This window comes from Methanoculleus sp. MH98A, assembly GCF_000691865.1.
In the GTDB taxonomy this organism is placed as follows: domain Archaea; phylum Halobacteriota; class Methanomicrobia; order Methanomicrobiales; family Methanoculleaceae; genus Methanoculleus.
Genome location: NZ_JMIO01000083.1, coordinates 1 through 41,239, shown reverse-complemented (window position 1 = coordinate 41,239; position 41,239 = coordinate 1). Strand labels below are relative to the sequence as shown.

39 protein-coding genes and 4 pseudogenes are annotated in these 41,239 nt (G+C 64.7%); 18 read left to right on the top strand and 25 right to left on the bottom strand.

Annotated elements, in window-relative coordinates; all coding sequences use genetic code 11:
* From EI28_RS10665 to EI28_RS10645, 6 genes and pseudogenes are all read right to left on the bottom strand, one after another.
* Positions 1–369: two-component system response regulator (locus EI28_RS10665; RefSeq protein WP_048114723.1), on the bottom strand; the 369-nt coding region annotated here is incomplete at its 3' end.
* A gap of 76 nt (positions 370–445) precedes the next feature.
* Positions 446–2,311, bottom strand: coding sequence for a PAS domain-containing sensor histidine kinase (locus tag EI28_RS10660; protein WP_048114722.1), 1,866 nt, complete (start codon positions 2,309–2,311; stop codon positions 446–448).
* 29 nt (positions 2,312–2,340) lie between these two features.
* A pseudogene (locus EI28_RS10655) lies at positions 2,341–2,790 on the bottom strand (HEAT repeat domain-containing protein); the annotation flags it as partial.
* A 104-nt stretch (positions 2,791–2,894) separates the two neighbouring features.
* Positions 2,895–3,200, bottom strand: a complete 306-nt coding sequence (locus tag EI28_RS14945) for a HEAT repeat domain-containing protein (RefSeq protein ID WP_231476746.1) — start codon at positions 3,198–3,200, stop codon at positions 2,895–2,897.
* Positions 3,094–3,795, bottom strand: a pseudogene (locus EI28_RS14940) (HEAT repeat domain-containing protein); the annotation flags it as partial. The gene EI28_RS14945 and the pseudogene EI28_RS14940, both read right to left, overlap by 107 nt.
* Before the next feature lie 357 nt (positions 3,796–4,152).
* Positions 4,153–4,707, bottom strand: a complete 555-nt coding sequence (locus tag EI28_RS10645; RefSeq protein ID WP_048114720.1) for a type 1 glutamine amidotransferase domain-containing protein — start codon at positions 4,705–4,707, stop codon at positions 4,153–4,155.
* Between the two features lie 175 nt (positions 4,708–4,882).
* Here EI28_RS10645 and EI28_RS10640 point away from each other — a divergent pair, with 175 nt between their 5' ends.
* On the top strand, positions 4,883–7,594 hold the full coding sequence (locus EI28_RS10640; protein ID WP_048114719.1) for an HAD-IC family P-type ATPase: 2,712 nt from the start codon (positions 4,883–4,885) through the stop codon (positions 7,592–7,594).
* Between the two features lie 214 nt (positions 7,595–7,808).
* Positions 7,809–9,089 (top strand): SLC13 family permease, encoded by a 1,281-nt coding sequence (locus EI28_RS10635; RefSeq protein ID WP_048114717.1) that lies wholly within the window; start codon positions 7,809–7,811, stop codon positions 9,087–9,089.
* Positions 9,090–9,096: 7 nt separating this feature from the next.
* Here the strand turns inward: EI28_RS10635 and EI28_RS10630 are convergent, their stop codons facing one another.
* From EI28_RS10630 to EI28_RS10620, 3 genes are all read right to left on the bottom strand, one after another.
* Positions 9,097–9,351 carry a HEAT repeat domain-containing protein gene (locus tag EI28_RS10630; RefSeq protein WP_048114715.1) on the bottom strand — a complete coding sequence of 85 codons (255 nt, stop codon included), beginning with the start codon at positions 9,349–9,351 and terminating at the stop codon, positions 9,097–9,099.
* Between the two features lie 64 nt (positions 9,352–9,415).
* The gene (locus tag EI28_RS10625) at positions 9,416–9,688 is read right to left on the bottom strand and encodes a HEAT repeat domain-containing protein (protein WP_048114728.1); all 273 of its coding nucleotides are present in this window, start codon (positions 9,686–9,688) and stop codon (positions 9,416–9,418) included.
* Positions 9,689–9,857: 169 nt separating this feature from the next.
* Positions 9,858–11,186, bottom strand: coding sequence for a glutamine synthetase family protein (locus tag EI28_RS10620; RefSeq protein WP_048114713.1), 1,329 nt, complete (start codon positions 11,184–11,186; stop codon positions 9,858–9,860).
* 108 nt (positions 11,187–11,294) lie between these two features.
* Between EI28_RS10620 and EI28_RS10615 the strand changes: the two genes are divergently transcribed.
* Positions 11,295–12,335, top strand: a complete 1,041-nt coding sequence (locus tag EI28_RS10615) for a glutamine amidotransferase family protein (RefSeq protein ID WP_048114711.1) — start codon at positions 11,295–11,297, stop codon at positions 12,333–12,335.
* Positions 12,332–13,840, top strand: a complete 1,509-nt coding sequence (locus EI28_RS10610; protein WP_048114709.1) for a glutamate synthase-related protein — start codon at positions 12,332–12,334, stop codon at positions 13,838–13,840. Before EI28_RS10615 ends, EI28_RS10610 begins: the two co-directional genes overlap by 4 nt.
* Before the next feature lie 6 nt (positions 13,841–13,846).
* Here the strand turns inward: EI28_RS10610 and EI28_RS10605 are convergent, their stop codons facing one another.
* The 5 genes from EI28_RS10605 to EI28_RS10580 all read right to left on the bottom strand — a co-directional run bounded on the left by EI28_RS10605 (position 13,847) and on the right by EI28_RS10580 (position 19,358).
* On the bottom strand, positions 13,847–15,007 hold the full coding sequence (locus tag EI28_RS10605) for an aconitase X catalytic domain-containing protein (RefSeq protein ID WP_048114707.1): 1,161 nt from the start codon (positions 15,005–15,007) through the stop codon (positions 13,847–13,849).
* The gene (locus EI28_RS10600; protein WP_048114705.1) at positions 15,008–16,249 is read right to left on the bottom strand and encodes a UbiD family decarboxylase; all 1,242 of its coding nucleotides are present in this window, start codon (positions 16,247–16,249) and stop codon (positions 15,008–15,010) included.
* Positions 16,242–16,796, bottom strand: a complete 555-nt coding sequence (locus EI28_RS10595; RefSeq protein WP_048114703.1) for a UbiX family flavin prenyltransferase — start codon at positions 16,794–16,796, stop codon at positions 16,242–16,244. The genes EI28_RS10600 and EI28_RS10595 overlap by 8 nt, the downstream gene beginning before the upstream one ends.
* Before the next feature lie 14 nt (positions 16,797–16,810).
* Positions 16,811–18,019 (bottom strand): HD domain-containing protein, encoded by a 1,209-nt coding sequence (locus EI28_RS10590; RefSeq protein ID WP_048114701.1) that lies wholly within the window; start codon positions 18,017–18,019, stop codon positions 16,811–16,813.
* A 1,042-nt stretch (positions 18,020–19,061) separates the two neighbouring features.
* Positions 19,062–19,358 (bottom strand): hypothetical protein, encoded by a 297-nt coding sequence (locus tag EI28_RS10580; protein ID WP_155937368.1) that lies wholly within the window; start codon positions 19,356–19,358, stop codon positions 19,062–19,064.
* Positions 19,359–19,457: 99 nt separating this feature from the next.
* Between EI28_RS10580 and EI28_RS10575 the strand changes: the two genes are divergently transcribed.
* A complete protein-coding gene (locus EI28_RS10575; RefSeq protein ID WP_048114695.1) occupies positions 19,458–20,360 on the top strand; it encodes a 2-phospho-L-lactate transferase CofD family protein in 903 nt (300 codons plus the stop codon).
* A gap of 73 nt (positions 20,361–20,433) precedes the next feature.
* Positions 20,434–21,335: pseudogene (gene cofD, locus EI28_RS10570) on the top strand (2-phospho-L-lactate transferase).
* A 9-nt stretch (positions 21,336–21,344) separates the two neighbouring features.
* Here the strand turns inward: cofD and nifU are convergent.
* The 3 genes from nifU to EI28_RS14935 all read right to left on the bottom strand — a co-directional run bounded on the left by nifU (position 21,345) and on the right by EI28_RS14935 (position 22,478).
* Entirely contained in the window at positions 21,345–21,734 is a 390-nt protein-coding gene (gene nifU / locus EI28_RS10565) for a Fe-S cluster assembly scaffold protein NifU (RefSeq protein ID WP_048114693.1), read from the bottom strand.
* Positions 21,735–22,006: 272 nt separating this feature from the next.
* A complete protein-coding gene (locus EI28_RS10560) occupies positions 22,007–22,255 on the bottom strand; it encodes a sulfurtransferase TusA family protein (RefSeq protein WP_048114692.1) in 249 nt (82 codons plus the stop codon).
* 10 nt (positions 22,256–22,265) lie between these two features.
* Positions 22,266–22,478, bottom strand: a complete 213-nt coding sequence (locus EI28_RS14935; RefSeq protein ID WP_048114690.1) for a hypothetical protein — start codon at positions 22,476–22,478, stop codon at positions 22,266–22,268.
* A 145-nt stretch (positions 22,479–22,623) separates the two neighbouring features.
* On the opposite strand from EI28_RS14935, the gene EI28_RS10550 reads away from it, so the two are divergent.
* From EI28_RS10550 to EI28_RS10530, 6 genes and pseudogenes are all read left to right on the top strand, one after another.
* Positions 22,624–22,830, top strand: coding sequence for a HEAT repeat domain-containing protein (locus tag EI28_RS10550; protein ID WP_155937366.1), 207 nt, complete (start codon positions 22,624–22,626; stop codon positions 22,828–22,830).
* Positions 22,831–22,836: 6 nt separating this feature from the next.
* Positions 22,837–23,031: pseudogene (locus EI28_RS15550) on the top strand (HEAT repeat domain-containing protein); the annotation flags it as partial.
* Positions 23,029–23,796, top strand: coding sequence for a HEAT repeat domain-containing protein (locus EI28_RS15545; protein ID WP_369792288.1), 768 nt, complete (start codon positions 23,029–23,031; stop codon positions 23,794–23,796). The pseudogene EI28_RS15550 and the gene EI28_RS15545, both read left to right, overlap by 3 nt.
* Positions 23,797–24,073: 277 nt before the next feature.
* Positions 24,074–24,616 (top strand): pyruvoyl-dependent arginine decarboxylase, encoded by a 543-nt coding sequence (locus tag EI28_RS10540; RefSeq protein ID WP_048114687.1) that lies wholly within the window; start codon positions 24,074–24,076, stop codon positions 24,614–24,616.
* Positions 24,617–24,738: 122 nt separating this feature from the next.
* On the top strand, positions 24,739–26,028 hold the full coding sequence (gene aspS, locus EI28_RS10535) for an aspartate--tRNA(Asn) ligase (RefSeq protein ID WP_048114686.1): 1,290 nt from the start codon (positions 24,739–24,741) through the stop codon (positions 26,026–26,028).
* A 61-nt stretch (positions 26,029–26,089) separates the two neighbouring features.
* Entirely contained in the window at positions 26,090–26,992 is a 903-nt protein-coding gene (locus EI28_RS10530; RefSeq protein ID WP_048114685.1) for a methionine synthase, read from the top strand.
* Positions 26,993–27,031: 39 nt separating this feature from the next.
* Here EI28_RS10530 and EI28_RS10525 read toward each other — a convergent pair whose 3' ends face one another.
* Together EI28_RS10525 and EI28_RS10520 are read right to left on the bottom strand one after the other, a co-directional pair.
* Positions 27,032–27,616 (bottom strand): ATPase domain-containing protein, encoded by a 585-nt coding sequence (locus EI28_RS10525; RefSeq protein WP_048114684.1) that lies wholly within the window; start codon positions 27,614–27,616, stop codon positions 27,032–27,034.
* Between the two features lie 79 nt (positions 27,617–27,695).
* Positions 27,696–29,237, bottom strand: a complete 1,542-nt coding sequence (locus EI28_RS10520; RefSeq protein WP_048114683.1) for a class I adenylate-forming enzyme family protein — start codon at positions 29,235–29,237, stop codon at positions 27,696–27,698.
* Positions 29,238–29,576: 339 nt separating this feature from the next.
* On the opposite strand from EI28_RS10520, the gene EI28_RS10515 reads away from it, so the two are divergent.
* Positions 29,577–30,041 carry a GNAT family N-acetyltransferase gene (locus tag EI28_RS10515; protein ID WP_048114681.1) on the top strand — a complete coding sequence of 155 codons (465 nt, stop codon included), beginning with the start codon at positions 29,577–29,579 and terminating at the stop codon, positions 30,039–30,041.
* Positions 30,042–30,080: 39 nt separating this feature from the next.
* Here the strand turns inward: EI28_RS10515 and EI28_RS10510 are convergent, their stop codons facing one another.
* Positions 30,081–32,498: a CDC48 family AAA ATPase gene (locus tag EI28_RS10510; protein ID WP_048114679.1), complete on the bottom strand. Its 2,418-nt coding sequence runs from the start codon at positions 32,496–32,498 to the stop codon at positions 30,081–30,083.
* A 46-nt stretch (positions 32,499–32,544) separates the two neighbouring features.
* Between EI28_RS10510 and larC the strand changes: the two genes are divergently transcribed.
* Both larC and radB read left to right on the top strand, forming a co-directional pair.
* Positions 32,545–33,738, top strand: coding sequence for a nickel pincer cofactor biosynthesis protein LarC (gene larC / locus EI28_RS10505; protein WP_048114677.1), 1,194 nt, complete (start codon positions 32,545–32,547; stop codon positions 33,736–33,738).
* On the top strand, positions 33,735–34,409 hold the full coding sequence (gene radB, locus EI28_RS10500; RefSeq protein WP_048114675.1) for a DNA repair and recombination protein RadB: 675 nt from the start codon (positions 33,735–33,737) through the stop codon (positions 34,407–34,409). The genes larC and radB overlap by 4 nt, the downstream gene beginning before the upstream one ends.
* Here radB and dapF read toward each other — a convergent pair.
* Positions 34,396–35,214: a diaminopimelate epimerase gene (gene dapF / locus EI28_RS10495; RefSeq protein WP_048114673.1), complete on the bottom strand. Its 819-nt coding sequence runs from the start codon at positions 35,212–35,214 to the stop codon at positions 34,396–34,398. The two genes, radB and dapF, sit on opposite strands and share 14 nt — an antisense overlap.
* An 84-nt stretch (positions 35,215–35,298) precedes the next feature.
* Positions 35,299–36,237 (bottom strand): hypothetical protein, encoded by a 939-nt coding sequence (locus tag EI28_RS10490; protein WP_155937364.1) that lies wholly within the window; start codon positions 36,235–36,237, stop codon positions 35,299–35,301.
* A 399-nt stretch (positions 36,238–36,636) separates the two neighbouring features.
* Here EI28_RS10490 and EI28_RS10485 point away from each other — a divergent pair, with 399 nt between their 5' ends.
* Both EI28_RS10485 and EI28_RS10480 read left to right on the top strand, forming a co-directional pair.
* Positions 36,637–36,921 (top strand): DNA-directed RNA polymerase subunit L, encoded by a 285-nt coding sequence (locus tag EI28_RS10485; protein WP_231476744.1) that lies wholly within the window; start codon positions 36,637–36,639, stop codon positions 36,919–36,921.
* A 7-nt stretch (positions 36,922–36,928) separates the two neighbouring features.
* Positions 36,929–37,561 carry a class I SAM-dependent methyltransferase gene (locus EI28_RS10480; protein WP_048114669.1) on the top strand — a complete coding sequence of 211 codons (633 nt, stop codon included), beginning with the start codon at positions 36,929–36,931 and terminating at the stop codon, positions 37,559–37,561.
* On the opposite strand, the gene EI28_RS10475 is transcribed toward EI28_RS10480, so the two are convergent.
* The 3 genes from EI28_RS10475 to ilvC form a co-directional block, all read right to left on the bottom strand.
* Complete coding sequence (locus EI28_RS10475) at positions 37,542–38,159, bottom strand: translation initiation factor IF-2 subunit beta (RefSeq protein WP_048114668.1); 618 nt, start codon at positions 38,157–38,159, stop codon at positions 37,542–37,544. The two genes, EI28_RS10480 and EI28_RS10475, sit on opposite strands and share 20 nt — an antisense overlap.
* A 224-nt stretch (positions 38,160–38,383) precedes the next feature.
* Positions 38,384–38,878, bottom strand: a complete 495-nt coding sequence (locus EI28_RS10470; RefSeq protein ID WP_048114667.1) for a flavodoxin — start codon at positions 38,876–38,878, stop codon at positions 38,384–38,386.
* 183 nt (positions 38,879–39,061) lie between these two features.
* Positions 39,062–40,051, bottom strand: coding sequence for a ketol-acid reductoisomerase (ilvC, locus tag EI28_RS10465; RefSeq protein WP_048114666.1), 990 nt, complete (start codon positions 40,049–40,051; stop codon positions 39,062–39,064).
* 129 nt (positions 40,052–40,180) lie between these two features.
* Between ilvC and mptA the strand changes: the two genes are divergently transcribed.
* Entirely contained in the window at positions 40,181–41,122 is a 942-nt protein-coding gene (mptA, locus tag EI28_RS10460; RefSeq protein WP_048114665.1) for a GTP cyclohydrolase MptA, read from the top strand.
* The last annotated feature ends 117 nt before the right edge of the window (positions 41,123–41,239 follow it).

Genomic DNA, 41,239 nt, shown 5'->3' with positions numbered 1-41,239 from the left:
GTACCCCTTCACGAGAGCCACGATCTCGTCCGGCTCGAACGGCTTCGTGATGTAGTCGATGACGTGCTCCTTGAGGCACTCCAGTTCCACGTCCGGGACGTCCTTTGCAGTGAGCATCGCGATGACGTTCCCCTCCATGAGATCGCGGTCGATCATCTCCTGGATCGTCTCCCATCCGTCCTTTCGGGGCATCATGATATCCATCAGGATGACCCCCCGAAACCCATCTGCGAGTTGTGCAATACATTCATCGCCGCTCTCCGCGGCGACGACCTCGATCCCCTCAGGTTCAAGGAGTTCCTCCATCACCTCGAGGATGAACACGTCGTCGTCGACGACCATAATCCGCCGGTTCGATTCCTCCGCCATCTGTTCCCTCCCCGGGACCCGCCGGGTTGTTCAGTAAGTTCTCTCGGCCGGAACAGTATATAACCCTGCGGATTTTTTACGGCGCGTCTACCGCCTCAAGGGTGAATATGATGGTCGAACCCCTCCCCTCGCCGGCGCTCTCGGCCCATATCCGCCCCCCGTGCCGTTCCACGATCCGCCGGCAGATCGTGAGGCCGAGCCCCGGCGACTCGAGGTCGTGGCGGGAGGCGTCGGCCTTGTAGAACTCGGCAAACGCCTTGTCGAGTTGCTCGCGGGTCATGCCGATCCCGGTATCCCTGACCGAGACGGCTACGGCCTCCTGCTCGCGGGCGGCGTCGATGGTGATCGTCCCTTTCCCGTCCTCGATGTACTTGACGGCGTTGGCGATCAGGTTGTTGAAGACCTCCCCGAGGAGCACCCGGTCGGCCCTGACGGCGATCCCGGCCGGGATGTTGTTGTTGAGGGTGATGGCCTTCGTCTTGAAGAGGACGGCGTAGTTCCGGAGCGTGTGGTCGAGTTCCGCCTGCAGGTCGAGGGGTTCGAGATCGAGCTCGACGTAGAGGGAGTTCATCCGGGCGAGCTGCAGGGTTTTCTGGACCAGATCCTTCATGTAGGTGACGTTGTGGCCGGCGATCTCGAGGAGGCGCCGGAGATCCGGGTCCTGCTCCCGCTCGGCGATCCTCGGCATGAGAGCGACCAGCGGTGTCAGGGGCGTCTTGAGGTCGTGGCCGAGCTGCGATATGAACTCGTCCTTCTGGGCGAGGAGTTTCTCCACGTCGGCGGTCCGTTCCCTGACCATCGCGTCGAGTTCCTGGTTGACGACGGAGAGCTGGCTCCGCAACAACTCCAGTTCCCGGTTCTTCGTCTGGAGGTTCCCGGCAAACCCTTTGAGCGCCTCTTCCGCCTGCACCCGCTGGGTGATATCGATCCCGAGCTGCAGCATCAGGGGCGACCCGTCCGTATCGGTGAACGGGTAGGCGTGAACCTCGTAGGTCTTCCCGTTCATATGATCCCATTCCCAGTGCTGCGGGCTCCGGAGGGTGAAGACCATCGCCCCCTTGCAGGGGTTGCAGGGCCTCCGGGAGCCGCGCTGCACCTCGTAGCAGAGCCCGCCCTCCGGGTCGCCGAAGGTCTCCCGGAACGCCCTGTTGGCAAACCGGATGGTGTGATCCTCCCCCTGCAGGGTGACGTAAGCGGGAAGGGTGTCCAGGATCGAGAAGAGACGGCGGCGTTCGGCGTTCAGGGCCGCTTCCGCCTCCTTGTACCGGGTGATCTCCGAGACGCGGCAGGTGACGACGACATCGTCGAGGCAGCGCCCCCGGAGAACGAGCCAGCGCGTTCTGCCGTCCCGGCCGACGAACCGCGTCTCGACGACCACGTTGCCTGCGCCCGGTTGTGCCTGCGCAAAGAACCGCTCGCGGTCGTCGGCGTACGGCCAGATCTTTGATAGCGGGAGGTTCTCAAGATCCCTCCTCCCGTACCCGAGGAGTTCCGCGAAGTCGCGGTTCGCGTCCGCTATCGCTCCGTCATCCCGCCTGAGAAGAAACGCGCCGCCGGGAGCCCGTTCCATGGCCTCCCGGTAGTGGATCTGCTCCCGGGCCGAGTAGCCGACGGTCGAGGCGAGCGACGCAAGAGCGACCATGGCAACGAAGGGGAGAAATATGCTCGGATTGGGGGGGTAGGCGCGCCCTGCCGTGACGCCGAGATAGGCGAGCCCCAGCACGGTGGCGGCAACGATCCCCTTCTCGCGGTAGAGGTAGCCGACCGCCGCGGCGGGGACGAAGAGAAGGGCCCAGAGAATGAGGTTGGTGCCGGGCGGCTCCACGAGAAGGGCGGCTAAGATTGCCGTGCCCGAAGCGCCGGCTACCAGAACTTTCCCGGGTTTACGGAGGTCGCCTTCCTGCAGGAACCGGAAGAGACCCTCCGTCGTACGAGATGCCATCAGACCTTAGAGATCTGAAGGCGTCTCGATCATTTATTGTTCGCGGATCGGTCTTTCGCCTCCAGCGCCTCGGTGAGCGGCCCGGCTCCCGTCTCTCCCATCTTCCAGAGGAGGAGTGCGGCGCGTTCCTGCGTCTTCGCATCAGGGCTCTCCATCAGGCGGAGGAGCGGTTCGACCGCCGGATCGCCGATCCGGCAGAGGGCCATCGCGGCGAACGGCTGGAGGTCGGGATCGGCGTTCTCGATGACGGCGACGAGAGGTTCGACGGCGGCGGCGCCGATCCCCGCGAGAGCCGCCGTGACGTATCGCCGGAAGTCGTGGTCGTCCGCCGCGCGCATCGCCGCAAGGAGAGGATCGATCGCCGGCTCCCCGATCCGCACCAGCGCACGGGCGGCATACCACCGGACGTCGTTATTCCCGGCCTGCATCGCGGCGATGAGCGGTTCTACGGCCGCTTCCCCGCTCTCGCCGAGCTCGGCGGCCGCCGCCCGGCGCGCCGCGAGAGGGGCGTCCCGGAGATCGGCGATCAGTTCCTCGATCCGGGTCCTGTCAGTCATAGCGTTCAGGTGCACACTTGCGGTTGTTATGTCTTCCTGATGCTGCCGAGCGCTTCCCGGGCAGCCTCGCGCACCTCCTCCTGCCCGTCTTCGAGCGCCCGGATCAGGATGTCGGCCGATCCGCGATCCCCGATCTCCCCGAGAACCCGCGCGGCTCCCGCACGGGACGCGCCGGTCGTCGCCGTGCCGGAGCGCCATGGCGAGCGCGGGGACGGCGGGCTTGCCGACGAGGGCGAGGGCGGCGATCGCGCCCCGCCGGAGGAGTTCGTTCTCCGTCCCGAGCGTCTCGATGAGGGGCCGGACGGCGGGACCCCCGATATCGGCGAGCGCACCGGAGGCCCGCTGCCGCACCTCCCCGTCCGGGTCGCGGAGCGCTTCGATGAGGGCCGCGATACCGCTCTCCCCCCCGATGCTCCCAAGCGCAATCGCCGCTCCCCACCTGACGCGCTCGTTGCCGTCAGAGAGGGCGGCGATGACCTCCTCACGGGCCGGCTCGCCGATAGCGCCTATGGCCAGGGCCGCCCTGCTCCGGACGTAGGTATCCTCGTCGTCGAGCGCGCCCATCAGCGCCGGGACTGCCGCGGGATCGCCGATCTCGCCGAGAGCGACCGCGGCCATCCAGCGGACGTCGACATTCTCGCTCCTGAGGCTCTCCGTGAGCGGCCCGACGGCCGGAGAGCCCAGTCTTCCGAGCGCCTCCGTCGCCTTCCACCTGACGCCGACCTCCGGGTCCGCGAGGAGTGCGGCGAGCGGTTCGACCGCAGCGGGATCGCCCGCGTCGCCCAGGCACCCGGCCGCCCGGTAGCGGGTGTCGGGGTCGCGGCTCGAGAGCCGGGCAATCAGCCGTCTCGTGTCCCGGTCGCACACGGCTTCGCCGGAAGGCTCGCCGATACGAAAGTGGAGACCGCCGGCACGCCTGCCCGCCATCTCGAAGAGGTAGCCGAGGAGGTATGCGGCGGCGACGAAGGCCCCCGCACTCACGAGGATGCCGGCGTCCGGGGTGCCGTAGAGGAGGGAATAGACGGTGACGTGGATCACGGCGAGCAGAATCCCGACGATGATTGCACGCCGCCGGTACCAGAACGCGGCGAGGATGAGCACCAGGTAGAAGAGATGGGTGTACGCGACCGTGCCGAAGGCGAGATCCAGGAGAACGGCGAGGGCCGTGACGAGGACGATGACTGCGGGCCTGCTCCATGCCCCTCCAGACAGACCTGCAGGACTCATCCTGAAGAGGAGGTGCGGGCCGCACCCATAAAGAGTTTATGAGGCGGGGTTCCCCTCTCACCGCTGCCCTGCAGCCGCAGCCCGGGTTTTTCCTCCCGCGGCTTCCTCGAGTTTCGCGAGCGACGCCTCGATGAAAGCGGGGATGTCGTCCGGCTGCCGGCTCGAGACGATGTTGCCGTCGACGACCACCTCACGGTCGACGTACTCCGCCCCGGCGTTCCTGATATCCTGCGCGACGGATTTCCAGCCCGCCACTTTACGGCCGCGGAGCACCTGGGCGGTGATCATGAGCTGCGGTGCGTGGCATATGGAGAGAACCGGTCTGCCGCTCTCGACGAAACGGCGCACGAACTCGACGGGCGCATCGTGAGCCCGGAGTTTGTCGGGCGAGTAGCCGCCCGGTATGAAGAGTGCGTCGAAGTCGTCCGGTGAGACATCCGATGCGGCCCGGTCGATCGTGACCGGTGTTTTATCCGCCTTCCCGTGCACGGTCTCTCCCGCGGAGAGGCCGACGTGGACGAGATCGTGGCCGGCCTCCCGGAACGCCCCGGCGGGCTTCGTGTACTCGACATCCTCGAACATATCCGTGATCAGGACTGCTATTCTGCTCATTCTCGTTCCTCCCCGGACCGGTCGCCCGGCCCGGCACCGGATCGGTTCGGCCGGAAGATATAATCCTGCCGGATGTCCGGCAGATCCGGGACGAACCGGCCGCTGCTGTGCCGGTTTCGCGGCAGGACGAGCGATCTCTATACCTTTTTATAGCCAGGCGCAGAACCGGGAACATATGCCCGTGCCGACTGGAGAGTCTGCAGGTGGAAGACCTCTGCCTGACTGGCACGCCCTCTCCGCGGAGGAGGTGCGCCGGGAGGTCGGCACGGATCCCGCGGGTCTCTCCACGGGCGAGGCGGAGGCGCGGCTGCAGCGCTACGGGAAAAACGTCCTCCGCGAGGAGGCGCGGGAGACCCGGCTCCAGGTATTTTTGCGGCAGTTCAAGAGCATCCTCATCGTCATCCTGATCATCGCGGCAGCGGTCTCGTTTTTCGTCGGCGAAGCCCTTGACGCCGCCGCCATCCTCATCATCGTCGTCCTAAACGCCATCCTCGGGTATACGCAGGAGTGGCAGGCCGGCGAGGCGATCGAGGCGCTTAAAAAGATGCTCGTTCAGCACGCCGTGGTCGTCCGCGACGGGGAGCGGCGGGAGATCGAAGCGGCGGGGATCGTGCCGGGAGATGTTGTGCTCCTCGAGATGGGGGAGCGGGTGCCCGCCGACATCTACATCGCCGAGGCGACGTCGCTCGAGGTGGACGAGGCGCCGCTGACGGGCGAGTCGTCTCCCGTGGACAAGGCGCCGGGAACGCTTCCTGCCGGGACGCCCCTCGCCGAGCGGAGCAACATGGCGTTCGCCGGCACGACGGTGACGAACGGGCGCGGCCGGGGGGTTGCGGTCGCCACCGGGATGCAGACGGAGTTCGGGCGGATCGCCGGCCTCTCCCAGCGGGTCGCGGACGAGACGACGCCCCTCGCGCGGCAGATGGACCGGCTCGGCCGCGATCTCGGGCTGATCGCCCTCGGGATCGCCGTTCTCGTGGTCGCCGTCGGCCTCCTGCAGCAGCGGGCCCTCCTCGAGATGTTCCTCGTCGGCGTCTCCCTTGCGGTGGCGGTGATCCCGGAGGGGCTCCCGGCGGTCGTGACGCTGACGCTCGCCATCGGCATCAAGACCATGATGCGGAGGAACTGCCTCATCCGCCACCTCCCGGCATCGGAGACCCTCGGCGCGGTCTCGGTGATCTGCACCGACAAGACCGGAACGCTCACCCGGAACGAGATGACGGTCGTCCGGGTGCGGACGCCTGACGCGGAGGTCGCGGTCACCGGGGCGGGGTATCTCCCGATGGGCGAGTTCCTCGTCGATGAGAAAGCCATCGATCCGCTCGCCGACCCGGGGCTCCGGCAGTTCCTCCGCACCGTCCTCCTCTGCAACCACGCGACCCTCATCCTCGAGGAAGGGGGGTGGCGGATCCTCGGCACGCCGACCGAGGGGGCGCTCGTGGTCGCGGCGAAGAAGGCCGGGCTCTCGCGCGACGACGCGGCGGAGCCGGAAAGAGAGTTCTCGTTCAATTCCACCCGGAAACGGATGACGATCGTCTACCCCGAAGAGGGAGGGCACGTCGCCCACGTGAAGGGGGCGCCGGAGGTCCTTCTCGCCCGCTCGTCCCGGCTCCTCCGGGGGGGCTCGGCCGTCCCGCTCACGGACGAACTCCGGGACGCGCTTCTTCGCGAGATCGAGGGGTATGCGTCGCAGGGGCTCCGGGTGCTCGGGGCGGCCTGCCGCCCGCTCCCCGCCGGCATCGAGTGGACGGCCGATACCGTGGAGACCGATCTCGTCTTCCTCGGGTTTGCCGGGATCGTCGACCCCCCGCGGCCCGAGGCGGCGGAGGCGATCCGGCTCTGCCGGAGCGCCGGGATCGACGTCATCATGATCACGGGGGACAACCCGCTGACCGCCTACGCCGTCGCCCGGGATCTCGGGCTCTCGAGCGAGGGGGCGATGACCGGGGCCGAACTCGAAGCGCTCGGCGACGACGAACTCGAGGGGCGTCTCAAAACGACGAAGGTCCTCTCCCGGGTCACCGCGGAGCACAAACTCCGGGTGATCGACATCCTCTCTCGCGACCGGGAGGTCATCGCCATGACCGGCGACGGCGTCAACGACGCTCCGGCGCTCAAAAAGGCGAGCATCGGGATAGCCATGGGCATCAAGGGGACGGATGCGGCCAGGGAGTCGAGCGACATGGTGCTCGTGGACGACAACTTCGCAAGCATCGTCGCCGGCGTCGAGGAAGGGAGGCGGGAGTACGACAACATCGCCCGATTCACCCGCTACCTCCTCTCCTCCAACGTCGGGGAACTCGTCGCGATCGTCGGGGCGCTCCTCCTCGGCCTGCCGCTGATCCTCATCCCCGTCCAGATCCTCTGGATCAACCTGGTCACCGACGGTCTCACCGCGCTCGCCCTCGGCCTCGAACCCGCCGAGCGGGACGTCATGCAACGAAGGCCGCGCGACCCGCAGGAGTCCATCCTCACGCGCAACGCCTACGCCGTCATCCTCGTCATCGGGGCCTGGCTCGGTCTCCTGACCATCTACGTCTTCACGGGTCTCCACGCGGTCGACCTCGACCGGGCGCGGACGATGGCGTTTACCGGGCTCATCATCTTCGAGCTCTACAACGTGCTGAACTTCCGGTCGTTCCGGTATCCCCTCCACCGGATCGGGTTCTTCTCGAACCCCGCCCTGCTCCTCGCCATCCTCGGGAGCCTCGCCCTCCAGGCGCTGGTGGTCTACGTCCCGATCTTCAACGTCTTCCTCGGGACCGCGCCCCTGGCCCTCGCCGACTGGGGGCTGCTCGCCCTGCTCGGCCTGCCGGTGCTGCTCGCCGGGGAGGTCTACAAGATCCTCCTCCTGCGGGTCCGGGGCAGGCCCCCCGCGTCGGGCTGAACCGGGCGAACGCCCTCGCCCGGCCCGGGAATTCAGCGCCGGATCTTCCCGGTTCCATCCTCCCGGCAACGGTGCTGACCGGCACGATTATGGGAGGAACGCGCATATCTGAATCCTGCAGTTTATTCTTCTCGGAGAGTTCCATGGCATATCGTCAATCTCTCGCGGCATACCCCGCCGTCCGCGGCCCCAACCCTCGCCGGGGTGGGAACGCGTGATCGGCCCGGAACTGATCGCCGTCGCGGTCTTCCTCTTCACCTACGCGCTCATCATCGACGAGCGGATTCACCGTGCGGTGGCGGCGATGTTCGGCGCTTCCGTCATCGTCTTCCTCCACATCGTCCCGTGGGAGAAGATCCCGGAGTACATCGATCTCGGCACCATCTTCCTCCTGATGGGGATGATGATCATCGTCAACACCGCCCGCGGCAGCGGCCTTTTCGAGTTCATCGCCATCAAGACGGCGAAACTGGCAAACGGGAGCCCGATGCGGGTGCTGCTCCTCTTCTCGCTCGTGACGGCCGTGACGAGCGCGTTCCTCGACAACGTCACCACTGTCCTCCTCCTCACCCCGATGCTCCTCTACATCGCAAGCGTGATGCGGATAACCCCCCTGCCCTTCCTCATCGCCGAGATATTCTCCTCCAACATCGGCGGAGCGGCGACGCTCATCGGCGATCCCCCGAACATCATGATCGGGTCGGCCGCCGGCCTGACATTCAACGAGTTCATCGTCAACCTCGGCCCGATCATGGTCGTCGACCTCGCCGTCGTCATGGGGATGCTCGCCCTCATCTACCGAAAAGACCTCTACGTCTCGCCCGACGAGCAGGCGGGGATCGAGAAGACGTTTGCGGACTTAAACGAGCGGGAGGCGATCCGCGACATGCCGCTCTTCAAAAAATCGGTCGCCGTCATCGCGCTCGTCATCGGGATGTTCTTCGTCCACGATCTCCTCGGGCTGGAACCCGCCCTCGTCGCCCTGATCGGCGCATCGATCCTCCTCTTCTGGAGCAGGCAGAATCCGGAGGAGATCTTCGAGAAGATCGAGTGGCCGGCGCTCTTCTTCTTCGGCGGCCTCTTCGTCGTCGTCGGCGCCCTCGTCGAGACCGGGACGATCGCGGCCGTCGCCGGGTTCGTCGTGAACAACGTCCACTCGGAGGGCGAGGCCATGATGATCATCGCCTGGTTCGCGGCAATCGCCTCGGCCATCGTGGACAACATCCCCCTCACCGCCACCCTGATCCCCCTGATCCAGGATATGGGCGTCTCGATGGACACCTACCCGCTCTGGTGGGCGCTCTCGCTCGGTGCGTGCCTCGGCGGGAACGGCACGGCTATCGGGGCGTCGGCGAACGTCGTCGTCATCGGGATCGCGGCACGGAGCAACCTCTCCATCTCGTTTCTGGAGTTCCTGAAGGTGGGGATGCTCGTGCTCTTCGTCACGGTCGGGATCGGCACCGCCATCCTCTATCTCAACTTCGCCGTCCTGTAGGCCGGTGCTACCGGGTCGCCTCGATCTCCCGGAGCCGGCCGACCACCCACCGGTGCGCGGTCGCGGCCGCCTCCCTGACCGAGGCGCTCGGGTCCTCGCTTTTTACCCTCGCGAGCGGCTCCTCTGCCCTCGGGTCGGCGAGCGTCCCGAGCGAAAGGGCGGCCTGCGACCGGACGAACTCGTCCGGGTCGGCGAGCGCCCGGATCAGCCCGTCGACGTCCCGGGCATCCCGCATGGTATCGATCTCATCGATTGTCGGCATAGCAATCTTCCTGGTCGTTTCGCGTAGACGTCTCAGCGATATATATGCCTTACCGGGTGCGGGCTTACGATTCGCTGGACATCCCCTCCGCCGCCTTCCGGTTCGCGAGCCTCCCCACCACCCGGGCGTGCGCGAACGACGCGGCCCGCCGGACGCCCGCGTTCGGGTCGGAGAACTTCAGCCGCTCGAGCGGCTCGAGCGCCCGTTCGTCGCCGACGGAGCCGAGGGCTTCGGCGGCGGTCAGCCGCACGATCTCTTCGGGCTCGAAAAGTGCTGCAACCAGGCCGTCGATGTCCCGGTGCCTTCGCATGGTGTCGATATCAATTCTTCGTGTCATGTGGCTTCCCCGTTCGGCCGATACGCGCATCTATGCTTTTTGGGGGATATGAACGTTCCTGCGGCGGCCGGGTTTGCGTGAGCGATAGCGGCGGGATGAGGATACAGCGTTACACGGGTTTTCGGCGAACGGAGGTGCCGGGTGCTCCCGCCACGTAAGAAAAAAGAGTTCAGTAGGTCGCCAGGTACCGGTCGATCTCCCAGGGGTGGACCGTCGTCCGGTAGGCGTCCCACTCGGCTTCGGCAACGCTCGTGAGCGCATCGACGACGTGGGGGCCGAGCGCGTTGCAGATGAGGTCGTCGGCAAGCAGCGCCCGGTGGGCCTCGTGGAGGTCTCCGGGCAGGGTCGCGATCCCGTTGTGGCCCCGCTCGGCGGACGTCATGTGGAAGATATTCTTGTGAACATCGTCCGGGGGCTCGATCTCGCTCCGGACTCCGTCCATCCCGGCGGCGAGCATCGCCGTGAAGGCGAGGTAGGGGTTGCAGGTCGGGTCGGGGCTGCGGAACTCGACCCGGGTGCTGTTGCCGCGGGGCGCCGGAACCCGCACCAGCGCCGAGCGGTTGCTCGCGCTCCAGCTGATGTAGCAGGGCGCCTCGTAGCCGGGGACGAGCCGTTTGTAGGAGTTGATCGTCGGGTTCGCGATCCGGGTGATGGCCGGCGCGTGTTTGAGCAGCCCGCCGATGAAGTGCATGCAGGTCTTCGAGAGCTGCAGCGGCGCATCCGGGTCGTAGAAGGCGTTCACCCCGTCCTTTGCGAGCGAACAGTTCACGTGCATCCCGCTCCCGTTGATGCCGTGAATCGGCTTCGCCATGAAGGACGCGTGCAGGCCGCGCATCAGCGCCATCGTCTTGACCGCGAACTTGAACGTGATGACGTTGTCGGCCGTATGCAGCGCGTCGCTGTACTTGAAGTCGATCTCGTGCTGGCTCTCGGCGACCTCGTGGTGCGACGCCTCGATATCGAACCCCATCTCGGTGAGCGCGAGAATCGCCTCGCGCCGGAGATCCTCCGCGAGATCGGTCGGTGCGAGGTCGAAGTAGCCGCCGACGTCCTCGAACTGCGTGGTCGGCCGGCCGTCGAGCATCTTGAAGAGGAAGAACTCAAGCTCCGGGCCGGTGTTGAAGACGTAGCCGTCCTTCGCCGCGTCCTCCATCGCCCGCCGGAGCACGGAGCGCGGGTCGCCCTCGAACGGTTTGCCGTCCGGTTTGCAGACGTCGCAGATGAACCGGGCGACGCTCTTCTCCCGGGGCCGCCAGGGCAGGAGGGTGTAGGTCGAGAGGTCGGGTTTGAGCACCATATCGGACTCCTCGATCCGGACGAACCCCTCGATCGACGACCCGTCGAACCCGATGCCGTCGGTAAGTGCCTTCCCGACCTGCTTCGCCGGAATGGAGACGTTCTTGGGCATGCCCAGGAGATCGGTGAACTGCAGCCGGAGGAACCGGACATTGTCCTGTTCGATGCGCTCGAGCATCGTTGAGATGTTGTCGGCACTCATATGGAAGGAAACTTCCTTCCAATATTATATATAGTTGACGGATATAGATCTATCAGAGCGTTCCCCGACCACCTGGAGGTGGAGGGGGGCGGGTCGACCGTGATGGTTATGTGCGGCATAATTGGCGTAATGGACAGATCTCGCCGGACGATGGACGGTTCCGGCATCCGACAGGCCCTCTCCATGATGAACGAGCGCGGCAGCGGCGAGGGTGCGGGGTACGCAGCCTACGGCATCTACCCCGACTTCCGGGACTGCTACGCCCTCCACGTCTTCTTCGACAACCCTCGCGAGAACAAGCCGCTCCTCGACTCGACGCTCGCGCAGTGGGGGACAGTCGAGCACGACGAGGCGATCCCCACCTGCGAGCGGCCGGGCCTCCGGGCGGTTCACACCCCCTGGCGCTACTTCTTCAAGCCCGACGCATCCCCTGCGGCACCGGAGGACGAGATCGTCAGTGCCCTCGTGATGCAGGTCAACGCCGCCCGCCGCGGCGCGCTCATCTTCTCCTCCGGCAAGAACCTCGGGGTCTTCAAGGCCGGCGGGTGGCCCGAGGACGTCGCGGACTTCTACCGGATCGAGGACTACGAGGGCTACATCTGGCTCGCGCACAACCGCTACCCGACGAACACCCCCGGATGGTGGGGCGGCGCGCACCCGTTCAATCTCCTCGGCTGGAGCGTCGTGCACAACGGCGAGATCACCTCCTACGGGACGAACCGACGCTACATCGAGAGTTTCGGTTACACCTGCACAATGTATACCGACACCGAGGTCGTCGCCTACTTAGTCGACCTCCTGGTGCGGCGGCACAGCCTCGACGTCGATATCGCGGTCCGGGCGCTCGCCCCGCCCTTCTGGGAGGAGATCGACCGGATGCCCGCGGCCGAGCGGGAGTGGAACTCCGCCCTCCGGCTCGCCTACGCATCCGCCATGATGAACGGGCCGTTCGCCATCGTGGCCGCGAACCCCGATATGATGGTCGGGTTCACCGACCGGACCAAACTCCGGCCGATGGTCGTCGGCGAGTGCGGCGACCGGCTCTACATCTCGAGTGAAGAGGCTGCAATCCGGGCGATGGAACCGCGGGTCGGGTCGATCCGGATGCCCGCCGCGGGCGAGCCGGTGATCGGGAGGGTTGTCGCATGATCGGGAGTCTCCCTCCCCGCTACCGGATCAGTATCGACCCCGTCCGGTGCATGGAGTGCGGGCGGTGCATCGAGAACTGCTCTTACGGTGTCTTTTCACGGGACGGCGACCGAATCCAGGTCAACTCCCGGAACTGCACCGCCTGCCACCGCTGCATCGCCTGCTGCCCCCGGGACGCCATCAGCCTCGAAGAGCACCCCTGCGACTACCGGAGCCACCCGCTCTGGACCCGGGAGGCGCGGGAGGCGATCTACAACCAGGCCCGGACGGGCAGGATCATCCTCGCGGGGATGGGCAACGCGCTCGACTACCCGGTCATCTTCGACCGCCTGGTGCTGGACGCCTGCCAGGTCACGAACCCGAGCCTCGACCCGCTCCGCGAGCCGATCGAACTGACGACCCACCTCGGGAAGAGGCCGGCGAAACTCGATCTCCGGCGGCGGGAGGGCGGCGACGTCGAGCTTCGGACACGCCTCACCCCGAACCTCCGCATCGAGACGCCGGTGATGATCGGGCACATGAGTTACGGGGCGATCAGCCTCAACGCCCAGCTGGCCATGGCCCGGGCGGCAAAGGAGACCGGGACCTATATGGGCACCGGGGAAGGCGGGCTGCACGCCGCCCTCCACCCCTACCAGGACCGGATGATCGTCCAGGTCGCGTCCGGGCGGTTCGGCGTGAACATCGATTACCTGGAGCGCGGCGCCGCGATCGAGATCAAGATCGGCCAGGGGGCGAAGCCCGGCATCGGCGGCCATCTCCCGGGGGAGAAGGTCTGCGCGGATATCTCCAGGACGAGGATGATCCCGGAAGGCAGCGACGCGATCAGCCCCGCGCCGCACCACGACATCTACAGCATCGAGGATCTCGCCCAGCTCGTCCGCGGCCTCAAGGAGGCGACGGAGTGGAAGAAACCGGTCTTTGTGAAGATCGCCGCCGTTCACAACGTCGCCGCCGTCGCCGCCGGCATCGCCCGCTCGCCGGCCGATGCGGTCGTCGTCGACGGGTTCCGCGGCGGCACCGGCGCGGCGCCGACGGTCTTTCGCGACCACGTAGGGATCCCGATCGAGGCGGCGGTCGCGAGCGTGGACAAAAAACTCCGCGACCAGGGGATCAGAAACGAGATATCCGTCATCGCGAGCGGGGGTATCCGGGGAAGCGCCGACGTCGCGAAGGCGATCGCCCTCGGGGCGGACGCGGTCTACATCGGCACCGCGGCGCTCGCGGCGATGGGCTGCCGGGTCTGCGGGAACTGCTACCGCGGCCTCTGCCCCTGGGGGATCGCCACCCAGCAGCCCGATCTCGTGGCGCGGTTGAACCCCGACGAGGCCTCAATACAGGTGGCGAACCTGATCCGGGCGTGGACGCTCGAACTCGCCGAACTCCTGGGTGCGGCCGGGATCAACAGCATCGAGAGCCTGCGGGGCAACCGCGACCGGCTCCGGGGCTACATGCTCGACGAGAGCCTGATGGAGGTGCTCGACGTCAGAGCGGTGGGGGCGTGAACGCCCTCACGACGTCGCGACTTCGACGCACTCTTTCCTCGTCCCGATCCGGGCGACCGCCCCGCACATCCCGGGGACGTAGGCGAGGGCTTTGCCCGAGTCGACCATGATCGAAGCGAACTCGTCCATCCGGGGCGAGACAACCATGCAGGTGTCCGGGATCACCCGGGCGCCGCTCCGCTCGATGACGCTCACGAGGTCGGGGTTGTGCTTCGCGACCCCCCTCGCGGCGAAGATGTAGAAGGGTTTCGTCGTCGTCTTTCCCCGCAGAAGTTCCGCGAGTTCCCGGAGCTCGTCGGCGGAGCAGTGCGGGCACCCGACCGCGACCGCCTCGACCTCGGTCTCGGTAAAGAGGGCTTCGACCTCGTCCGCCGTCACCGTCACCCGGTCGAGGCTGTCGGTATCAAACGAGAATACCCTTGCCTCGGGGGTGATCTTATCCACGTGGAAGAGGGCGACCGCGCCGGTCGCCGCCATCGCGGCGCCGAGGGCTTTGAGGTGATCGCGGCCCGGCCGGATACCGGCAAAGATCGGGATCCGGTTCCCCACCTTCTTCCCGGCGACGTGGCCGATGGCGCCCCAGTGGCCGGCGTGCGGGCCCGTGCCACACTCGACCTCCACGACGACCTGCGGCCGCCGGTTCTCGACGATATGCAGGCCGTAGTAGGGGGTCTTTCCTATGATCGCCGCCGCAAGGGCGCTCGGTCCGCCTTCCCGGTTCGTCCGGGCGCCGAGAACCGAGTTCGCGTAGGCGACCGCCGAGGACTCCGACCAGGCCAGGTGCTCCCCGTACTCCGTGATCCGCAGGTAATAGGGCGTGCAGGTGCATTCCACCCGGATCCCGAGCTTCCGGTAGGCCTCGACGACCTCCGCCTGACGGCGGGCGAACTCCTCGCCGATCCCGAACTCCTGCCACCCCTCCCGCGGCATCCCGATGGGGTTCAAGACCGCCGGGACCGCCGCCCGGGCATTGAGGCTCTGCAGCCAGGCAAGCCCCCATTTTCCAATGGTCTTGTAGGACGCACCGCTCACCTGGGCGCTCGCGATCGGGACGAGTTTCTCCGCCCCGTAGACCTCCCCGAGCGCGACCAGGATCTCCATCATCTTCTGCCGGGTCTCGCCGAACTCGCCGGCAAGCACCCTCTCGTCATCGTTGTCAAGATACATCTACACCCACTCCGCTCTTCTGAATTCGTCCTCTTTTCCCATGACCATCGTGGCGTCGACCCCGACCTTCACGTTCGTCCCGTCACCCAGCCGCGTCGGATCGAGCGACGAACCCCGGACGCCGGTGACGACCATGATGTCGGTGTCGCCCCGCACCCTCGTCGCGATCGCGTATTCGACGTCGTGGGGATCGTGGATGTCGATATCCTCGTCCACCACCACGACGTGTTTGAGGGACGTATGGGCGGCGAACGCCGCCATGATGGCGTTCTTCGCGTCTCCCTGCGTATTTTTGCGGATCTGCACCACCCCGTGAAGGTAGCCGGCGCCGCCCTTCGTGAGGAGGACGTCTCTGACCGTCGTCACCTCGCCCACGGCACGGTAGATCTTCGGCTCGTACGGCGCTCCCATCAGGAGTTTGTGCTCGTCGCCGGCCGGGAGGATGCCGTGGTAGATGGGGTCCTCCTTGCAGTACATCTTCGTGAACTCGATCACGTGCTGCTGGCGCACGGGGTCGTAGGTGCCGGTGATGTCGACGAACGGCCCTTCCGTCGCCTTTTCGGCACCGATGTAGCCTTCGAGGACGATCTCGGCGTCGGGAACCCGGACGCCGTTCTCGCACTCCCGCACAGCGAGTTCCCCGCCCATCAGTTCCGCCGCGTAGGCGAGTTCCTTGCCCTCCGGGACGCGGGTGCAGGCGGCGAACGTCACCAGCGGATGGGTGCCGACGGTGACCGCGACCGGGAGTTTCTCCCCGCGGGCGAGCGCCTCTTTGAGGAGGGTATGGGTGTGCCGTCCTTCCACCAGGCGGGCGACGACTCTTCCGTCGTCGAGGACCATCATCCGGTGGATGGAGGCGTTCTCGACGCCGTCGTAGCGCGAGAAGACGATCCCGGAGGTGAAGTAGCGCCCGGCGTCGCCGGGGAAGTGTTTCATGACCGGGAGGCGGGAGAGGTCGGCAGGGATGCCGCCCTCAAGCCGTCCGGCATCCACGACGCGGCCGCTGCAGGTCATGCCCGCGAGGTGTCCGACGAGGTCCCGCTCCTCCACGCCGAGCGCCGCCGCAAGCGATCGGCGGTCGGAGAGGAGGTTCATCACTCCCCGGCGGCCGTCGAGGTCGTGGAAGAAGAGGATCTTATCCGTCCGGCTCGCCATACGGGGAGCCTCGTAGACGGTCGAGCAGGGGCTCTCGATCTCCTCGACCCTGCCCTGCTGGCGCATCAGTTCGATAAAGTTACGCATCGTATCCGCTCCATCGGGTTCCGAGGTCGTGTTCGACCCCCATGTGGTCGAGCACCCGGGCCACCACCATGTCGACGAGGTCGTCGATGGTCTGCGGGCGCTGGTAGAAGGGAGGGCTTGCGACCATCACGGTCGCGCCGGCCTCGTCGGCGGCAAGCATGTTTTTGAGGTGGATCCGGGAGAGCGGCATCTCCCGCAGCAGAAGGAGGAGCGGGCGCTTCTCCTTGAGGCAGACGTCCGCCGCCCGGGCGATCAGGTTGTCGGCGAACCCGTTGCTGACGGCGGCAAGCGTCTTCATGCTGCAGGGCACGATCGCCATCCCGTCGTAGCAAAACGACCCGCTCGCGATATCGGCCGCGAGGTTGCTGTTCTCGGCGTATACGGCGTCGAACCCCTCAAGATAGATGTCTTCGATCCCGGCGATCTGCCGGGCGGTATCGGAGATGACGATATGCACCGTTGCCCGGTCGCAGAGCACCTCGAGGAGGCGGCGGGCGTAGACGACCCCGCTTGCCCCGGTGATCCCGACGACGAATTCTTTCTTCATGCGCACTCCATATACTATGTCACTACGAGTTTATCCTGTTTTGTCGCCCGCTTCACCCGGAGCACCTCTGTTGCCGCCTGCTCCACGGTGTCCCGGTGCTCCTGTATGGTGTAGACGCCGAGGCGCCACTGCTGTCGCCGGGTGTCGTTCAGGGTATTGATGAGGGGGGAGACCTCCTCGATCTCCACCATCGCGTGGCTGTTCCTGACCCGGACCTCCATCGAGAGCGCCCGGGGGAGCCGGGGGATATCGACGAGAACCTCGTCCTCCGTGACCCCGGCGGTCTCGGCGATCTCGCGGGCGATCTCCCGCTCCCTCGCGGGGCCGAGTTCCTGGCGGAGGGCTGCGGCGTTCACCCGGTCTTCGCCGATATACAGCGCCCGCTTGTAGAGGTCCCGGGCGTAGACCCGGCGGGCGAGGTCGCGGGTAATTTCGCAGGAAGAGTGCTTCAGCCGCTCCATGCAGGCGGCGTCATCCATCCGCATCAGTTCGTGTGCGTCCGTGCCCGGGGTGTTCTGCACCTCCTCGCGGAGGGCGTGGACGAACATGCTCGTCGCGATCCGGCTCACGTGGTGGAAGTAGACCGCCGGGCGCATCAGGGTCCGGGCGATGAGGAGCGACTCGGCGGCGTTGATCCCGCCTTCGTGCAGGGCGATGCCCGATTCGGTGAAGATGGTGCTCCGGATAAGCCGGTGTGCGTCGACCGTCCCGTAGGGGACGCCGGTGTAGTGGGCGTCCCGCATCAGGTAGTCCATCCGGTCGACGTCCAGGCTCCCGTGGATGATGCTCGCGAGGCGGTGCTTTCCCGCAACGACGGCGCAGACCTCAGCGGGGTCGAGCCCGTCGCCTTCGAGGATACCCGCGGTCGCTCCCTCGCGGACGAGGCGATCGATCTGGTGGTGGCTCCTTCCCGTGAACTCCTCCATCACCGGCTCGGTGACGTGGGAGAAGGGGCCGTGGCCGATGTCGTGGAGGAGGGCGGCCGTGGTGACGAGTTTCGTCTCATCCCTATCAAGCCCGAGCTGGCCCGACATCAGGCCCGCAAGGTGCATCGTCCCGAGCGAGTGCTCGAACCGGGTATGGTTTGCCCCGGGGTAGACGAGGTTTGCAAACCCGAGCTGGGTGACGTGGCGGAGCCGCTGGACGACCCCCGAGTCGAGCAGCCGGAGTGCCGTCGCGTCCGCCTCGACGTAGCCGTGCACCGGATCTTTGATGATCTTCATCGGTTCTGTTAAGATTCTTGGGAGATGGAAGATAAAGGTATTTGAAGGCGCGCGGCGTGCGGGGCGGTTTTCTTTTGGGGGGAGCGGAGTGTGGGTGTGGAGGTTGAGCGCTCAGGCGGCGGGTGGGGGGTCTCGCCCTCCCGAAGATCTCCGATCTTCTCAAACTCCACCCTCCAGGCCAGTCGTTCTGCCCATGAGAGAGGTGGGCCGATTGGTGGCGATACGCCCTGCCATAAATGGTCGTCCCCTGACCAGCACCGCAACGCTGATTGCCGGGAACCGTGTCGGTGAGGCACTACATTCCAATGGCTATTGCAATCATTGGGAGCAGAGTGTGGGAACAGAGAGTCAGGGTTTCCAGGGATGGTTACCTACCGTTTATCACGATGGAGGATGCGGCGGAGAGGGGAGATTGAGTTATAAAAAAACCATACTGAGTTTCCGTCTGTCTACAAGTATCAACACAGCGAAATTTCAGGGAAATAATGGAGTTCGCTCCCAAGCCATACCACAGATTAGGCCCGGGAGCCCCTCCACAAACTAAGGATCTAACGTCATGTCCAGCGTTTTTCAACCGCTTTTGACACTCTGATAGTACATGTTCCTCTGAATGCTTGCTCACAAACACTCAAAAGGACGATGTAGTGTTGTGAGGTATTGTTATTAAATCTTACCCCATCGGACTGGATCAGGTCATTCTGAAAAGTCATTCTAATGGACAATGATCTCGTCGCGCTTGAAGAATTAAATACTCGTTACTCTTTATATATTGATCGTCCCGATGATTGCCACAGCATGAGGGATAGCATAGCCATACGAACGAAACTAAGGAGATACGTCATGTACAGAGAATTTGAGTTACGGATTCTTTGGATCTTCAGGATCCGCTACGTGATCTACCGCCAAGCGAGCTGAGACCAGAGTATCAGAAACCCGCCTCAGATGGTTCCACAGGCCAACTGAGGCAAATCTTCAGGAATGAAGTTAATGCATTTAATTGTAACTTAAGATTAGAAAGTTATTTGCCATCGTTCACAGGTCACTACTTTTCCTCTTGTATCTCGTACCCGGCAACTATTATCGATATCCTATCCATCCGAACCTGCAATTTCTTGACCACCTCCAATCCCTTCTTCAACAGGATGTTTTCACTCACCAGGCTCGTCAGGATCTCCGAGTGGGCCTGCATCCGTTGTCGGAACTCCGATTGAATCTCCCGCACCTCCGCTGGGGCCATCACCGTAAGCTGCGGATCCGACACTGGTAGCAGTCCTCGATTTCTGCCTTGGAGTATAGCCAGCCTTTGTTCATAGTGATCCCACTGGCCGAGGCCGGCCACTGTGAGATTACACACTTCCAGAGATCCAAACATGACCTGTCAGCCACAACAACTGAAACCGTTAACCCCCCGGACACCCCACATACATGACATCCAGCCATGATCACCTTCCTCTCCGGCGGAGCCGGGACGCCTGCGCTCATCCGGGGCGTCCGGCAGATCCTCTACGACAGCGAGATCGCCGTGGTCGCGAATACCGCCGAGGACCTCCGGGTATCGGGCGGTCACTGTGCGCCCGACATCGACACCGCCGTCTTCCTCTTTGCCGGCATCCTCGATACCAACCGGTGGTGGGGGATCAAGGGCGACACCTACGCCACCCACAACTACCTCCCGAAGGTGGCGGGCGGCGAACCCTTCCCGGTCGGCGACCGTGCCCGGGCGGTCCAGATCGCCCGGGCGGCGCTCCTCCGCCAGGGCCTGACCCTGACCGGGGCGGTCGAGCGCCAGTGCCGCTCGCTCAACATCGGGGCGACCGTCCTCCCGATGACCGACGGCGACGCCGCCCTCTTCGTCGACACCGGAACCGATCTCCTCCCGCTCCTCGAGTACCGGATGGCCGCCGATCCCGGGACAGAGGTCCGGGAACTCGTCGGGCGAAAGCCCCCGGCGGTCACGGACGGGGTGCGGGCGGCGATCGAGGAAAGCGACGCCGTCGTGATCGGCCCCGCGAACCCGGCGGCGAGCATCCTCCCCATCCTCGGCTGCGCCGGGATGCGGGACCTCCTCCTTGAGAAGTTCGTCGTCGCGGTCTCGCCGTTTTCGGGCGGCGTCGCGCCGGACCCAAAAGACGCCGCCCTCATGTACGCCGTCGGAGAGCCCCCCACATCACCGGCGGTCTCCCGGCTCTACGGGGAGATCGTCGACGTCTTCGTCCAGGACATCCACGACCCCGACGACGTCCCCGGATCGCTCCGCCTCGAAACCCGCCTGATGCACGAGCGGCAGGCCGAATCGCTCGCCTGGGACATCATGGCGGTCATCCGCCACGCCGTTTCGTGAATTCGGGGCGTTGACCCCCGGGCAAAGTTTGGGAAAATTCATATACGGATGCACTTGATACGCTAATTATCCTATGATAACCTTCCTCTCGGGCGGGACCGGAACCCCGAAACTCCTCCGCGGGATGCGAGATCTGCTGGACGAACGGGATATCGCGGTCGTCGTCAACACGGCCGAGGACACCTGGCTCTCCGGCAACCACCTCTCGCCCGACATCGACACGGTCATGTACCTCTTTGCGGGCATCCTCGACACCAACCGGTGGTGGGGGATCCGCAATGACTCCTACATCACCCACGACCTCCTCGCACGGCTCGGCATCGAAGAGTATATCGCCGTCGGCGACCAGGACCGGGCTATCCATGCAGCACGGGGAGAGATGCTCCGCAACGGCATGGGGCTGACGGAGATAACCCGCACACTCTGCCGCACGCTCGACGTCCGGGCGACCATTCTCCCGATGACCGATTCCGTCGTGACGACCTACGTCCGGACGCTCCGGGGCGAGATACACTTCCAGGAGTACTGGGTGAAGCACCGGGGCGACGTCGCGATTGACGGCGTCGTCCGGAAGTTCAGTGAGCCGCCGGCCGCGACCGACGAAGTCATCGAGCGATCGAGGAAAGCGACGCCGTCGTGATCGGGCCGAGCAACCCGGTCACGAGCGTATCCCCGATCCTCGAGTGCGCCGGGGTGCGGGAGGCGCTCCGCCGGCAGAACGTCATCGCCGTCAGCCCGTTCATCGGGGATGCGCCGGTCAGCGGCCCGGCGGCTGCCCTGATGCAGGCGTTCGGAAAAGAGCCCTCGTCCGCCGGAACCTACGATCTCTACGAGGACTTCGTGGACGTCTTCATCCAGGACACCCGCGACCCGGTCGAACTCGAAGGGGCGCTGCGCCAGGATACACTCATGGTCAACCGGGGCAAGAGCCTCGACCTCGCAAAGAGCATCCTGACCCTGGTCTACGGGTGCTGAGAAGCCCCCTCACTCTTTCTTCTGTTTTTCCCGGTAATCCTCTATCGCCGCGTGGAGCGCGTCAGCCGCCAGATTCGAGCAGTGCATCTTCCTGGGCGGGAGCCCCTCGAGTTCGGTCGCGACGTCGTCGCGGGTGATCTTCATCGCCTCCTCAAGCGTCTTTCCTTTGGCCATGTCGGTCACCATGCTGCTCGTCGCGATCGCCGACCCGCACCCGAACGTCCGGAATCTGATATCCTCGATGACGTCGTCTTTGACCCTGATGAAGATCTCCATGATGTCCCCGCAGACGGGGTTGCCGACCTTGCCGTAGCCGTCCGGGTTCTCGATCACCCCGACGTTGTGCGGGTTCATGAAGTGCTCCATCACCTTCTGGCTGTATCCGATCTGGTCCGCCATAGTTCCACCTGCAGCGGTGTAATAGCCCGCAGGCGTTTAACTGTTTCTTCGACGGCCCCGATGATCCGGGGCACCTGCCCTTCGCCATTTCCGGGCCCGAGCATCCCGGCAATCGACCCGAAAGAAGCGGAGACTCGCGTAGCCGGCCGGGCAGGCCTCTGTCCCGCAACCCCGGCAGGACGCCCGCTACCCCTGGAACGTGACGACCGCTTCCGCGTCGACCGCGAGATCGTTAAAGGCGATCGCGGCCAGCTCCTTTTCCCTCCGGCCGGTCAGACCGCTTTTGCCGCCGGTGCCGCCCCCTTGCGCACGATGAGGGTCGTCACCCCGCTCGCGACGTACTCTTCCTCGATCGTATGCCCGCTCTCATCCGCCCATGACCTGACCATCTCGACAAGGTCGTGCCTGTCGGCCGTCACCTGCAGGACCTGCCCCTTCTCGAGCACCTCCATCTCCTCCTCGATCAGGAGCATGGGAGACTGGCAGGCGTCGACACAGCTAATCGTCCTATCCGCGTACATTCGTCTCACCTCACTTCATCTTCCGGATGGAGAACCGCATGGTTCCGTCATCCTTCTCGAACTTCACACGCTCGCGCCACCCGGTTCGCCCGATGCAGGCCACGACCGCCGCAGGTTCTCTCTCCGGCTCCACCGCCGTGCCTTCTGTTGCGGGCGCGCATGGAAACCCGGCCCCCGTGACCCGTCCGCGGCACACCCCCGGGAGCACCGGATGCTGTGCCATCCCATATAAGCGTTCCTCAGCGGGTGCCGGCGGCAGAGGGCGGCAACGGGCGGATCCCGTGCATCCGGGAGAAGATCAGAAGGATTATACTCCATCTCCTGCCACCTACCATCATCGGAGAAGACCGATAGAAAGGAGGATGCCGATGGGACTATGGAACCGGCTCGGACGCAGGAAGGGGGAGGAAACGGACGCATCAGTCGATGCGGAGGAGGAAGCACGGGTAGCGGGACTCGCTCTCTCGCTTGAGAGCGAGGATATCGTGACCCGGTGGAGAGCGGTTCGGGCGCTCGGGGAGATCGGGGAACCAGCGGTGCTCCCGCTGATGAAAGGGCTCGGCGACGAGGACTGATGCGTCCGGCGGGAAGCGGCGGCCGCCCTCGGCCGGGTGGGTCCGGCGGCGATCCCGCATCTCATCGGAACGTTCGCAAACGCGGACGACGCCATGCGGCAGGACGCCGTCCGGGCGCTCCGGGCGCTCGGGAACCCGGCGGTGGATGCCCTGAAGGAGGCGGCGCACCACGGGGACGCGGCCGTCCGTTCCGGGGCGCTGGAGGCGCTCGAAGGCTTCCCGGCCGGAGACGTCTTCCTGGAGGCGCTCGGCGACGACGAACCCCGGGTGCGGCGGTGCGCGATCGCCGGGGTGCAGCGGTCCCGTGACGAGCGCGGCATCGAGGGGCTTGTCGCCCTCCTCCGCGACCCGGACGAGCAGGTCAGGGCTCTCGCCGCCGACGCGCTCGCCGCCTTCGGCGAGGCTGCAGTCTCGTCCTGCATCGAGGCGCTCGGCGACGAGGACGAGGACTTCCGGCGGCGAAACGCAGCGGTTCTCGGCCGCATCGGGACGCCGACCGTCGACTCCCTCTCGGCTGCTCTCCGCGACGAACGGCCGTCCGTCCGCCGGTGGGCCGCCCGGGTGCTCGGGGAGATCCGGGCCGGCGAGGCGATTGCGCCGCTCATCGAGGCGCTTGCCGACCCCGACCGTGAGGTGAGGTGGCACGTCGGCGGTGCGCTCGCGGGCATCGGCACGCCCGCCGTCGCCCCGCTCATCGAGGCTCTCGGAAACGGCGACGAGGGCGCCCGGCATCGGGCAATGGAGGCGCTCTGGCGGGTCGGGGAGGCGGCGGCACCGGCCCTGATCGACCTTACCGGCGGGGGCGATGCCGAAACCCGGCGCAGGTCCGCCATCGTTCTCGGCGAGATCGGTGCTCCCGGCGCGTCCGAAGCGCTGCAGCCTCTTCTCCAGGATTCCGACAGGGATGTCCGGCGGGAGGCGTTCGAGGCGCTGGAAGCGATCAAGGCGCGGGGAAGTCTCGCCTGACGGATGCGCTCCCCACCGCCCCGGCGGATCCGCGGGGGTTTTTCGGGGTGCCGGCGAATATGGCGGAAACCCCGGTTCGGGTCGGTCTTAAGGACTGATCCGGCGTAGCCGCAGTCACTCAGGGGCATACGAACCACCCGCATTTTTCCGGGTAATTTCCCATTTGCCGGAATTTCACTCACCTAATGTCAAAATGGGAGGAAATCTCACTCCTTTTTCGATTTGTGACTGTTATAACCGAAAATATTAAAAAATTCAAGCGATAAGAAGATCCCTAATGTTCGTTCCGACCAAGTGTTTCTTTACGAAAGGTGTGGGCATCCACAAAGACAAACTGGCATCATTTGAACTGGCTCTCAGGCAGGCGGGCATCGAGAAGTACAACCTGGTCTACGTCTCGAGTATCTTCCCCCCGAACTGCCAGCTGGTCTCGAAGGAGGACGGCCTGAAGGAGCTCTCCCCGGGCAGCATCGTCTACGTCGTCATGGCCCGGAACGAGACCAACGAACCGAGCAGGCTCGCATCCGCCGCCATCGGACACGCGATGCCCAAGGAGAGCAACGCTTACGGCTACCTCTCCGAGCACCATGCCTTCGGGGAGACGGAAGAGATCTCGGGCGAATACGCTGAAGACCTTGCGGCAACCATGCTCGCAACGACGCTCGGGATCGAGTTCGACCCCGACAAGGCGTGGCAGGAGCGGGAACAGATCTACAAGGCGAGCGGCCGGATCATCAACACGACCCACACCTGCCAGGCGGCGGAAGGGGTCATGGACGGTCGCTGGACGACGGTCCTCGCCGCAGCAGTCTTCATCTAAGACCCGCACCTCCCGGGGCGGCACTTCCCTTTTTCCTGTGACCGCCCCGCCGACCTTTCTTCCCGGGCTGGAGCGCAAAACAAAATACCTTCCGACCCCCACACTGTATCCAGGTTTTTCACATGCATCTACCAATACGGGCCGTAACCCCGGAAACAGAATCTGCCGAGATCATCGGCTGGGTGCACGAGGTTCGTGACCTCGGAGGACTCGCGTTCTTCCTGATCCGTGACCGGACCGGCATCATCCAGGTGACCATCCCGAAGAAGAAGGTCACGGCAGAGATCCTCGATGTCGCCCGAAGCGTCTCGAGAGAGTCCGTGGTCCGGGTCCGGGGCACGGTCAAAGCGATCGAGAAAGCACCCGGCGGGCGCGAGATCGTCCCCGAAGAACTCGAGCTCATCAGCACCGCAGAGAGCCCGCTCCCGCTCGACGTCGCCGAGAAGGTTCCCGCCGAGATGGACACCAGGCTCGACTCCCGGTTCCTGGACGCGAGAAAACCGCGTGTTCGCGCCATCTTCTTCATCCGGTCCGCCGCGACCTGCGCCGCGACCGCGTTCCTCGCCTCCCGGGGGTGCATCAACATCGCCACCCCCAAGATCGTCGCGGCGGCGACAGAGGGCGGCACCGAACTCTTCCCGATCGCCTACTTCGAGAAGGAGGCGTTCATGAACCAGAGCCCGCAGCTCTATAAACAGATGATGATGGCCGGCGGGTTCGAGGGGGTCTTCGAGATCGGCCCCATCTTCCGCGCCGAGGAGCACAACACCGTCCGGCACCTCAACGAGGCGACGAGCCTCGACGTCGAGGTCTCGTTTGCCGACCACAACGACGTCATGGAACTCCTCGAAGACCTGATCGTCCACGTTTACGACCATGTCGCGAAGAACTGCAGCGACGCGCTCGAGGAACTCGGGGTCGACCTCAAGGTTCCGGCAAAGCCGTTCCCGCGGATACCCTACGCAGAAGCGATCGAGATCGCGAACAAGACCGTCGAGGAGAAACTCGCCTTCGGCGACGACCTCTCCCCGGCGGCCGAGCGGGCGATCGGGGATACCGTCGGGCAGCACTACTTCATCGTCGACTGGCCGACCGACATCAGGCCCTACTACGCGATGCCGTATCCCGACCGCCCCGAGTTCTGCAAGGCGTTCGACCTGATGCATCCCCGGATGGAACTTTCCTCCGGCGCCCAGCGTATCCACGACCCCGACCTCCTTACGGAGCGGATTCGCGCGAAGGGCCTCTCTCCCGAGAGTTTCGAGTTCTACTTAAAGACGTTCCGCTACGGCATGCCCCCGCATGCCGGATGGGGGCTCGGCATCGAGCGGCTGGTAATGACGATGCTCGACCTCGCTAACATCCGCGAGGCGGTGCTCTTCCCGCGCGACCGGCACAGGCTGACGCCATGAACTTAATTAGACCGGCGACCTACGGATCGATGTGCCTGCGTAGCCGGCACAGGATGTTTCCATGACCCTGACAAGCGTGCTCCTCCCGACCACCGTGGTCGGGAGCTACCCGGTGGTGAAAGGATCGGGGCTTTTCGCCCGCATGGACCCGCTGAAACATGCGGTGGAGGTAGCGGTCGCCGACCAGATCGGCGCCGGGATCGACATCATCTCCGACGGTCAGGTCCGGGGCGACATGATCCGGGCCTTCACCTCCCACCTCCCCGGGATCCGGGGATCTTCTGTCGTCGGGAAGGTCCAGCCTGCCGCCCGGCCCATCACCCTCGCAGACACGAAATACGCCCTCTCCCGGCACCCGAAGGTGAAAGGTATCCTCACCGGCCCGAGCACGCTCGCGCACGGCCTCTCGATCGAGACGCCGTTCTACCGGAACAAAGACGAACTGGTCCTTGACATCGCGCAGGCGCTCGCGGTCGAGGCGAACTACCTCCAGGACGCCGGTGTTGCGCTCATCCAGGTCGACGAGCCCATCTTCTCGACGGGGGCGGCAAACCTCGCCGTCGGCCGCGAGGCGGTGAACGCGATCGCCGGGAGGCTCCGGGTGCCGGCCTCCCTCCACGTCTGCGGCAACCTCGGGAACGTCATCGACGACGTCCTCCGGATAAACGTCGCAGCATTCGATTTCGAGTTCGCGAACAACCCAGGAAACCTCGAGGTTCTCTCGGAAAAAGACCTGGGTGGTCGGATGATCGGGTATGGGTGCGTGGACTCGGCCGATCCGGGCGTCGAGAGCATAGAAACGATCAAAAAAAGGCTCGAGGCCGGTATCGACGTTTTCTCCCCCGACACCATGCTCGTCGACCCCGACTGCGGTCTCAGGATGCAGACACGCGACGCGGCGCTCGGAAAACTGAAGAATATGGTTGTTGCGACGGGCGAGGTCCGGGCCGAGCATACCGGCTAGACCGCTGGTTTTACGCGAAAAAATACGAAGGGGTCCGGCCTAGACCACCCTGCTCGTCGTCGAGAGTTCGAGGCCGTCAGCCATGATGTTGTAGGGGATGACGCGCTGCGGCACGTCCGAACCTTTGAATTTCTCGACGGCGAGCACCCGCTCGAACTCGTTGCCTTGAACCTGCTGCCTGAGAGAGAGGAAGGTGTCGGCGGCCCGCATGATCCGCGCCTCCTCAAAGGCGCTGTGAGTTCCCGTGTAGAGGAGGTAGACGATGTTTGCACCCCCCTCGATGATCGGGCGGGTGTCTTCGAGGACAAACCTGGCGGCCGTATCGATCCCCCAGGCGGCGATCAGCGTGGAGAGAGAGTCCACGATGATCTTCTCGCCTTCCATCGCCGCCGTCATCGCTGCGGGCTTCATGCCCCGTGCGTCGATCATATTCTCTCCCGGCGCGGTATCGAGCATCAGGTAAGCTCCCGCCCCCTCCCCTTCCTGCCAGAACTGCTGTGCCAGGAGCTCAAGGCCGCTCAGCGGAGATCCGGAGATGACGATGCGGGTGCCCGGTGAGAATCCCCCGTCAAGCGCCAGATCCAGACCCGCGATTCCTGTAGAACGTTTGGTGGTGTCTGCCACGTCTGTACCTCGGATAAGTGTCCTCAAACAGGAGATTTGCCGCTCTTTCCTTAATAACTACTCTATCGGATGCGATTTTTCACTCGTTGCAGGCACCACAGTACTCCTCCCGGAGCCGCTTGCGCAGAAGTTTCCACCCGTTCACCCGGGGGATCTCGCCGGCGAGGATGACCCGGCGGGGGACTTTATACCCCGCAAGGCGCTCGCGGGCGAAGGCGACGATCTCGTCGGGCGAGATGCCGTTACCTGCAGGAACCACCACGGCAACCGGAACCTCGCCCCGGTGCTCGTCGGCACACCCGAAGACCGCTGCGTCGCGGACGCCCGGGTGCTGGACGAGGACGTCCTCGACCTCGGTCGGGTAGACCTTCCAGCCCGACATCACAATCATGTCCTTCTTGCGGTCGGTGATGTAGAGCATCCCGTCCGCGTCCAGGTGGCCGACGTCGCCGGTCAGGAACCAGCCGTCGGGGAGGAAGACGGCGGCGGTCTCTTCGGGCATCTGCCAGTAGCCGAGCGCCACTCCCGGGCCCCGGAGGGCAATCTCGCCGTCCTCGCCGGGTTCCAGTTCCCGCGTGGGGTCACCGGCATCGACGATCTTCACCTCCGAGAACCCGACCGGGGTGCCGACGCTCCGGAACTCGTCGGCGGTCGCGTAGTGCTCGGGGCGGATGGCGGTCCCGGTCCCGACGACGACCGTCTCGGAGAGGCCGTAGGCGTTGACGACGGGAATACCGAACCGCTCGTGGAAGGGTTTCCAGACGCCGGGCGTCAGGGGGCCGCCGCCGCTGATCATCGCCCGGGCGGTGGCGAGCGCCGCCTCGGTTCCCGGCGGGGTCTGGATGAGGGAGTGGATCACCGGCGGCATCCCGGCGACGATCGTGGCCCGGTACTCGCGGGCGAGGTCGAGGTAGTGGTCGAGATCGAACCGCTCCATGACGACGTAGGTTCCGCCGGCCCGGAGCGTCGCGATCCCCCAGCTGAGGCCGACGTGCCCCATGGGATAGATCCCGAGGTAGACGTCCTCGTCGGTGATCCGGAGAACGTCCCGCTCGGCGTCCATCGCGGCGATCCAGTTCCCGTGCGTGAGCATGGCGCCCTTCGGCTTGCCGGTGGTGCCGGAGGTATACTGGATCTGGCAGAGGTCGTCGAACCGGCAGTGGACGGCGCGGCAGTCCGCCGGCGCCCGGAGGAGGTCCGCCCACGGCGTCGTGCCCGCGCCCTCCCCGCCGACGGCGACGACGTGCCGGAGGGTCGATGCCTGGTCCCGGATGCGGCCGACGAGCGCCGCACCTTCGACGTCGGTGATGACGGCCACGGCCCCCGCATCGCGGACGGCGTAGAGAACCTCGCTCTCGCGGTAGACCCGGTTCGTCGGGACGGCGACGGCGCCGATGCGCCAGAGGGCGAAGTAACTGAGAAGGTACTCCGTCGAACTGTCGAGGTAGATGCAGACGCGGTCCCCGCGCCCGACCCCGAGGTCGAGGAGGCCGCGCCCGACCCGGCAGACCCGGTCGAGGAGTTCGGCGCGGGTGTAGGACTCTCCGGTGGAGGGGACGATGAGAGCGGTCTTTTCGGGGTTACAGGCGTTGGCGTCGAGAAACGTGGTGCAGTTCGGCATGGGCAGGCTCCGGGCGGCAGGTATGCGCTTTGATGTATATGCTTGTTCATGGGGCGGTAAATAGGTTGCCCCGGGGGGTGTGATGCGCTGATTCTCAGGGGGTGACGGCGGATAGAGACACACCACCCGCAGATGCGAAGTGCGACCAGCCCAAGGGCAGGAGCTTGAGCCCGCAGATGCGAAGTGTGGCAAACAGAGTAATCAAAACGGGAAAATATCCTCATGGCGATATCCTCTCGGAATCCGTGTCCGGGACACAATCGAGACTTCTCCAGAGAGGGTCACAACAAAGCCCGGACAAAAACAAAAGCAGATTACCAAAGAGGCAGATCGAGATATATGCAGAGCGACACGCCGCTCGTCCGGGAGGCCGTTGAGAGCGATCTGGCCGCCGTCCTCTCCCTCTATACCCACCTGCACGATGTCGACGAGAAGGCCGACGACCGTGCGCTGGAGCGAGCCTGGCAGGAGATCCTTGCCGACCCGCGAACCCACCTCTTCCTCCTCGAAGACGGGGGCGTGCCGGTCTCGTCTTGTGTCCTGCACATCCTCGCAAACCTCACCCGGGGCGCACGGCCCTACGGGCTCATCGAGAACGTCGTAACCCGGCGGGAGTTCCGGAACCGGGGGTTCGGCACGGCCCTCCTTGACCATGCGCTGGGCCATGCCTGGCGGCAGAACTGCTACAAGGTGATGCTTCTGTCCGGCCGTCGCGAACAAAACGTCTTCCGGCTCTACGAGAAGGCGGGGTTCGTCCGGGGCGTCAAGGAAGGGCTGATTGCATATCCGCCGCAGGCGCGATGAACAGGTTCGCTGAAAAAAAGAATTTCCGGGGAGAGCCGCTCACTGGTATTCCGGGGGCTGGATATCCTTCGGCAGCCCGCCCTTGAAGTGCTGCTGCACCTTCCCGTAGTACTGCCGCAGCCGCTCGTTCATCGTCGCGTGCACCTTCTCCCGTGCCTGCTCGAAGTGCGACGGCTTCACGACGGCGGCACCCTCCCGCATGGCGAGCATGGCCGCCTCCCGGGCGAGCGCCTCGAGGTCCGAGCCGACGAACCCGTCGGCGCCGGTCGCCACCTTCTTGACGAGTTGATCCCTCGCCGGGTCGTCGACGGTCACCTTCTGCTGGGCGAGGAGGTCGACGAGTTTCTTCCGCCGGACGTGGCCTGCGAGCCCTTCGTCGTCGCTCGCCTCGATCGCAGCGCGGTGCTCTCTCACTTCTTCGACGGTCACGTGGTGGTTGGCTCCCACGGCGAGAACCAGGTCCTCGAGACCGTTCTCCGAGAGCCCTTCCGTCATCGCCACGAGGTCTTCCATCGTCGAGCCCTCGAGCGGCATGTAGCGGGTGTGGATGGAAAGGATCTTCTCCCGGTCGTCCCGCCCGGGCTCGCCGATGTAGACGAGCCGGTCGAACCGTCCGGGCCGGAGCAGCGCCGGGTCGACCATGTCCGGCCGGTTGGTCGCGCCCATCACCACCACGCCCCGCAGTTCCTCGAGGCCGTCGATCTCGGTGAGGATCTGGTTTAGCACGCTCTCGACCACGTGCGACTCGGTGCCGCCGCCCCGGGCGGGGGCGAGGGCGTCCAGCTCGTCGAAGAAGATGATGGACGGCGCAACCTGCCGGGCCTTCTTGAAGATCTCGCGGACCGCCCGCTCGCTCTCGCCGACCCACTTCGAGAGGAGCTGGGGACCCTTGACCGGCACGAAGTTCGCCCCGCTCTCGCTCGCGACGGCCTTTGCGATGAGGGTCTTACCCGTGCCCGGCGGGCCGTAGAGGAGGACACCCTTCGGCGGCTCGATACCGAGGTTCTCGAACCGCTCCCCCTGGGTGAGCGGATATTCCACCGCCTCGCGGATATCCTGCTTCGCCTCTTCGAGTCCTCCTACGTCTCCCCAGGTGGTGTGGGGCACCTCGAGGAGAACCTCCCGCATGGCGCTCGGGCCCACATCGCGGAGAGCGTCGCGGAAGTCCCTGGCCTGCACCTCCATCTTCTCGAGGATCTCGGGAGGGATCTCCTCGGCTTCGAGATCGATCTCGGGCAGGTAGCGCCGCAACGCCTTGATCGCCGCTTCCCGGGCGAGAGCGGCGAGATCCGCCCCGACGAACCCGTGGGTCTGCTGGGCGACGTCGGCAATCGCCACGTCGTCGGCAAGCGGCATGCCGCGGGTGTGGATGTGGAGCACCTGGACCCGGTCGTCCTCCGCCGGAACACCTATCTCGATCTCCCGGTCGAACCGGCCGGGACGGCGCAGCGCAGGGTCGATGGCGTCGAGCCGGTTCGTGGCCCCGATCACCACGACCTGCCCCCGCTCTTCGAGCCCGTCCATCATCGTGAGGAGCTGGGCGACCACGCGCCGCTCGACCTCCCCGGTCACCTCTTCCCGCCGGGGAGCGATGGAGTCGAGCTCGTCGATGAAGATGATCGCAGGAGCGTGCTGCCGTGCATCCTCGAAGACCTCACGGAGCCGCTGCTCGCTCTCGCCGTAGTACTTCGAGATGACCTCAGGCCCCGCGATCGAGATGAAGTGAGCGCCGCTCTCGCTCGCGACGGCCTTTGCGATGAGGGTCTTTCCTGTTCCCGGCGGGCCGTAGAGGAGGACGCCCTTCGGCGGCTCGATCCCGAGCTTTCTAAAGATCTCCGGGTGCCGCATGGGGAGTTCGATCGTCTCGCGGACACGCTGCAGCTCGCCCTTGAGGCCGCCGATATCCTCGTAGCTGATCCTTTTCACGCCCTCGAATCCGGCCGCAGGCTTCTCGGAGAACTCGATCTTCGTGTTCTTGGTGATGATCACGGCGTTCTCCGGCTCGACCACCACCGCCTTGAACGCGACGAGCTGGGGCTGCATGAACGGGAGCCCGGCCTGAATGGGGACGGAGTCGTTTTTGACGACAGGAAAGTCGATCAGTTTGTTGACGACGCTGCCGTAGTTGATGGGGAGCTGTTTGGGGAGGTCTTCGGGCGGCGCAAGCACGACCCGTTTCGCCTCGGCCTCCTCATCGAGCGTTCGTATCTTGACCCTGTCGCCTATGCTCGCACCGGTATTGAGCCGGGTAAAATTATCGATCCGGACCTTGCCCTGGTGCCAGTCGTTCACCATGGCGCGCCAGACCTTGGCCACGGTGCGACGCTTTCCTTCGATAGCGACGAGGTCTCCCGGGTTAAGCCTGAGCTGCAACATGGTATCAGGGTCAAGCCGTGCCTTGCCTGCCCCCTGATCCTCCGGATAAGCGCTATCTACCTTCAAGTATATCTCGGGCATTACCTCTAGTTCTTATATTTCGGGGATTTATAAGTACTGGAGACGCATGATTATACTTCTCTTCGATCCGTTCAACGGAGCCGCAGGCGACATGATCATCGGAACCCTTCTCGATCTGGGAGCCGATGAGGGGCTTGTCAGGGCAGCCATGCGTTCCGTCGTCGGGGAACCGACAATCGAACGGGTAGACCGCTCCGGGATCCGGGCCGTCCAGGTGAGAGCGCATGCCCCGGTGCACCACCGTAGCCTCGACGAGGTGCTCGACCGGGTGGCCGAGAGCGACGCTCCCGCCCCGGCTCAAGAGATGGCGCGGCGGGTCTTTCTCCGGATACACCGGGCCGAGGAGAGTATCCACGGAGAGGGGGCGCACTTCCACGAGGTGGGTGCGGACGACGCGATCGCCGACGTGGTGGGGGCCTGCACCGCCCTTCACTCCCTCGCCCCCGACGGGGTCGCCGTCCACCCGCTCGCCCTCGGCCGGGGGTTTGCAGTCGGCGCCCACGGCACCTTCCCCGTCCCTGCACCGGCGACCGTGGCAATCCTCGCGGAATCGGATCTCACGACAGTCTCCGGAGACGAGGAGCGGGAACTCTGCACCCCGACGGGAGCCGCGCTCCTCGCCGAGTTCTCGACCGTCCGGCCCGAAGACCTCGGCCCGACGGAGATCAGGGCGGTCGGCTACGGGGCGGGAAGCAGGAATCCACCGGGAAGGCCGAATGTCATCCGTTCGATGCTTCTCTCTGCAAAAGAGGCTCCCGAAGGCGACCGGGTCGACATCCTCGAGACGAACGTCGACGACGTCACCGGCGAAGCCCTCGCCTACGCGATCGGCTGCCTGATGGAAGAAGGGGCACGGGACGCGAGCGTTACTCCCGTCGTGATGAAGAAGGGGCGGAGCGGTCACCTCGTCCGGGTGATCTGCCGCCCTGACGCGACCGACCGCCTCACGGGAGTGATGGCGCGGGAACTCGGGACGCTCGGGATACGGTGCATCCCGATGGTGCACCGGGCCGTCGCCGAACGGACCATCGAACCGGTCACGGTGACCGTGCGGGGGAAGGAGACGACGATCGACGTCAAATGCGGCTGGTCGGGCGGGAAGATCGTCTCGTTCAAGGCCGAGTACGAACAGGCGGCGGCATGCGCACGGGAGACCGGGCTCCCGTTCCGCGAGGTCGCCGGAGCGGTCGAGGCGGCCGCACGCCGTCTCTTCGTCGAGCGGGGTGTGCTCGAACCATGAAGACCGACCGGGTCGGCACGGGAAGCCAGGGCCTCGACGACCTGCTCGGCGGCGGGCTCGAACGCCGGGCGATCACCCAGATCTACGGCGAGCCCGCGAGCGGCAAGAGCACCCTCTGCCTGATGGCGGCGGTGGCCTGCCTCCGGGCCGGGAACTCGGTCGTCTACATCGACACCGAAGGGTTCTCGGTGGAGCGCTTTACGCAGATCGCCGGGGAGAACGCCGGAGCGCTCGCGGACAGGCTCTACCTCTTCGAGCCACTCGATTTCGCCCAGCAGGGGACGATGATCGCCGATGCGGAAGGGCTGCTCAAGAACGGCCACGCCCCCGTGGGGCTGCTGGTGATGGACTCGGCCACCGCCCTCTACCGGACGGAACTCGATCTCGGGCGGGAGGCGATACGGAAACTCTCGCATCACATGATCAAACTCCTCGGCCTCGCGAAGAAATACGACATCCCCGTCCTGATCACGAACCAGATCTATATGGATGTGGAGCGGGACCGGGTGGCGGGGCTCGGGGGGACGGCGCTCGAGCATCTCTCGAAGGCCATCATACGGCTTGAAAAGAAGGATGGTGCCCGGCGGGCGATGCTCCGGAAGCACCGGTCCCGGCCGGAAGGAATCTCGTTCGACTTCACGATCACCGAAGACGGGATCAGAACGGTATAACGCCGGAAAAGACCGTCTCGGCGGGGCCTTCCATCGTGACGGTCTCGCCGAACCGGATCACGAGCGGGCCGCCTTTCGTCTCTACCCTTACTGAATCCCCGACTTTGCCGAGGTGATGGGCAACCGCGGCGGACGCCGTCGCGCCGGTGCCGCAGCTCTCGGTCTCGCCCTCGACGCCGCGCTCGAACGTCCGGATCCGGATCGTGTCGTTGCCGGCCTCTTCGACGAAGTTGACGTTCGCGCCCTCTACGAAGGAGGGGTGGTTCCTGATGGCCGGGCCGACGGCAGCGATATCGACTGCGCCTATTTCTTTGACGAAAACAACCGCGTGGGGAACGCCGGTGTTCGCGGCATACACGGTGAAGTTGCGGATCTCCTCCTTGTATTCGCCGTTCCCGGCGGCCGGGATGGCGCTCCGCTCGAACGCCGGTGTCGGCATCGTGATCGTCGCGGTGAACTCGTCGTCCGCGTAGCCTGCCGAGACCTGGACGACCCCCGCCCCGGTCTCGACCGAGCAGGACTCTTTCACGTATCCGGCGTCGTAGGCGTACTTCGCGAGGCAGCGGATACCGTTCCCGCACATCTCGGCCTCGCTCTCGTCGGGCTGGAAGAGCCGCATCCGGATCTCGGCCGCCCCGGACGCCTGGAGGAAGAGGATGCCGTCGGCGCCGATGCCGAACCTGCGGTCGCAGAAGAGCGCCGCAAACGCCCCCTTCATATCCTCCGGGATGACCTCGCCGTTGTGCTCGTCGATCAGGACGAAATCATTGCCGTTTCCCTGCAGTTTGGTGAACGCGATCTCCATGGTATAGCCTCTCCTGTACGTATGGGAGCGGCGGGTGATAAACCGTGGGGGTTCGTGGGGGATGCGGGGCCGGGGATTATGGCCTCACCCACCGCATAGACTCATCCACCCCGACGAATCCATCTGAGGACCGATGACGAGCTCCGGCGGGGAGATGAATACCGTGAACTTCACCGGAATATCCTCGATTCCCATCTCCCTTGCCCGCGTATCGAGCATCGCATACACCGCGTCTATCGATGAGACGTTCTCCGGCGGAGGCGGGCCGTTCCAGATGCCCACCCGTAAATACCCGTCGATGCCGTAGCCGTACCCGATGAGAGACCCGTTGGGGTAGAGGTAGCGTTCCCGTATCAGACTCTCTGTGGCGGCGGTGAAGACTGAGAACGATATTCCGCTCCCACCCTTCGAGAAGGGAAGCCCTCCGAACGTGACGGTGACGGGTTCCCGCCTGTTCAGGGCGGCTTTGAGGTCTTCGATCCCCGGTCCGGTGAAGATCGGCCGGGACGGCTGGAGTTTCGCGGAAACTGCCGGTTCCTGATCCCGGAGGCCTCCGGAGGGGCACAGGATTGTTTTAGCGGCCCCCGGATTGGAAAGGGCAACGACGGCCGCATCCGCTTGAGAACCGGGTTCTGTAACCGGCGTGTCGATATGCCCGGGCCCGGGGACCCTATCCCCCGACGGGAGATCTATCCCGCCGTACATCGAGTAGTTCAGTTCATCCCTTGCCTGCTGCAAAAGGGACGATACCCGCTTGTCGTCCGCCTCCGTCCATCCGTCAAGGTATGAAACTCGCGGCAGGCTACGGATTGCCTCGGCAATCTCTTCTTCGGAGCACCCCTCACTTCGAAGTTCGCTGATGAACGAAGGAGATCGTTCCTGGAGTGTTGCAGCATCCACGATGTCCAGCTTCTCAATATCGAGTGCCCCGGCATCCGTAGCCATCGCCGGCACCATCATCACGCTCACCAGCAGCACGGCGAGGGAGACGGGGAACGCCTGCATTCCAATTTTTCCGCTCATTTCACACACCTTCAGGGATCTCTCGGAGGCCGGAGAGGCACGCGCCCCCATCGCCTCCGGGCGCGGGACGTTCGCACTGTTGCAGGCGCCGCCTGCGAAACCCATGGTTGAGAGCTCAACGTTCCTCTATATCCGTTTTCTGTCACGATCATCTACACGTCGAGGCGTTTCGATCGAGAAGCACGCAGCAACCGAACGATAAAAGAGCCGGCACCGGGAGTTCCGCCCGCCGATAGGGGGCGACCGGTATGCCCTTCTTCCGGCGGCGGCTCACGGCCGGATGGAGTAGTTCTTCGGGGGGGCAGACCGGCGAAAGCCTCCGGGCTCACCATCGAGCCGTCCGGCGCCGTGCCCCACCCATACGTATATACCCCTCCCGGAACCAAAACATAGGTGCGTATGGCCATGAAACTCAAACTCCTGGATCTGACCGACGATAAAGCCCGGATCCTCTTTGAAGGCGAAGGCAACACCTACATCGACGCGCTCGCCGCCGAACTCATCCGCGATCCGCAGGTGGACGTGGCGCAGCGCAAGCAGGCATTCCGGTTCACGGACCCCGAACTGGTCGTCACCACGGTCGGCGGCCGGTCTCCTCTTCTTGCAGTTACGGATGCGGCAAAGCGGCTCTCCGGCTACGCCGGCGAAATCCTCCACCAGATAGAAGCGCTCGAAACCGCGTAGGCGTCCCATGACAAAGAGCGCCGAAGGCTTCGCCCGGGTTGCCCGGGAGGTCTTCGCTCCCATCTATCCCATCATCGCGGAGCAGGCGCTCGCGTGGTCGGGGATACGGGACGGGATCGCGCTCGATCTCGGGAGCGGCCCCGGCCTCCTCTCCGTAGCGCTCGCACAGAGAAGCGAACTCTTCGTCATCGCGCTCGACGCCGATCCGGCGATGTCCCGGATAGCCCGAACGGCCGCCGCCGGGTGTGTGGGCCGGGTGACCCCGGTCACCGGCGACGTCCACTGCATGCCGCTGTGCGACAATACCGTCTCGCTCGTCGTCAGCCGCGGCTCGATCTACTTCTGGGAAGACCGGGCACGGGCATTTTTAGAGATCGAGCGCGTACTCCGGCCCGGCGGCGTCGCGTACGTCGGCGGCAGCTTCGGGACGCCCGAACTCCGGGAAGCGATCTTTACAAAGATGCGGCGGCGAAACCCGAACTGGGACAGCGACGTCGCCCGGCGGAGCGGGCGGGCGACCCCCGATACGCTCCAAAAGGAACTTGCAGAGAGCGGTGTCGGCCGTGCCCGCATCCGGGAAGAAGAAGAGGGGATGTGGGTGGAGATCAAAAAAGACGCGATCAGTCCACGCGCTCGGTGAAGATGATCGTCCCGGCGATCCGGGTGATTTTTATCTTCACGGTCTGGCCCGGTTTTGCATTCGCAACGTACATCGTGTAGCGGTCGATCTTCACCACGCCGTCGCCGCGTTTCGAGAGGAACTGCGGGGTGACGTCCATGATGGCGCCCTCGGTCGGTTTCGACGCTGCAGAGGGATCGACTATCGCTTTTCGCTTCCGCACCGGCCGGTGACCGCCGCAGGCGTCGCACTTGAGCGTCAGGATACGGTCGGTCTTGACCAGGCGGGTGTCGGGCTTCCCGCACTCCGAACAGATGACGTAGTCGTCGACGTAGCCCTTGATGATCGTGTTAATCTGCTCCTGCTCGAACTTCCCGGAGAAGACCGCCCGCGTCCCCTCCACCTTGCCGGCGGTGCCGAGCTCGCCGAGGAGATGCTTCATCAGGTGATCCTGGTCGCGCCGGAGGGTACTCGCGATCTCGGCGAAGTTCTCGAGAACCGTGGTCTTCCCCTCGATAAAGGCGCGGGCGGTCGGAACCGTGAACCGGTCCTCGAACTCCGTCGGTTCCGTGATATTGGTATACGCCTTCTTCAGAAGGTCTTCGTATGACGGGCTCATACCTCACTATTGATCGCGCGACGTCAAAAAGTGGTTACCTTGCGCCGGGACTTACACACGCTCACGAAGGTGGGCGGCCCACCGGTTCTGCAGTCTGCTGCCGACACAGGACCTCGCGCTGCTGCAAAAAACCCTCGGGCGCGACTTAACCGACGTCGAGGTTGCCTGCTTCGAGAGCCCGAAGAGATGGAAACGGCGCTTACGACGACGACCCGTGCGGCGCGCTACTGAACGGCCATCTTTTTTCGCGATTCCCGGACGAGATCGACCAGGGGCTTCACCGCCTCCGGTTTCTTCGCGTCGCGTGCAGTGAGCGGGACCGCGCCCCGGACGTCAGCACCCCTCTTCGCGAGCATCGCCTTCAACGTGTCGAGCGTCTTGCGCGGTGACCCGCCCGAGGTGCAGAAGACGACCGTGGGTTTCCCCTCGATGCCCCGGAGGGTATTGACCGCGGCGTTGATCGCGGGGGTAGGGTTCCCCGCCCATACGGGGGTTCCGACGACGACCGTCTCGTAGACGGAGACGTCGATGGCGGCGGGTTCGATATCGGCAGAATCTCCCTTCATGGCCCGGCGAGCGCCCTTCAGGTACATCCCCACCTTCGAGTAGTTCGCAAGGTCCCTGACCCCGATGAGATCGCCGCCGGACGCAGCGGCGACCTGTTCGGCGACCGCCCGGGTGTTGCCGGTCTCCGAGTGATAGATGATGCAGACGGACATACCGGAGGGTGACGCGGCCGGGTATAAACGGGTATCGGGTGGGGCCGCGTGGAGCAATGCTCACGGCCCTCACACGAACTCCGGCGCAGGTACCGGCAACTTCCCTTCGCGCCTTCGCGTGAGGTTACCGGTTCAAGGACGGCGATGTAGTTTCACGCGAAGGACGGAAAAAAGAGGAGGGCCTTACTTCCTGAACTGCGGCATGAACGAACGGATCTCCGCGCCGACCTCTTCGATCAGGTGCTCCTCGTCCGCTCTCGTCAGTGCGGTGAAGACCGGGCGGTTCACCATGTTCTCGAGCATCCACTCCTTCGCGAACTCGCCGTTCTGGATCTCCTCGAGGATCTCCTGCATCGCCACGTAGGTCTCGGGCCCGATGACGCGGGGGCCGCGGGTCAGGTCGCCGTACTGGGCGGTGTTGCTGATCGAGTCGCGCATCTTCGTGAACCCGCCCTCGTAGATCAGGTCGACGATGAGTTTCGTCTCGTGCAGGACCTCAAGGTAGGCCATCTCGGGCGCATACCCGGCATCCACCAGGGTCTCGAACCCGGCCTTGATGAGCGAGGTAATCCCGCCGCAGAGGACCGCCTGCTCACCGAAGAGGTCGGTCTCGGTCTCCTCGGCAAACGTCGTCTCGAACACCACCGCACGGGTCGCGCCGATCCCGCGGGCATAGGCGAGCGCGATGGCACGTGCCTGCCCCGTGGCGTCCTGATGAACGGCGATGAGGGCCGGGACGCCCTTCCCCTCCTCATAGGTCCGGCGGACCATGTGGCCGGGCCCTTTCGGGGCGACCATGACCACGTCGACGGTGGGCGGGGGGACGATCTGGCCGTAATGAATATTGAATCCGTGCGAGAACATCAGGCAGGCGTTCTCCCTGAGATTGGCGCTGATCTCGGCGCGGTAGACGGCCGCCTGGTTCTCGTCGGGGAGGAGGATCTGGATAACGTCGGCGCGCTTGACCGCTTCGGCCACGGAATACACCTCGAAACCGTCTTCGGATGCCCTCTGCCAGCTGCCGCCCGGCCGCAGGCCGATGACGACCCGGCACCCGGAATCACGCAGGTTCAGCGCCTGTCCGCGTCCCTGGGATCCATAGCCGATGACGGCGATGGTCTTGCCCTCCAGGGTGCGAGGGTCCGCATCGGACTCATAGTATTTTTGCACCATAGGTTCTCACTCCCCGTTAGACAGCAAACCTGATAAATATTATATCAAAGAACCTCGGTGGTGCACTGAGGGTCATTTTAAGGTTGATGAAGAGAAACCTTACTCTCAATACGCTATTGAGGATTTGTAATGGAACTGCCAGATGTCCAGTCCAGCCTGCCGGAGGTCCGTATCAACCTGACCAGGGTGGGTGTTAAGAACGTACAAAAACTCGTTGAAGTCGCCCGACCAGGTAAGCGGCCGGTCATCTTCATCTCCAACTTCGACGTCTTCGTCGATCTCCCCGGAAGCCTCAAGGGGGCGAACCTCTCCCGGAACTTCGAGGTGATCGACGACGTGCTGCAGCAGGCCATCGACGGCGACGTGAACGAGATCGAGGAACTCTGCAGCGCAGTGGCGAGGAAACTCCTCGACCGGCACGAATACGCCGAACGGACCGAGGTCCGGATGCGGAGCAAGTTCATGGTCCGGCGCGAGACGCCTGTCAGCGAGACGAGCTGTCACGAGGTCGTGAACGTCCACGCGAGAGCAATAGCCCAGAGGAACGAAGGGAACCCGATCATCAGAAAGAGCATCGGCGCCGAAGTGACCGGGATGACCGCCTGCCCCTGTGCCCAGAACATCATGAAGGATCATGCCCTGCATGTCCTCGAGAACCTCGGGGTGGAAGAGGACAAGATCGAGTCGTTCTTCAACGAGGTGCCGATGGCCACACACAACCAGCGTGGACGGGGGTTCCTCTGCATCGAGATCGACGACGACCAGCACATCAGTCTCGAGAAGATCATCAAGATCCTGAAGGACTCCATGAGTGCACGTATCTACGAGCTCCTCAAGCGGGGCGACGAGAGTTACGTGGTGATGGAAGCTCACAAGAATCCCCGGTTCGTCGAAGACTGCGTACGCGAGATGGCTCGCAAGGTGATCGCGCAGTTCCACGATCTGCCCGGAGACTCCGTAGTCACTATCAAGCAGACGAACGAGGAGAGCATCCACCAGCATAATGCATACGCAGAGCGAAAGGCAACGATAGCCGAACTCGTCTCGGAGATGGACAAAGGCACACTGTAAATCCGGCATAATTTCACATTTTTATACGGGACCCGGATATTCTGATATTAAGTACTACTCTTTTACAACATCGTAATATTAGAGAGTGTCCTGAAGCGAAAGATATAAACTCTGTTT

Coding starts and splice junctions, on each gene's coding strand:
- larC (WP_048114677.1), top strand. CDS start 32,545: ATGATTATACTTCTCTTCGATCCGTTCAACGGAGCCGCAGGCGACATG.
- EI28_RS10610 (WP_048114709.1), top strand. CDS start 12,332: ATGATCGGGAGTCTCCCTCCCCGCTACCGGATCAGTATCGACCCCGTC.
- dapF (WP_048114673.1), bottom strand. CDS start 35,214: ATGGAGATCGCGTTCACCAAACTGCAGGGAAACGGCAATGATTTCGTC.
- EI28_RS10470 (WP_048114667.1), bottom strand. CDS start 38,878: ATGTCCGTCTGCATCATCTATCACTCGGAGACCGGCAACACCCGGGCG.
- EI28_RS10600 (WP_048114705.1), bottom strand. CDS start 16,249: ATGCGTAACTTTATCGAACTGATGCGCCAGCAGGGCAGGGTCGAGGAG.
- EI28_RS10625 (WP_048114728.1), bottom strand. CDS start 9,688: ATGACACGAAGAATTGATATCGACACCATGCGAAGGCACCGGGACATC.
- EI28_RS10550 (WP_155937366.1), top strand. CDS start 22,624: ATGGGACTATGGAACCGGCTCGGACGCAGGAAGGGGGAGGAAACGGAC.
- ilvC (WP_048114666.1), bottom strand. CDS start 40,051: ATGGTGCAAAAATACTATGAGTCCGATGCGGACCCTCGCACCCTGGAG.
- EI28_RS10645 (WP_048114720.1), bottom strand. CDS start 4,707: ATGAGCAGAATAGCAGTCCTGATCACGGATATGTTCGAGGATGTCGAG.
- EI28_RS10515 (WP_048114681.1), top strand. CDS start 29,577: ATGCAGAGCGACACGCCGCTCGTCCGGGAGGCCGTTGAGAGCGATCTG.
- mptA (WP_048114665.1), top strand. CDS start 40,181: ATGGAACTGCCAGATGTCCAGTCCAGCCTGCCGGAGGTCCGTATCAAC.
- EI28_RS10575 (WP_048114695.1), top strand. CDS start 19,458: ATGATCACCTTCCTCTCCGGCGGAGCCGGGACGCCTGCGCTCATCCGG.
- EI28_RS10605 (WP_048114707.1), bottom strand. CDS start 15,007: ATGTATCTTGACAACGATGACGAGAGGGTGCTTGCCGGCGAGTTCGGC.
- aspS (WP_048114686.1), top strand. CDS start 24,739: ATGCATCTACCAATACGGGCCGTAACCCCGGAAACAGAATCTGCCGAG.
- nifU (WP_048114693.1), bottom strand. CDS start 21,734: ATGGCGGACCAGATCGGATACAGCCAGAAGGTGATGGAGCACTTCATG.
- EI28_RS10630 (WP_048114715.1), bottom strand. CDS start 9,351: ATGCCGACAATCGATGAGATCGATACCATGCGGGATGCCCGGGACGTC.
- EI28_RS10540 (WP_048114687.1), top strand. CDS start 24,074: ATGTTCGTTCCGACCAAGTGTTTCTTTACGAAAGGTGTGGGCATCCAC.
- EI28_RS10560 (WP_048114692.1), bottom strand. CDS start 22,255: ATGTACGCGGATAGGACGATTAGCTGTGTCGACGCCTGCCAGTCTCCC.
- EI28_RS10510 (WP_048114679.1), bottom strand. CDS start 32,498: ATGCCCGAGATATACTTGAAGGTAGATAGCGCTTATCCGGAGGATCAG.
- EI28_RS10480 (WP_048114669.1), top strand. CDS start 36,929: ATGACAAAGAGCGCCGAAGGCTTCGCCCGGGTTGCCCGGGAGGTCTTC.
- EI28_RS10475 (WP_048114668.1), bottom strand. CDS start 38,159: ATGAGCCCGTCATACGAAGACCTTCTGAAGAAGGCGTATACCAATATC.
- EI28_RS10485 (WP_231476744.1), top strand. CDS start 36,637: ATGGCCATGAAACTCAAACTCCTGGATCTGACCGACGATAAAGCCCGG.
- EI28_RS10660 (WP_048114722.1), bottom strand. CDS start 2,311: ATGGCATCTCGTACGACGGAGGGTCTCTTCCGGTTCCTGCAGGAAGGC.
- EI28_RS10595 (WP_048114703.1), bottom strand. CDS start 16,796: ATGAAGAAAGAATTCGTCGTCGGGATCACCGGGGCAAGCGGGGTCGTC.
- EI28_RS10590 (WP_048114701.1), bottom strand. CDS start 18,019: ATGAAGATCATCAAAGATCCGGTGCACGGCTACGTCGAGGCGGACGCG.
- EI28_RS10530 (WP_048114685.1), top strand. CDS start 26,090: ATGACCCTGACAAGCGTGCTCCTCCCGACCACCGTGGTCGGGAGCTAC.
- EI28_RS10615 (WP_048114711.1), top strand. CDS start 11,295: ATGTGCGGCATAATTGGCGTAATGGACAGATCTCGCCGGACGATGGAC.
- EI28_RS10640 (WP_048114719.1), top strand. CDS start 4,883: ATGCCCGTGCCGACTGGAGAGTCTGCAGGTGGAAGACCTCTGCCTGAC.
- EI28_RS10620 (WP_048114713.1), bottom strand. CDS start 11,186: ATGAGTGCCGACAACATCTCAACGATGCTCGAGCGCATCGAACAGGAC.
- radB (WP_048114675.1), top strand. CDS start 33,735: ATGAAGACCGACCGGGTCGGCACGGGAAGCCAGGGCCTCGACGACCTG.
- EI28_RS14935 (WP_048114690.1), bottom strand. CDS start 22,478: ATGGCACAGCATCCGGTGCTCCCGGGGGTGTGCCGCGGACGGGTCACG.
- EI28_RS10520 (WP_048114683.1), bottom strand. CDS start 29,237: ATGCCGAACTGCACCACGTTTCTCGACGCCAACGCCTGTAACCCCGAA.
- EI28_RS10490 (WP_155937364.1), bottom strand. CDS start 36,237: ATGAGCGGAAAAATTGGAATGCAGGCGTTCCCCGTCTCCCTCGCCGTG.